The organism is Marivirga sericea (assembly GCF_900177665.1).
Taxonomy (GTDB): domain Bacteria; phylum Bacteroidota; class Bacteroidia; order Cytophagales; family Cyclobacteriaceae; genus Marivirga; species Marivirga sericea.
Genome location: NZ_FXAW01000001.1, coordinates 1,122,441 through 1,180,111 on the forward strand (window position 1 = coordinate 1,122,441; position 57,671 = coordinate 1,180,111).

The window sequence follows — 57,671 nt, forward strand, 5'->3', positions numbered from 1 at the left end:
AGCCGCTTTAGATGCTATGATTGCTTTTGGAAGACCAAAATTAGTTGAGCTTCTTACATTCATTGATCGAAAATACACAAGAGACTTACCGATTCAACCTGACTACGTAGGAAGAAGAGTGAATACTATTAAAACTCAAAGGGTTTTAGTTGAATGGACAGACCAAGGCGCTGAAAATGATAAAATCTGGTTAGTGACAAACGAAGAAAAATGACAAATTTAAGTGTAAAGCATTTATTGGGTATCAAAGACTTAACTGCAGATGATATTCAATTGATTTTTCAAACTGCCGACCATTTCAAAGAAGTTATAAATCGACCCATTAAGAAAGTCCCCTCCCTTCGAGATATCACCATTGCAAATATATTTTTTGAAAACTCTACTCGAACTAAACTATCCTTCGAACTAGCGGAAAAGCGACTATCTGCTGATGTAGTTAATTTTTCATCTTCAAATAGCTCCGTAAAGAAAGGCGAAACGCTATTAGATACTGTCAACAATATTCTATCAATGAAAGTAGATATGGTCGTAATGAGGCATTCAAGTGCCGGTGCTGCTCACTTTCTATCAAGACATATTGAAGCCAATATAGTTAATGCAGGTGACGGAACTCACGAACATCCTACGCAGGCATTACTGGATACTTATTCAATACGTGAGCAAATTCAAGATCTGAAAGGGAAGAAAGTTGCAATCATTGGAGACATATTACACTCAAGAGTCGCATTGTCAAACATTTACGCATTGAAAAAGCTAGGCGCTGAGGTATTAGTTTGTGGACCTGCAACCCTCCTGCCAAAATATATTTCTGAGTTGGGAGTTGCTGTTAGTTGGGACGTAAAGGAAGCTTTGGAGTGGTGTGATGTTGCCAACATTCTTCGAATTCAATTAGAAAGACAGCAACTCAAATATTTTCCATCATTAAGAGAATATTCACTCTACTATGGAGTAAATAAAAAATTACTAGATAGCATAGGAAAAGAAATAATCGTCATGCATCCGGGTCCGATCAATCGAGGAGTAGAAATTAGTAGTGACGTGGCTGATTCCAAACAGTCCATTATTTTGAATCAAGTGGAAAATGGTGTTGCTATTAGGATGGCTGTTCTTTACTTATTGGCACAAAAAAGGCAGAATTAAGATTCTGCCTGTAATATAAATTCTGTTAACTCTTGATTTGCGTTAGGACCAAATCCATCTGCGATTGTCCCCTTCTTGCCATCTGAAGTGCTAATCTGGTAAAGTATCGATAAATCATCAGGATTAGATTTGCCCTCAAACCTATATTCCTTCACTTCTTTGATATCTTTTATATCAAAAGAATCATCTTCGGTCTTCAATTTACCCTCTTCAAAGAAAAAATTTTCAGTATAACCTTCAATTTTCAATTCTTCTATCTTTTGAGCTACTGTTTTCATTGCGTCCATAAACTTACTTTTGATTTACTTTAAGTTACGGATTCGAACAAAGATTGTTAAGCAAGATTAATCTTCGATAGCTTCAAAATAATTTATTAGAGGAAATTGACCTGATGAATTCATAGTATCAATAGCATACCCTAATTCGCCATCATTGGTCATGAAAGTAATTACAGCAGAACCTTTGTCCTCATATAAATACTCGGCTTCTACAGAAACCTGCTCAGCAACATAATGCTTTTCGATCTGATGGTCTTCTTCTTCTTTTCTAAGTACAAGTTCTCCATTCTCAAACTGAAAATTGTTGTTGTATCCGTATTCAGATATCTCGTTAATTTTAAATTGAATTTGTGGGTTAAGGTTTTGCATAGCTTTAATTTTTAATTACAATACAAATAACGCCACAAGTATAGACACTGTTCTTCCTAAAAGATTATGAATATTACATACGTCACATTTCAATGCTGATTTTAAATAACTAACTTTGCAAAAAAAGAAAACTCAAAGAATAATGTACTACAACTCTATAATAGAGACCATTGGAAATACTCCTTTGGTGAAATTAAACAAGGTTAACAAAGGGATTCCAGGAACCATCTTGGTAAAAGTTGAATATTTCAATCCAGGAAACTCCATGAAAGACCGCATGGCAATTAAAATGATTGAAGATGCGGAAAAAGAAGGAACACTTAAGCCAGGAGGAACCATAGTTGAAGGAACTTCTGGCAATACAGGGATGGGTTTGGCATTAGCCGGTATTGCTAAAGGATACAAATGTGTCTTTACTCTTGCTGACAAACAGTCTAAAGAGAAAATGGATATTTTGCGTGCGGTAGGCGCAGAGGTAATCGTTTGCCCAACAAATGTGAGCCCAGATGATCCTCGCTCTTATTATTCAGTTGCAAAAAAGATACATGAAGAAACACCTAATTCCATCTATCCTAATCAATACGATAATATGTCTAACTCAAGGGCGCATTACGAAACGACAGGTCCAGAAATTTGGGAACAAACTGAGGGTAAAATAACCCACTGGGCAGCAGGAGTTGGAACAGGAGGATCAATGTGCGGAACATCTAGGTATTTGAAAGAACAAAATCATGAAATTGTAAGTGTAGGAATTGATTCCTACGGTTCTGTATTCAAAAAATACAAAGAGACAGGCAAATTTGATGAGAAAGAGATTTACCCTTATTTGACAGAAGGGATTGGAGAAGATATTTTACCAAAAAATGTTGATTTCGCCATGATCGATCATTTTGTGAAAGTTACGGACAAGGATGGTGCTATCATGACGCGAAGATTGGCTAGAGAAGAAGGCTTGTTCTGTGGATGGTCTTGTGGCTCAGCTGTGCATGGCGCACTAGAGTATGCCGAAGAACATCTAAAAGAAGATGATGTGATGGTGATCATTTTACCAGATCACGGTACTCGCTATTTAGGTAAAATTTATAATGATGATTGGATGCGCGATCATGGTTTTCTAGAGAATAACGATTATGCAACTGCGAAAAATATTGTAAAGAAAAGAGGTCATAATTACAAGTTGATCAGCATCGAAAGTGATCAAAAAATTGGTGAAGTAGTGAAACTGCTAGATGAATTATCCATTTCTCAATTGCCGGTTACTACTGCAGGAGAATTTGTGGGAAGTATTTCTGATACTCAACTACTAAATAAGCTAGTAGAGAACCCAGAATTAAAAGGGAAGCCAATTTCTGACATAATGGATGATCCATTCAAATTCATTGCATTGAATACAACTGTGGATACAATTTCATCTATGATGAATCACGGGGACAAAGCTCTAATGGTCTTAGATGATAATAATGAAGCACACATCATCACTAAACAAGATTTGCTTATGGCATTTGCTGATTAAGGATAACATTTTTTAAATAAAAAAAGGCTGTTAAATCTAATTTCACAGCCTTTTTTGTGCGCACGAGAAGATTCGAACTTCCACGGGCTTGCGCCCACCACCCCCTCAAGGTGGCGTGTCTACCAATTTCACCACGTGCGCATATCACCTGACAAATATACATCCTAAAACTAAAAAACCTATCCATTTTGCAACAGACAGGTTCTTTAAAGTGACTCGCTTGGGGTTCGAACCCAAGACCCTATCCTTAAAAGGGATATGCTCTACCAGCTGAGCTAGCGAGTCAAAATTTTTTAAGAAAAAAAATGCTCTAATTCAATCAATCAGAGCTTCTAAAACTAGATTTTTGCCAAACTGTTTTGGAAGAACGGCAAAATTCACAAGAATTAAAAAAATTAATTCCTGTGCAATGTGACTCGCTTGGGGTTCGAACCCAAGACCCTATCCTTAAAAGGGATATGCTCTACCAGCTGAGCTAGCGAGTCAATAAAAAAATATCTCTTAACTAAATCTCTTAATTAGTCAACTCAATAGTATTGAGTTCCGAGCGTTTTTATTGCTTTTAAGGTGTCGTTTTCCTTAATTGCGTTGCAAAGGTAAGTACTAATTAATAAAATGCAAATGCTAAAGTTCAAATTTCTGTTTTCATCCATTACTCTTCTTCTCTTGATCACAACAGTCGGACATACGCAGTCCCTTGAAAAGGAATTAGTTAAGGCTGATTCTTTGTATGAAAAAAAGCAGTATATAAGTGCAATAAAAATTTATGAAAAAATCTATAATGCAGGAAATACAAGCCCAGCTATGCTGTTAAAGCTAGCTAGGATTGAAGAAGGTATGGGGAATGATGGTAAATCTATTTATTATCTTGAAAATTATTATCAAATCACTAAAGACGAAAAAGTCATTGATTATTTAAAAAAGACTTCAGAGAATAAAAATACAGTAGGTTTTGATTATGGACTTACATATAAAGCTGATTTATTTTATAAAGATTGGAAAATCCATTTTCAATCATTTTTCTCAATAATCATCATCTTTGGATTAGGCATGATGATTAAAAATAGAGACTCGACTCATAAAAAGAGGAATTATTTTGTGCTCGCCTCTCTACCCCTCTTAGTGTTGGGTTTTCTTAACAACTATGAGGGAAAATCGGAAGCCATTATCACTGAGACTCCTAGTTATTTGTTAGAAGGCCCATCCTCAGGTGCTAATTTAGTAGATAAAGTAACTGTGCCAGCCAAAATTCAAGTGAATCAAGAAGTTGATGTTTGGAGCAAAATAACTTTTGAAAATAAAAAAGCTTATATCAAGACATCACAAATTAAAAAACTTTAAGCACTAGACTTCTATATTTTTCACAATTGATTTCTAGAATAAACATCAATGTAGGTGGTCCATGTTAAGAAACAAATTTTAAAAAAGTTTACTGAAACTTTATACTTTCCTAATTGATTTCCTCAATTTTCTACCCTCTTCTTTTAAAAGTGTCTATCTTAAAAATTCCCAACAATCTCCTCAGAAAAAATTGCACGTATGCGGGCGTCACTACAATTAGTAAATATTAATTGATCTAGGAAATCTACATAAATTATACTCCTTGAGAACTATTTATTCTGCAATCTGGCTTTTCGCTTCAAGAATAATAGGCTAATTTTGCGGGCTATGGGAAGAAAACCGCATCCAATTATAGAGGAGTTAGAGATTGAAAAAATTGCCTCTGAGGGCAAAGCCTTAGGCTACTATAAAGACAAGGTCGTTTTTGTTGCAGGAACTGCACCCGGTGATATCATTGATGTTAGAGTGCATAAGAAAAAGAAAAGCTTTCTAGAAGGAAGCGCAATTAAATTTCATAAGAAGTCAGACTTAAGAGTAGACCCATTCTGCAGTCACTATGGAGTTTGCGGGGGTTGCAAATGGCAACATTTGAGCTATGATGATCAATTAGGATTCAAAAGCCAGCAAGTAAAAGATTCCCTAGAGCGAATCGCTAAAGTTGAATTACCCGAAATCAACGCCATTCTGGGTTCTCAAAACACAACTTTCTATAGAAATAAAATGGAGTATACATTCTCCAACAATAGATGGCTAACAACTGAGGAAATAGCTTCTGGTGAAGAATTTGAAAATGATGCACTGGGTTTTCATATCCCTAAGAGATTTGATAAAATAGTTCAAATTGAAAAATGCTATTTACAAGCTGATCCTTCAAATGCTATTCGCAATTCCGTTGACCGATTTGCAAAAGATCATCATATCACATATTTCAATTTAATTAAGCAGGTTGGCTTTTTAAGAAACTTAATTATCAGAACCACTTCTACTGGTCAGACCATGGTTATCTTGCAAGTTGCTGAAGAAAATGAAAAATGGCTGAATATGATGCTTAATCATATTAAAGAAAGTTTTCCCGAAATCACTTCGCTACTGTATATTTTAAATCAAAAGGGCAATGAAACATTTCATGACTTGGATGTAGAAGTTTTTTACGGAAAAGATCACATTTTAGAAGAAATGGAAGGCTTGGAGTTTAAAATTGGTCCCAAATCCTTCTACCAAACCAATTCAGATCAAGCGTATGAATTGTACAAAGTAGCTAGAAGTTTTGCTGATTTAAGTGGAGAGGAAATTGTCTACGATCTGTACACTGGAACCGGGACCATAGCTAACTTCATAGCCAAGAGCGCAAAAAAAGTTATTGGTGTGGAATATGTACCTGAAGCCATTGAAGATGCGAAAGTAAATTCGCAGTTGAACCATATTACCAATACCGAATTTTTTGCAGGAGATATGAAAGATATCTTCAATGGCGAATTTTTAGCTCAGCATGGAAAAGCAGATGTGATTATAACTGATCCACCAAGAGCAGGAATGCATCCAGATGTTATTAATACGCTGTTGAATATTGGGGCGAAAAAGATAGTTTATGTGAGTTGTAATCCTGCCACTCAAGCACGAGATCTAGCGCTATTAGATGAAAAATATAAAGTAAGTGCGATACAGCCGGTAGATATGTTTCCGCAAACACATCATGTGGAGAATGTTGTATTACTGGAATTAAAATAATTAATCAGACTTAGGGCGGTAGATTTCAAATTCTACCCTCCTATTTAACCTTCTATCATCATCTGTTTCTTCATCTTGCACCACAGGCCTACTGTTTCCATAACCTTCTGCCACTACCCTATCTTCTTCTATAGGATGAAGAATAATGATATAATCTCTGATCGCATCTGCACGTTCTTGGGAAAGTGATTTATTTCGCAATTCATCACCTGAAGAATCCGTGTGCCCTGATATTTTCAATTTAAATTCTGGATAATCAAGTAAAAAATCAACCACCTTATCCAAATCACTATACATGTCAGGTCGTAACTTAGCAGAGTTCTTTTCAAATTCAATTGATTTAAATCTAATTTTACTAGATATTGGATCAATATTTCTATTCATAACAGTGTCACCTGACAGAAAAAACATCTCCTCAATTCTGAAAAGTTTATCAGATTGCACTACCATGACGTAGTTAGCGTTATTTATCAAATTGAATTCAAAACTTCCGTCTTCTCTTGTGAATTTTGGTGCTATCTCAATACCATTTTCTATATCTACAATAGAAACAATCCCCCTGAAAGGTTGACCTTGTACTGTATCGGTAACTATACCAGAAACCTTGGTGTCTGCTCCTGGCATAGCTTCCATCGGCAATGGAAATGAAAACAAGTCCAAATTACGGCTTCTCATGGAAGATGAGCCCGCGTAAAATAAGTCCTCTGACTCAGAATCTATCGTAAAGTAATACTCATCCCCTTCAGTATTGATTAAAGGTCCAATATTTTTAGGTTCATCCCAGAGAAAAGATTTCGCATTAGATTTGTAGATATCAAAGCCTCCAAAATTCAGTAAATGTCCGTTAGAACTGAAATATAAAATATTATAACGTGGATGTATAAAAGGGCTTACTTCATTACCTCTGGTATTCACAATTGGTCCCAAATTTTTCGCAGTTGTCCAATTATTGTCTTCGCCCCTTACTGAAAAATAGATGTCTGCTAATCCAAATCCTCCAATTCGGTCAGAAGCATAAAAAAGGGTGTCTCCTGTCACAGAAAGAGTTGGGTGGGAATCCCAAGCTTTGGAATTTAAGTTGGCTCCCAAATTAACAGCTTTCGTCCAGACGCTATCTTCATTAAGATGGGTTTCATATAAATCACAATTACCAAAACCATCTGGCGCACCACATCTAGCAAAAATAATTTGATCACCTTCAGCATTTAAAGTAGCAGACCCTTCATTGTATCGACTATTGATATCTCTCAACTGAATTGCATCTTGCCACATTCCATCTACCTGCTTAGCAATATACAAATCCTCATTCGAATTACTCGATAATAAACTACCACTTAAGCTTCTTTTGGAAGTAAAAATCATAGTCTTGTTATCTAAAGTTAAGGCTGGTGCATAGTCCTCCATATTAGAATTAATTTGCTTTCCCATACTCAAAAGAACACCTCGAGGGGGAACTAACGTATCAATAGATTTTCTAAAATCAACTAGTTCATAGTAGTAGTCAATGGGGACGTAATCATCTGTCTGCTCCAATTTCACAGAATCTAGAAAAATCTCCATTTGCCTTAAATCTATTTTGCTTTGATGATGTTTTAGGGCAAGTCTGTATAAACTCTTTGATTTTTCAAAATCACCGTACAGCTCTTCCATTTTAGCTAATTGCCAAATCAATCGTGTATCTTTATAGAAATTTTCCGTGGCAAACTGTTTCACATAGTTCTCTAATAAGTCTTTAAATCGCTCCCAATTTTTAGCTTGCTGCGCTTTGCTTATTTTATTGAGAGCATTTTCGTCTTCATAAAAATTAATTTGATTTACATTCGGGAAATAGAAAGGAAATAATTCGTCTACTTCCTTCTTAGAAAAATCTAATTGAGGATTATTTTGAGCATCTAGATCTAGAGAAAAACTCAGGCTCACTATAATTAAAAAGAACAAATTAAAAGGGTGCTTCAAGACAATTTGATAGTTTTACGGTAAATATGTCAGTATATTAAACTTTAATATCCGAAAAATGTCGGGTTTCCGTTTAATTTAATTCCAAAATTAGAAAATATTTTATTGGCATAACAATTGAATTAGGAAAGCTCTTGATTTAAACGAATAAAAAAGAGATTTCAAATGCCATAATGGCTGAAATAGTAAAAATATATATGGATTCAATATTTAAGCATCAACAGGTTTTTTCAGATATTAATGACGATGAAACAGGTGAGTTAATACAACTGATATCTACCGATGAGGAAAATAGTATGCGAGAGGAAGAATTACCTGATCAACTTCCGATCTTACCCATACGGAACACTGTACTTTTCCCAGGAGTAGTAATCCCTATTACAGTAGGGCGTCAAAAATCGATTAAACTTGTTAAAAAAGCATATAAGGGCGATAGAATAATTGGTGTTGTAGCGCAATCCAACAGTAAGGTTGAAGATCCCGGAAAAGATGATATTTACAGCGTAGGAACTGTTGCTCGTATTCTAAAAATGATTGTTTTACCAGATGGAAATACTACAATCATTATTCAGGGTAAGCAAAAGTTTCAAGTAAATGAAATTGTTCAAGAAGATCCTTTCCTGATTTCTACCTACAAAGAGTTGGATGACGAAGAGTTAGATCCAAAATTAAAATCGAATAAAGCTGTTATTCAATCCTTAAAAGATGCTGCCAGTAAAATTTTAAAATTAAATCCTGAGATTCCACAAGAGGCTCAGGTGGCTTTGGACAATATCGAAAACCCTAATTTCTTAACACATTTCCTTTCTTCTAATATTAATTCCGAAGTAGCAGATAAGCAAAAACTCTTAGAAAAAACGAATGCCAAAGAGCGTGCAACGCTATTATTGGAGTTCATGCTCAAGGATATCCAAATGCTGGAATTAAAGAATGAAATTCACAAAAAGGTTCATACTGATATCGATCAGCAGCAGAGAGATTACTTTTTAAGACAACAAATTAGAGTTTTGCAAGATGAATTAGGCCAAGACAGCCCAGATCAAGAATTAGATAACTTGAGACTAAAGGCTCAAGAGAAGAATTGGTCGGAGACTGTGCAAAAACATTTTAATAAAGAAATTGATAAGCTTTCTCGTATCAATCCACAAGCAGCAGAATATCCGGTTGCCATGAATTATGTGGAATTACTATTAGAATTACCTTGGGGTGAATTGACTAAGGATAATTTTGATTTGAAAAGAGCCAAGAAAATTTTAGACCGAGATCATTATGGGCTAGAAAAAGTAAAAGAACGAATTATAGAGTACCTAGCAGTATTAAAGCTAAAGCAGGATATGAAAGCCCCGATTCTATGTCTTTACGGACCTCCGGGAGTTGGTAAAACTTCATTGGGTAAGTCGATATCTGATGCACTAGGCAGAAAATATGTTCGGATGTCATTGGGTGGAGTTCATGATGAAGCGGAGATACGAGGACATAGAAAAACCTATGTAGGTGCTATGCCAGGGAAAATTGTGCAGAACATGAAAAAAGCGGGCAAATCAAACCCTGTTTATATTTTAGATGAAATAGATAAAGTCAATTCTGATTTCAGAGGGGATCCTTCTTCTGCTTTGCTTGAAGTTTTAGACCCAGAGCAAAATGAAACCTTCCAAGATAATTACTTAGAAGTTGAATATGACTTATCAAATGTACTTTTCATAGCAACCGCCAACTCATTAGACACCATTCATCCTGCCTTAAGAGACAGAATGGAAGTGATTGAAGTAACCGGCTATACACTAGAGGAGAAAGTAGAGATCGCCAGAAAGCATCTTATACCCAAACAGAAAAAAGAGCATGGTTTAAAAACTAAAGATGTAGCAATTAGTAAAAAAGCTGTTGCTAAAATAATTGAAGACTACACACGCGAGTCAGGTGTTAGAGGTCTAGAAAGAACTATTGGTAAAATTGTTCGAAATATTGCCAAATCCATTGCGATGGAAGAAGAGTTTAACAATAAGATTGAACCCGAAGATGTTGTAAGAATATTAGGCGCAGAAGTTTTTGAAAAGGAAGTCTATCAAGATAATGAGACCGCTGGTTTAGTAACGGGCTTAGCCTGGACTTCAGTTGGTGGAGAAATCTTATTTATTGAATCTAGTTTAAGTAGAGGAAAAGGAAAGCTGACCCTTTCTGGTCAGTTAGGAGATGTCATGAAAGAATCGGCAATGACTGCACTCTCCTACTTACGTTCTCATGCTGGTGAATTAGGCATCCATCACAAGATATTTGACCACTATGACCTGCATATCCACGTCCCAGCTGGTGCAGTGCCAAAAGATGGACCATCAGCAGGTATAGCCATGATCACTTCTTTGGCTTCGATTTTCACGCAAAGAAAAGTAAAATCGAAATTGGCCATGACAGGTGAAATCACTTTACGTGGTAAAGTATTACCAATTGGTGGATTGAAGGAAAAGATTCTTGCCGCAAGAAGAGCAGGTATAAAAGATGTAATCCTATGTCAAAGAAATAGAAAAGACATAGATGAAATCGATTCAAGGTATATTAAAGGCTTGAATATTCACTTCGTTGATCAAGTGAGTGAAGTCCTGGAAATCGCTTTACTAAAAGAAAAAATCAAGAATCCGATAGATTTTGTGATTCCTGAAGATGATAATAAGAAAACTGTCTCGGCCACGATTGTATGATATGGAAAAAGGTCATAGCAAACCTTATTCTACTTTGTTTGACAATTGCCACGGCATATGGTCAAATAGGAGGATTGCGTGCCTTTTCTTTTCTGGAAACTCCTAATCACGCAAGAATTGCAGGATTAGGAACAGTAAATGTGAGTTCAAATGCAGGAGATGTCAATATGACTTGGCAAAATCCCGCTTTGTTGAATTCCGATATGAATGGACAAATATCATTCAGTTTGAACCCATATTTTGCTGACATTTACAATAGTCAGATTACTTATGCCCATGATTTTGACAGACTAGGCATAGTGAGCTTTGGTCTAATCTACGCGCATTATGGACAATTTGAGGGGTTTGACAAAACAGGTGGTAAGACAGAAAATTTCAGTGCATCTGATTATGCATTTCAAGTTAGCCATTCAAGAGAAGATGGGGTGTTTCGTTATGGGGCTAGTTTGAAATTTGTAGCTAGCCAAGTCAGCGGTTTTAATCAATCAGCATTGCTAACTGATTTGGGAGGTGTATTTGTGCATCCAGAAGAGGAACTTAGCTTTGGCTTAGTCATCAAAAACTTAGGCTTTTACACCTCTAAATATGTAGTAGAAGATAGAAGTTTGCCTTTTGATGTACAATTAGGCGGAACATTTAAGCCTCAGTTTATGCCATTCCGTTTCTCCTTATCGGTAAATCGGCTGTATCAATATGATTTAAGTTATTTTGATCAGAGTTTAAACAGTGATGATGATAATGTGGTTTTTAATGATGTGCGTAACAATCCACCCTCGACTTTTGATAAAATATTTCAGCATATAACCATTGGAAGTGAAGTAATTTTGGGGAAAAATGTAAATCTAAGAGCCGGTTATAACCATTTAATCAGACAATCTCTGAAAGCTGAACAAGTAGGAGGAGCAGGTGGTTTTACCTTTGGAGTATATCTCGAAACCAAAAAATTTAATTTGGCTTATTCAAATGCCATTTACCAAGCGGGAGGTTTTGCTCATTTTATAACGCTAGGAACTAATTTGAAAGAATTTGTAAAGAAGAAAAAATCATGAACAATAACTTATTTTTGACACCGAAGGAAATCGTTGCAGAACTTGATAAATATATAATAGGACAGAATGATGCTAAACGCAATGTTGCTATTGCCTTGCGTAATCGATGGAGAAGGATGAATACCCCCATGGACATTCAGGGTGAAATAGTACCTAATAATATATTAATGATTGGAGCAACGGGTGTAGGTAAAACTGAAATTGCGAGACGATTGGCAAAAATAGCAGATGCACCATTTACGAAAGTGGAAGCTTCTAAATTTACAGAAGTGGGATATGTCGGACGAGATGTAGAAAGCATGGTGCGTGACTTGGTAGAGCAATCCGTGAACTTGGTGAAAGCTGCCAAAAAAGAAGAGGTAAAAGAAAAAGCCACGCAAGCGGTTGAAGATGTGATTTTAGATGCTTTGATCCCACCCATGAAATCAACAAATCAACGACCTATTAGCACCACAGCAGAAAATCAGGTGCCAGATAATGATTACGAATTAAATCAAAAAACTCGCGAACGTTTCAGACAAAAGCTCCGCAATGGCGAATTAGAAGATCGTAAAATTGACATCAATGTAAAAACTCCAGCCAACAATGGAATGGGTATGGTTGGTGGAGGTATGATGGATGAAGCCTCCATGATTAATCTTCAGGATATGCTCAGCAACATGATGCCGAAAAAAAATAAGAAGCGTAAAGTCACTATCGAAGAAGCTAGAAAGATCTTAATTGAAGAAGAGGTTTCTAAATTAATCGATATGGATGAAGTGAAAGAAGAAGCTATCAAAAAAGCTGAAAACACGGGCATGATTTTCATTGATGAGATTGATAAAATTGCAAAAGGTAGTGGAAATTCAAGCGGTGGAGATGTGAGCAGAGAGGGAGTTCAAAGAGACCTTTTACCAATTGTGGAAGGCAGTGCTGTGAATACTAAATATGGTTTGATCCATACTGACCACATCCTATTTGTGGCGGCTGGAGCTTTTCATGTGAGTAAGCCATCTGATTTAATCCCAGAGTTGCAAGGTCGTTTTCCAATTAGAGTGGAATTAGACAGTTTGACAAAAGACGATTTCTTGAGGATACTAAAAGAGCCGAAGAATGCTTTAACTAAACAATACATTGCATTACTAAAAGCAGAAGAAGTTGAGTTGCTTTTTGATGATGACGCATTAGAAGATTTAGCTGAAATTGCTTTTCAGGTGAATTCGGAAGTGGAAAATATTGGTGCAAGAAGATTGCAAACCGTCATGAGCAGATTATTGAATGAGTTATTATTCGATATCCCTGATAAAATAGGTGCCAACGCCAAAGTAGTGATTACTAAGCAAATGGTAGGAGAAAAATTAGATGGATTAGTGAAGGATAAGGACTTGAGTCAGTATATACTGTAATCTCCTTTTCGTTTGTAATTGAAGCCCGAAATTCTGATTTGAATTTCGGGCTTTTTTATGCCAAAAAAACTAAACTTAAATTCTTTTCAATCGATTAATCAAATATCAATATTACCTAAACTATGAAAAAATCATTATTCATCATCACTGGAGCTAGCAAAGGAATAGGCAAAGGATTAGCAGAAAAAGCACTGAAAAGAGGTGCTGAAGTACGGGGAATAAATCGAACTCATTCTATTCAGCATGAGAATTATAAAGCTTTGACTTATGATTTATCAGATATTCCTAAGCTCACAAAATCATTACCAGAACTATTTTCAGATGCACAAAAATTTGAAGAAGTGGTTTTAATTAATAATGCAGGAACATTGGGTGAGATCGGGCATTTGGGAGCTATTGAAAATGATAGCATCCCGCATTTATTTGATTTGAACGTAAGTGCTCCTCTCCTACTGATGAATCAGTTCATGAAAGATTTTAAGGATTTTTCTGGTGAAAAAATCATCATTAATATAAGTTCAGGTGCAGGGAAAAATGCCGTTGATGGCTGGTCTGGCTACTGCGCATCAAAAGCAGCCTTAGATATGGCTACAAAAGTTGCAGCGAAAGAAGTTGATATGGATCAAACAGGTTTTGTCATTAAAGCCATTGCTCCTGGCGTGGTAGACACCGAAATGCAAACTCAAATTCGCAGTACAGATGAAAAATCATTCAGCGGGGTGGATAAATTTAAGAATTTAAAAGCTGACAATCAATTGAGCAGTGAAGCTGAGGTTGCAGAAAAATACTTCCATTTCATCGATAACCTTGAGCAGTACCCTGATGTGATTTTGGATGTTAGGGATGTTTGAAAAAAGAGGTAGTTCAATTCATTTTTCTGCCCCATTTAGAAAAAACACTTACTTTTTTTGAAAAATCATGAAATTGTGAAAAATCGACCACGATCAAGTTATCCGATATCTCAAGTTGAGGTTGAACGGATTTTGTTTTCTGTGAAGCTATTTCCACCCGTAACTACTAGTTTTCATCAAAAAACCCCTGCTATTTCAGTCAAAAAGCTTATCTTAAGCTTTTAGAACTTATATGAACCGAAAACAAAAAAAACTATACCGCTCTATCGGCTTTGCTATCCTTATTTTATTTTTAGGTTTTATAGTTAATGATCAATTAAGAAAACTGGGGAATAGAATTTCGGGAGAATATCTGCAAGAATTGATAAGCACAGAAAGCAAAGGCTTATATCAATTAAATTTTGATGATATCGATCTAAATATTCTAAGACAGTCCCTTAATCTGAAAAATATCAGCTTGTCTGCAACACCTGCGAATAGGGAAGATAGCATCAATGCAAAGAATCTTTATGAAGCGAGGGTGGGTGAAGTCAATATCTCGCTTGAATCGGTTTTAAGGATCTATACTCAGAAAGAATTAGTAGTAGATGGTATAGAGGTAATTGATCCATTGCTATTTATGACTAAAATAAATCCAGAAAAAAAACCGCTTAAGTTTGGCCGGGAAACAGGGGAACTTTATGACGTAATTTCTGAATATTTGGATCTACTACAAATCAACTACTTAAAGGTACGAAGTGGAACCGTAGAGCATTCCCCGAGTAACTTCAGATTAAAGGCGATTGATTTTTCGGTCGAAAATTTTCAAGTATCACAAGAAAGAAATCGAAAAAAAATTTTTTATTCTGAAGCGATAAATCTTGGTGTAAATCAGCAATCTATTTTACTACCTGACAGTATTCATGAGCTGAGTTTTGAAGGTTTTGAACTGTCTACTAAAGACTCTATTCTTAATTTCAATAACTTTAAAATTAACCCCAGGAAAGACATCGACCCCGGGGTAGTTTTTCAGCAAGAAAAGCAAAATGTTTACGATATTGATATTCCGACTTTAGAATTGAAAGGAATTAACTATCTAAAAGCCTATGAAGATAACTTTCTAGTCGTAAAGGAAGTCAATATTCCTAAGCCACAAATAAAAATTCAATCTGTATTAAAATCAAAAAAACAAAATACAGAACAGGCTGAAAACAGTATTGGAGCATCTCTTTTAGCCTTATTTGATTTAATTGAGGTAGATAAACTGAAAATTAAAGAAGGAGGATTAAACCTTACCTTAAAAGGTGATAATCAGCAAAGATTTTTGTCAGACAACATCAGCATAGACTTGTTCAATATTCAACTAGATTCAACCCAAAGAGATATTCAAAATATTATCCACTACTTTGAGCATGCAACAGTAGAAATCAACGATTACGATTATTTATTACCTGATAATCTACACAACATCAAATTTAAAAAACTTAATTTTAATACTATTGATTCCACATTATTGGTTCAAAACCTTGAAATCAAGCCTTCTAGAAGTCTTGAGGATAGCACCATGACCCAATTTAACCTTTCCCTTCCCGTGATGAGAATAGATGGGATTGCACACCGCGATATATATGATAACGAGCGCGTAAACCTAAAAAGCTTAGCCCTCAGAAATTCAGTAATTACCATTACACCACCCTATTTAAAAAACAGTGAAAATCAAAAAGCGATGATCACTCCAGAGAGGTTATCAGATATTTTAGTGAAGTATCTTTCTGAGGTAAAACTTAAGAAATTTTCGGTACTAAATACAGATTTAAATGTAGGCAATACACTGAAGGGCAAATCGCTCAATATAGAATCGCACCTCCTCAAGCTTGATTCTGGACTTCATTCTTGGCATATGATAGCAGACAGTACTTTAATCAATGGTCAGGAATTAGTTTTCAAAATGAATTCAGGAGATTTCAGTGTCAGCAGTTTCCAATCTCAAAACAATCTTCACTCCTTAGATTTAACTGATGTGAATTTTACTTATAAAGAACAAAGAGACCGCCTAACAGTAGAATATTTAAACGTTAAAGGAGTACAATTAGACAGTATTCTTAATAGAAAAAAAATCAATATTGACAGCCTCACACTTTTTAAACCAAAGCTCAATTTAAGCTACAAAGAATTCAGTCAACCTTCAAAAGAGAAAAGGGAATGGACATTCTCTGAAAAGCCTATTAACATTTTATTAAAAGAGGGAGACTTAAGTTATCAAATAGATGAATTCAGAAATCTAAGCATAGCAGATTTTGACGTAGAATTAAACTACGATAATCAAGTTAAGTTTTTTCAAGTTACTGCAAATAAATTAAGCCTAACTGATGATAAGTTAAAACATCAAATTAGATTAGCACGATTGAGTTTACCCAAAAATCAATCAAACCTATCGCTAAAGGATTTGCATATCAATCCTTACCATCAAAATGATAGTTTTTCTATCTCAATTAAAGTACCTGAAATCAGTTTTACAAATTTTAATCAAAATGAACTCCTCCAAAATCAGCGTTTTGAAGCTGATAGCATGTTAACTCGTATCACTCAATTAAACTATAGAGGTTCCAACAATCTTAAAAAGTATTTCAAATCTTCAAATGAAAAGAATAATAAATTAAACCTTGCCATAAAAAACAGCAAAATCAATTTACTGGGTTCAAGTATTTTATTAATAGATAATTCAAAAGAGGTGAGTCAGCTCCTCACTTCGGATGCACAACTGACAGTGCGTAATTTGACTTTTCCGAAAAATGAGAATTCAAATTTCGGATTTGCTGATGATTTTACAATCAAAAACAAAACCATGGCATTTTATTCCCCATCAAAAGACACTATTTCACTGAAGAATTTGACCTTGAACAGTTTTAGGAAAACAGGCGAAATTGAAGAGTTTCTTTTTACAGGAGCTAAAAACAATACTTCCTTGGCATTTGGAGATATTAAGTTGATGAATTTGAATTTCGATGACTACATTAATCGTCAAAGAATCAATGTTCATGAGATTAGTAGTGCAAAGACCTCTATTAACCTTCAAATTAATGGAGAAAACAGCAGTATATCGAGAGGAATTCCTATGCCATTTAAATCAATCAAAATACAACAACTTCACTCAGAAAATATAAACATTGAGTTATATCACCAAGAAAAAAAGCGTAGCTATTTTATTCGAAAAGCTGATCTATCTGTCAACAGATTAGCTTTGGATTCCATATTAAATCCAAAAAAAATACATCATCAGTTAAATTCAGTAGTTTTCACAGGAAAAAATTACAGAGAAAATTTCGGAAAGAATTACACCGTCACTGCTGAAGACTATACCTTCCGTTACCCTGAGGCAGCTTTTAGCGCTAATGCAATCAAATTACGATCCCAATACGATCGTTTTGAGTACAGCAAACATATTAATTATCAGAATGATTGGTTTAAACTAGATGTATCGACTTTAAAAGCCAAAAATCTCAATATTGACAGTCTATTAAACAGTCAAAAATTCATTCTCAACAAATTGGAAGTGCAAGATGGAGACTTCACTGTATTTAGAGATTTAAATGTACCACATAATGATAATAGAATAGTTCCGATGCCTCAGAAATTGCTTTCTGAATTAGAGTTTGCCTTTCAAGTAGATACAGTTTTTGTAAATTCAGATATCCACATTCACATTATCCCTAAAGAAACTTCGGGTATAGGAACTATGACCCTCAATATCGATGAAGGTCATATTTTCAATTTAAGGACACATCATTTTAAAAATGAAAACCCTCTAGTGCTTCAAGCCAAAGGACAACTGAATGAAAAAGCCGACTTCTCCACCAAAGTGGAATTTCCTATACCATCGGAAAAAAGTGAGTTCCGCTTTATGGGAACTGTAGGAGCACTGGATTTGAGAGCCCTAAACGAAATGCTAATCCCCCTAGGTGCAATTGAAATACGCTCAGGAGCTAATGAGGAAGTAAACATAAATTTTCAAGGTAATGAAGATTATGCAGAAGGCTTAATGGAATTTAGATATAATAATCTTAAAATTAATCTATTGGACAGGGAAACCTACCAATCAAAAGGCTTTGGGAATAATCTAAAAACCATTTTTGCTAATAGCTTTGTGGTCAGTTCAAAAAATCCAAGATGGTTCAGCCTTCAAGAGGGAAATATTTTCTTTGAACGAATAAAAAGTCGCTCTATTTTCAACCTCTGGGCTAAGGCACTTTTAAGTGGTGCAGTAAGCAGCATTGGTATCAATAAAAGTAAAGAAGAAGCGAAAGCCTATTATAAAGAAAACAAAGAAGAGGTGATGGAGAATGAAAACTAAAGTTTCCTTTTCAGACCTTAATTTGCTTATTCGTGCTAATGGAAAGAAAAATTGTCTGAGATAGAAATCATGAAGAATAGCGACTTCAGCAAAACTACTTTTCTTCAATTTTGATGGTAGACCGCCCTCTTTGTTTATATCCTACAAGTCAAAATTTTAAGATTAGTATTTTTTTAATAATTTTAAATTCAATAATTTTTAAGATAGTAAAAATAAAAAAGGCAGTAGATTTAATATCAATTGCCTAAAAATATCAACCAATGAAACTAACACAAGAGCAATCCTCTATCATTCAATCGGATGGTAACATTAAAATAAATGCGGTGGCTGGCTCTGGAAAAACTACCACACTGATTTCTTATGCCGAAAGCAGACCTAAGAATAGTCGAATCCTCTATCTAGCTTTTAACAAATCAGTAAAACTAGAAGCAACCAAAAAATTTAAATCCATCAATCTTCGCAATGTAGATGTGCAAACGGCCCACTCCCTGGCGTTTAAACATGTCGTTATTGGGAATGATCTAGAAATCAATAGCAATGGCTACAAAAATCACGAGCTAGCAGATATTCTAGGAATTAAAGGCAGTGGCGAGCCACTTGCCGAAATGATTATAGCTAACCACATAAGCAAATTCACATCCTATTTCTGCAATAGCAGCGTCTCCAAAGTCGAAGAGTTAAATTATGAAGATACCATAGCAGATAAAAAAGCTTTAGGGTTTGTTGAAACAAATTATTCCTACATAAAAAAGAAAACCCGTGAATTTCTAGCTAAAATGAATAGTGGAGAAATTGCCATCACACATGACTTCTATCTCAAAACATTTCAATTACAAAACCCCTTATTAGACTACGATTATATTCTGTTTGATGAAGGGCAAGATGCCTCTCCTGCAATGCTAGATGTTTTCCTTAAGCAAAAAGCTACCAAGGTAATTGTAGGAGACACGCATCAACAGATTTACTCCTGGAGATATGCTGCCAATTCACTTGAAATGGTCGACTTCAAACCCTTTGAACTATCGAGCAGCTTTAGATTTAATGACAAAATTGCAGAATTGGCTCAAGCTGTGGTCGAAAGAAAAAATTACGTCCAGCCAGATCTTAAATTTCAATTAAAAGGCCTCGGAACTCCTTCGAAGGGGGAGCAAAAAGCGGTTTTGGCTAGAACTAATCTTGGTTTATTATCTAAGGCCATCGATTACATCTCAGAAAGGAAAAACTTAGAGGGTATATACTTCGAAGGTAATATTAATTCTTACACTTACGCAGATGACGGAACTTCTCTCTATGATGTGCTAAATTTATACAATGGCAAAAAGAAATTCATTAAGGATCCTTTGATCAAAAAAATGAAGGAATTGGAGGATTTGGAGGAGTATATTGACAAAACGGAAGACATGCAATTGGGCATGATGGTAGAGTTGGTTAGAGAATACGGTAATGAAATACCGAAATTTATCAAGCAATTGAAGGAAAAGCATGTGGAAAATCAAGATCGTGACAAAGCCAACATCATTTTCTCCACTGTTCATCGATGCAAGGGTATGGAGTATGACTCAGTTCAACTCGTAAATGATTTTTTAACAGAGGAAAAATTAAAAAAAATAAGCCAGCAAAAAAAGATTCCTAACTTAATCAAACAAAAGCTCAAAGAGGAAATTAATTTATTGTACGTAGCTATTACCCGAACCAAAAATAAGCTCTATATAGACGAAGAACTAATTCCTGAAAATTGGGAAGAGAACAGACAAATCATCCTCTTGAAACGAAAAGAAGAAGAATATGGTGCTGCTATCAAGGATTTAAACCTTCACAACTTTGAAAAAAGAACTTTCAACAATGCTGACATCAAAAAGAAACAAAATTCAGCTTACTCCCCATGGAATGATGAACTGGATCGAGAGCTCCAATTTATGTTTGAGGAAGGATTAAGTACAATGGATTTAGCAAATCATTTCGGCAGAACTAAAGGTGCTATAAGAGCCAGAATTCAAAAATTAAATTCATTTGATGAACAGTAAATTATATTTTCAATTAAAATATTACAGTTGAAGGGATATATTTTATCGATGAATAGCTATTTTTCTTCTTTTTAGTAATCTTTATGACAAAATATCAGAGATGAGAAAGCTATTAATACTCCTTTTGCTTATTCCTTTTTTAGCATTTAGCCAAAATGAGCAAGTTTTATATCAATTGGTAGAACTCAATAATGAAGTAAATTCAAGATACCATGAAAGTGCTCCTTTGGTTACCCCAGATAATAAGAGACTCTACTTTACGATTTCGAACCATCCTGAAAATAATGAAGGAAGAGATAATTCACAAGATATATGGTACTCTGATAAACAAGCAGACGGGACTTGGGGCAAGGCTATTCATATGGAATCTCCATTTAACAAAAGAAAATTTAATCAAGTTTTAACAATTCTTGATGATGGGAATTCTCTATTCATTAGAGGTGGTGATCGTAAAAAAGAGAAAGGCTTTTCAATTGTTACAAAAGAGAAAAACGGTTGGAGCAAACCAGACGAGTTACCGGTCGAAGACTATGATAAAATGAGTAAAGGTAGGTTTTCTGGCGCAGTAATCAGCGAGGACCGAGAAGCCATTATCATTTACATGAACGAAAGAGAAGGCAAAGCTTACAGTGATCTTTATCTTAGTAAAAGAAAAAGTGACGGCAGCTATTCCAAGCCAAGAATAATAGAATCCTTAAGTACTTATAAAGATGAATTTGGGCCCTATTTAGCTGAAGACGATCAGGTAATGTATTTTGCTAGTAACCGAGAAGGGACTACGGGAGGCGTGGATGTTTGGAAAGTTAAGCGATTAGATGGTAGCTGGTTAAATTGGAGTGAGCCAGAAAATATAGGCGCACCAATTAATACTGATGGATTTGACTCCTATTTCTCAGTTGACAAGTCTGGACAAAATGCGTTCACAACTCGTACGTATGTCAGTGCGGACGGGAGCAATATGAACATCTACGGCCTTGTACCAAAAGCTAAAATTATAGTTAAAGGCAAAGTTCTAGATGAGGAAAGCATGGAACCATTAGCATTATACCTAACCGCAAAACCGAAAGCGGACAAAACTATTAATATAAATGTCAAATCTGATGGCTTCTATACTTTTACCACTTATAAAAACAAACCCTTCGACCTTTTAGCTGCGAAAATCGGTTATGAGCAACTGAACGAATTGCTAGACTTATCAGAAATAAAACAGGACACCATTATTCATAAAAATTTACTCTTAAGTCCAATTAAGTCCAAGGTTAACTTATATGGCTTAATTACAGATAGCAAGACTTTAAACCCGGTAAATGCCAAAGTATATGTAAAAAAGGATATTTTTCTTGATTCAGCCAGAACAGCATTTGAAGATGGCGGATATAGCATGGTCTTAGAGGGTGCAGGAGTTTATCAAATAAAGATCGTTTCAACAGATTATGAGAATATAGAAGAAGAATTTACGGTTAGTGTCCCTGCAGGTGAATACGAATATGAGGTAAGAAGAGATTACGAAATGAATAAGGAGATTAAACCATATATAGTGTCCGGAATTGTATTAGATGAAAAAACTAAAGAACCTTTAGAGGCTGATTTAAATTTTGAAATACAAGACACTACTATCGCAAGCCTGAAGAGCAAGACGGATGGTACTTTTAATTTAATAATAAAAAAAACTGGTGAACTAATTATTAGGGGCAAAAAAATCAACTATTTAAATCTTGAAGAAAAAATGATCATAACTGATAACCAAGACTTTAGAGAATATAGCACAACTTTGGAAATGTCTCCAATTGAAGTCGGAAAAACGGTTATCATTGACAATATCTATTTCAATTTTGATAAAACCACTCTTAAAGAGGCTTCATTTCCGGAATTGGATAGGCTAACTGATCTTATGAATCAAAATCCAGGCATAAAGATTGAGATTATTGGCCATACAGACAGTAAAGGGAGCGATGATTATAATCTGACCTTAAGCGAAGGAAGAGCACAAGCAGTTATGGAATATCTGTTAGAAAAAGGAATAGCAAAAGGCAGAATGACCTCCAAAGGATTAGGAGAAACCTCTCCTATTAGCAGCAATAATACAGACGAAGGACGTGCTGAAAACAGAAGAGTTGAATTTACAATTGTGGCTAAATAACTACTTAAAACTTCCAAATACCTTTGAAATCATCTGATAAAAATTCCCTTGGTGAAATTTATATTCTTTTTCAGTATCTACCCTATGGATGAGCACCATATTATTTCCAGGATACACTCCCAACATGTGAACTCCCGTGCCAGTATGGTAAAAAGATTTACTAGTCCTGTTTTCGTTTGGATACAATACATACCAAAGCATTCCATAAGCAATTTCATACTTAGGATTAGTTATGCTATGGGGTTTAGTACTGATCTCAATCCAACTCTCAGGTATAATCTGTTTACCATTCCAATTCCCCTTCTGCAAATACAACTGACCATACCTTGCCATATCTCTTGAAGATAACCGAAAGTGATAAGCGGGAAATTTCGATTTTGATGCCTCCTTCTGGTAAAAACCATCCGTTTCTGGAATTTCCACTTCTGGATCTTCACCATCAATTTCAATAAATTTCGCTCGATAATCTTGCATACCAATTGGCTTAGCAATCTTCTCGTCAAAAAGCTCATAAATTGTTTTATTTGTTGCACCTTCTAAGATGTTTCCCAACACATTAAAGTCCCAATTATTGTAATAAAAGTGTTCTCCTGGAGCATATTGACCTCTTTCTGGCTTATTTCTTAGCATTCCTTCAGAAACTGCACCCGATGCATGGTAAACACCAGAACGAGATTTTAAAAGATCTGCAATAGTTGCTTGCTTTTCCTTCTTAGTTAAGCCTTCAATATCATCGATTTCTAAATCCTCGAGTGTCGCTGAAGTGTCTATTATTCCTTCTTCTACTGCAATTCCGTACAAACTATTGATCAAAGACTTCCTTATAGAATGCACAGTATGCTTTTTCGTAACGTCACCAAATTGATGCGCAATTTTTCCATCTACCAGTATCATTAAAGAAGATGAACCAGCAGATTTCAAAAATCTATCTAAACTATCTAGTTTTGTAGGATCTAAACCACTCTTTTCAGTTGAGATAGAGGATAAGTCTTCATTACTCTTTGAACATGAAAGAATCAAAAATAATGGGATCAATAAAAGTATGTTTTTCAAGAAATTTTAATTTGTTCTAATGGTTAGATGCAGGTAAATACAATTGGTTGCATTCAATTACTATTTTTTTCAGCGGCAGGTTAAGTAGCAACCCGATAAAAAGGATTTGCAATTCATGTTATACAGCTACAATAGAAGCATCATAGCTGTATATCTACATGAATTTATTTCAAGCTGTACTTTTTCATCATCTGTGAAATTCTCTCAGACAATCCATCCGTAGCAGGCAATAAGGGCATTCTAACAAAGTTTTTGCAAATACCCTGCTGCCGCAATGCTTCTTTTGCGCCAATTGGGTTACTTTCCTCATACATCAGCGGATTGATTGACAATAATTTGAACAAGCTTTCATTTGACTTTGCGAAATCGCCATTTAATGCATTGCTTACCATGCCAGCAAATACCTCTGGGAAAGGATTCGCTAAGACAGAAATTACCCCTACAGCTCCTAAGGTTATCATGGAATTAGTCAAAAGATCCTCTCCTGAAATCAAAAGAAATTCATCGGGTTTTTTGGCCATGATTTCCATGCATTGACCTAAGTCACCTGAAGCTTCTTTAATTCCAATTATGTTCTCATGCTTAGCCAGTCTTAGGGTAGTCTCAGCGCTCATGTTAGATGCTGTTCTGCCTGGAACATTATACAAGATTACTGGAATTGGTGATGCGTCAGCAATTTTTATAAAGTGCTGATAAATGCCTTCCTGCGAAGGTTTATTATAATGAGGTGATGCAGACAGGATAGCATCTACTCCAGATAAATCCATTTGGTCTATTAAATCAATAACACCAGAAGTATTATTGCCCCCCGCTCCAAATACTATAGGTAGGTTCTTTGGATTATGAGTTTTTACAAATGCTAAAATCTCTTGTTTTTCTTTTAAAGTGGTAGTAGCAGATTCGCCGGTCGTTCCTTGCACTACAAAATAATCAGCTCCTTTGGCAGTATGGATTAAAAGTTTTTCTAATGCTTCTCTATCTACTGTTAAGTCTTCTTTAAAAGGGGTAACTAATGCGGGCCCCACCCCTGTAAATTTTTTAGTTGTTTCCTGAAATTTTTCTGACATAATGAATAATCTCTTCTGTTAAAATTTTGGTATCTCCACTTTTATTTGGCTTGATCATCAATTCAAAAAATGAGGCTTGATTTTCTTCCGCTTGATAAGCACCGATGCGCGTATCCGATTTTGAATGTACTAACAAATACTGCATGTATAAGTTGGGCGAATCATCCAAGCAAAATAAATACTCTAATTTTTGATTTAAAAAGCTTTGAAAATAAGGATTGTCGATACTTCCGAAAAACCCAATGTCTTTGTCTTCAAAAAAATCAAAATAGAACTCAAAGTTTTGTGTATTCTTCGCTTTGTAGGCTAAAGCGGTCACCTCTATCCCATCTTCCTTCAGCGTTTTGATGAAATTTTTAACTGCTTCATGCTTTTTCAAATCATCAAAAGAAAAAATTACACCTACTTTTCTTAACTTATTGTAGGTATAAGCCTGATGTAAAAACTCATTTTTCTTTTGTCCTCTTCTTACTTTATATGATAAAATTTTATCTTTAATCACTGCTTTAGTTTTCTTTTATCAAGCTACGAAATTCAACTTCATTGATGATCTTCACTCCCATTTTTTCGGCTTTTTGCCGCTTGGAAGGGCCCATATTTTCACCAGCCACTAATATATCTACTTTTCCTGAAATAGCCGAAACTACTTTACCTCCATACTGCTTTATCACTTCCTTGATTTCATCTCGTCCATAGTGTTCAAACACCCCCGATACTACCAAAGACATACCTTGCAAGTTATTGCCCTTTTGTTCAATACTAGTTTCCTTAATTTCAAATTGAAGTCCTGCCGATTTCAAACGCTCTATTACTGCAATATTATCTTCATCTTGAAAATATCCCACCACACTTTGCGCAATTCGTTCGCCAATTTCAGGAACTTCTATCAATTCTTCAAAAGAACTTTTTGCCAAATTATCGATATTTTTAAAATGGACTCCCAATTTCTCAGCAACGGTTTTTCCTACAAAGCGAATACCAAGACCAAAAAGTATATTCTCAAATGGGATTTGCTTTGATTCCTCTATTCCGTTTAACAGATTTTGAGTACTTAAATCTTTGAAACCTTCTAATTCAAATACGTCCTCATAGGTCAAATCATACAAATCGGCAATATTCCTAACCAATCCTTTTTCATAAAGCATATGTATGGTGCGCTCACCCATTGAGTCAATATCGGCTGCTTTTCGCTGAATATAATGCTCTATTGAACCTTTAATTTGCGGTGGGCAACCTTTTTTATTTGGACAATAATGCACGGCTTCACCTTCTGCTCTTGCTAATTCAGTTCCACATTCCGGGCAATTTTTAATATACTCAACTTCGGAGCTGCCTAAATCTCTTTTGGTCAAATCTACTGCAGTGATTTTCGGTATAATTTCACCTCCTTTTTCAACATGTACGGTATCCCCAACTCTCAAGTCTAAACGAGCAATTTCATTGGCATTGTGCAATGATGCACGTTTAACAGTGGTTCCAGCTAAAGATACAGGTTCTAAATTGGCCACAGGAGTAACCGCCCCTGTCCTCCCCACCTGATAGGTAATCTCTTTTAAAACAGTAGTCGAACTCTCTGCTTTGTATTTGTAGGCAATCGCCCACCGTGGACTTTTAGCTGTAAAGCCTAACTGTTCTTGTTGGTCCAAACTATTGACCTTAATTACAATTCCATCAGTGTCGACAGGCAAGTTGTGTCTTTTTACTTCCCATTGATTGATAAACTCAAATACCTCATTGATATTTTTACACTTTCGATAAGTTTGGGATACATTGAAACCGAATTTTTCTAACTGCTTAATTCCTTCTTCATGAGAATCTATGGGTAAATCTTCTCCTGCATATGAGTATAAGTAACAATCCAATTTTCTTTTTGCAACAAGTCCAGAATCTTGCATTTTGATTGTACCGGAGGCTGCGTTCCTAGGATTTGCCAATAAAGCCTCGCCATTTTCTTCACGTTCCCTATTGATTTCATTAAAAGCCTCTCTTGGTAAAAAGACTTCCCCCCTGGCCTCAAAATATTCAGGATATTTATCTCCTCGTACCCTTAGTGGTATTGTTCTGATAGTTTTAGCATTATTGGTGATATCATCTCCTTTACTCCCATCGCCTCGTGTTACCCCCCTAATTAGTTTACCATTTTCATAATGCAGACTAATAGCGACACCATCAAATTTAAGTTCACAAAAATACTCATACTCTTCCTCTCCTATGCCTTTTTGAACCCTTCCATCAAAATCATCTAATTCCTCTTTGGAATAAGTATTACCCAAAGATAACATGGGGATTTTATGCTCAACAGTCTCAAAATTTTTGGTGATATCTCCTCCTATTCGCTGAGAAGGAGAATCATCCGTTTTCAAATCAGGGAATTGTTCCTCCAAGCCTATAAGCTCCTTCAGCATCATATCAAACTCATAATCCGAAATCTCTGATATACTATCCTGATAATATTTGTAATTATAATAATGAAGCTTCTCGCTTAATTCCTGAATTTTTTGTTCGGCTGTATTTTTATCCATTTTTAATGCTAGGGCTTAAATCACAAATCTAATGATTTGCCTATTTGTTTGGCTAAAAAGTGTTGGAAATTTGATGGTTGGGAGAAAGTTTACCAAAGAAAATTTGCTCTCTGCATCATTCCCATAAAACTAAGAATCTAATCAATTCAGAGCGAAATAGCTTATCAATGGCAATTGATATTTAAATCTGTTAATCAAATCCATAAATCCCTGTCTCGGCAGGAATAATGAAGAGAATGACGGAAAAGTGAATTGTAAAAATTATACCTTTCTAATTCTAAATTTTGACAAGAAATGAATCGTTTTTCAACTTGTCAGCTTCATAACTTGAAAACTCGCCAACCTCATCTACCACTCAACCCCCGTTCTCCCCTTTGAATCCATTTCAACCTTTTCAATTACCAAAAGCTTTCTATTTTTGGACTTGAATCAAATATATAAGGATGAAAAACTTACTATTTATACTTTGTTTAATGAGCACAAGCCTTGTTTTTGCTCAAAAAGAAATTACTGTTGCTGATATCTACGAGAAAGGTACTTTCCGTCAAGAATCTGTTTATAATGTAAATTGGATGAATGATGGTAAATTTTATTCTGCTTTGGATGATAATAAGGTGCAAAAAATTGATGTAGAAAATGGTAAAGTTCAGGAGACTATAGTTGATGGAGATCTATTGGCAACTCAACTTGAAATTAAAAACTACTCCTTCAGTAAGGATGAGCAAAAACTTTTGCTAGCCACAGATGTAAACTATATTTATAGACGTTCATTTAGTGCAAAGTACTATGTTTATAATCTGAAAAATAAAAGCTTAACAGCTTTATCAGAAAATCCACAGATGTTTGCTACCTTCTCTCCTGACGCAAAGAAAGTTGCCTATGTATTCGAAAACAACATCTATATTTTCGATTTGCAGTCCAAAAACACTACCCAAGTGACATCAGATGGAAAAATCAATGAGATAATTAATGGTGGCTCTGATTGGGTTTATGAAGAAGAGTTTTACGTGACCAAAACATTTTATTGGTCTCCTGACAGCAAAAATTTGGCGTATTACACCATGGATGAAACCCATGTGAAGGAATATACATTGCAAAAATGGAATGACGGAGCTTTATACCCGGAAAATTACGTTTATAAATATCCAAAAGCTGGGGAAGCTAATTCGCATGTATGGATTTCAGTGTATGATTTAGCATCAGCAGAAAGTGTGAAAATGGATGTAGGCGAAGAAAAAGACCAGTACATCCCAAGAGTTCAATGGACGAAAGACTCTAACCTCTTAAGCATAACCCGTATGAACAGAAGGCAAAATACATTAGAGATATTGCATGCCAACGCAACTACGGGAGGAAGCAAAGTAGTTTTAAAAGAAGAGTCTGACAGTTATGTGGCATTGAATTATTGTGATGATTTGACCTACACCAATGATGGGAAATATTTCATTCAATCAAGCGAGCAAGATGGTTACAAGCATCTTTACCTTTATACATTAAATGGGGAATTGGTTAGACAAATTACAACAGGAAATTGGGAGGTAGTCAGTATAGTAGGGATTGACCAAAAAGACAATAGGATTTATTATGTCAGCACAGAAAACTCTCCTTTGGATCGTAGTTTCTATTCCATAGGATTAAACGGCAAAAACAAGAAGTTGATGGGTGAAGAATCAGGAATGACACGTGTCAATATGAGTAATGACTTTAAATATTATCTGAAATATTATAGCAATCCTAACACTCCTAATCAAGTAAGTTTGCACCAAACTAAGGGCAATCAAAAACTCACTACGCTGAAAGATAATGCTAGCTATAAATCCATCACAGAAGAATTCGGATTTGTGGAAAAGGAATACTTCCAATTCAAAACTTCAGAAGAGGTTAGCTTGAACGGCTACTTCTTAAAACCGGCGGATTTTGATAAATCGAAGAAATATCCTGTCATTGTTTATCAATATAGTGGTCCTGGCAGTCAGCAAGTTCAAAACAGTTGGGGTGGCGGTCATTTTAATTGGCACCAAATGATGACTCAAAAAGGCTACGTTGTTGCAGTGGTTGATCCACGAGGCACTGGCGGAAGAGGAGAAGCTTTCAAAAAAATGACGTATCGTCAACTAGGCAAATACGAAACTTTAGATATGATCGAAACTGGTGAATATTTAGGTAGCTTGGACTACGTAGACAAAGAAAGAATAGGAATCTGGGGTTGGTCTTACGGAGGTTATATGGCTGGAAATGCCATTTTAGACGGGGCTGAAGTTTTCAATGCCGCTGTATCGGTTGCTATGGTTTCAAACTGGCGCTATTATGACACCATTTATACAGAGCGTTACATGGACTTACCACAAAACAATGCTGATGGTTATGATGATAATTCTCCACTAAGCAAAATTGATAAGTTAGAAGACCCATATTTGATTATCCACGGAACGGGAGATGATAATGTGCATGTTCAGCATACCATAGTTTATCAAGACGCGCTTCTGGAAGCAGGAAAACAATTTGATTTATTCTACTACCCTGACCGAACTCACGGTATAGGAGAAGATGGTGCTAGACCACATCTATTTAGAATGATGACCCAATGGTGGTTAGAAAATTTATAGTGAAAAAGGCCCGTAGAGAGTCTATCTTATTTTTACTCTAATAAGTGGAGTGTAAAAAAATGAGTTGCTCATCCCCCAAATTAAAGGCTTCTCAGAATTGAGAAGCCTTTAATTACTAACTCCAGAATTATTAATTATTAACTATCGCTCGCGAAGATGTCTTCTAATTATTTTACCAACATTCGATTTAGGCAATTCCTTTTCAAAAGAAACAGCTTTCGGACATTTATATTTGGTTAAATTTTCTTTACAATAATCTAATATTTCCTGCTCTGTAAGGCTTTCATCTTTTTTGACAACAAAAGCTTTCACCACTTCTGTAGATTTTTCGTCTGGAATACCAATTACAGCAACTTCTAAAACTTTATCCATACCAGCAATCACATCTTCAATTTCGTTAGGATAAACATTAAAACCTGATACATTGATCATATCTTTTTTTCGATCCACGATCTTAAAAAAGCCATCTTCATCTTGTACTCCTATGTCACCAGTCCTAAACCATTCCTTATTAAAGAAAGTCTCTTCGTTTAATTCTGGCTTATTCCAATATCCACTCATCACTTGTGGGCCTTTTCCGCAAATTTCGCCAGGCTCACCCAAATTCACTTCTTTTCCCTCTTCATCCAATATTTTCATATCTGTACTTGGAGTAGGCATTCCAATCGTCCCAATTCGTTCAGTACCATCTAAAGGATTAACACTCAAAACCGGAGAAGTTTCACTTAAACCATAGCCCTCAACAAGCGGACCTCCAGTTAATTCTTTCCATTTTTCGGCCACCGCTCTTTGCACTGCCATACCGCCTCCAATAGAACCTTTCAAATGTGAAAAATCTACTTCTTTAATATTAGGTTGATTTAATAATCCATTAAACAAAGTATTAACCCCAGTCATCAAGGTAAAAGGGTGTTTTTTCAACTCCTTAATAAATGCTGGCATATCTCTTGGATTGGTAATCAAAATACTTTTTGCCCCAATACTAAACATTAGGATACCATTTACTGCTAGGGCAAAAATATGATATAATGGCAGAGCTGTAATCATTTGTTCTTGCACTCCGTCAGCAAATAGTGGCTTGAACCATTCCTTAGTTTGCATTGTATGAGCTACCAAATTTCTATGCGATAACTGAGCCCCTTTACTTACACCTGTTGTTCCGCCCGTATATTGTAAAAATGCTAAATCTGACGGATCAATCTCTGGCTTTTTGAAAGAAGTACTTTTACCTTTCTTCAAGGCATCTTTAAATTTAACAGCAGTAGGTAAATTAAAGCTAGGCACCATTTTTTTGATATTTTTTACAACAAAATTCACAATACCTCCTTTTAAACCTCCCAGCATATCACCCAGCTGAGTCACCACTACGGTTTTAATTTCCGTTTCCTCCAAAATCTTTTCAAGGTTACTCGCAAAATTGGCTACAATCACAATAGCTTTTGCTCCAGAATCCTTAAACTGATGAGCCATCTCTCTGGCAGTGTACAAGGGGTTAGTTCCTACAACGATAACTCCAGCTTTCAGAGCTCCGATCATAGCAATAGGATACTGCAAACAGTTCGGCATTTGAATGGCCATCCTGTCCCCTTTTTTCAGACCAGCCTCATTTTGCAGATAAGCAGCAAAATTGTTCGATAACTCATCCACTTCTGAATAAGTCAATACCTTACCCATGTTTTCATAGGCTTCATTGCTCCCATACTTCTGAAAGACTTCTTCAAACAAGGCAGGAAGGTTTTTATATTGATCGGGGTTAATCTCTCTCGGTACTCCTTTCGGATAATTATTGTACCATGGAAAATCGCTCATAGTCGTATATTTTATTTCAATTATTTCGTTTCGGGTTGGAAATTACTAAAAAATATTATTCTTCCATAGAGCAAATTCAAACAACATTCATACACTTGAATGTAATTAAACGAGATAAGCTGTAAATCAACTGATTAAGGGCTTATGTTTTTACACGGTTAATTTTTAAAAAATGATTATTTAATGAAATAAAGTAGGTCAACTTCTACCACTTTCTACCGTTGAGGGTGCTAAAGGTAAAAGTGTTGCTATGCGCAATTACTATAGATTTAATCAATAAATAGATTGTTAAAAAAGATAGGATTTTGATAACATAAGCAGACAAAATATGTTAACTTTGTATCTTAATTGAAATTAGTCTAAATAATTCATATATGAGTAAAGACGATCAAATACTGGAAGAATTCGCCTCAAAGGAATATGAGCATGGTTGGACAGTAGATTTTGAAGCAGACTCAGCTCCTCCGGGGCTAAACGAAGATATAGTACGTTTTATTTCTGCCAAGAAAGAAGAGCCGGAATGGCTGTTGGAATGGAGGCTGAATGCATATCGTAATTGGAGAAAAATGGCAGAGCCGAAATGGGCTAATGTGCATTATCCGAAACCAGAATTTGAAGATATTATATATTATTCTGCACCTAAGCCAAAAGACAAGCCTAAGAGCTTAGATGAAGTAGATCCGGAAATGAGAAAAACCTTTGAAAGATTAGGTATTTCTTTAACAGAACAAAAAAGATTAACAGGAGTAGCTGTTGATGCAGTAATGGATTCTGTTTCAGTAGGAACTACATTCAAAAAACAGCTAGGCGAGTTAGGAATAATATTCTGTTCTTTCAGCGAGGCTGTTAAAGAACATCCTGAACTGGTTAAAAAATATATTGGTTCAGTGGTTCCTTCAAATGACAACTTCTATGCAGCTTTGAATTCAGCTGTATTTTCTGATGGTTCATTTTGTTATATTCCAAAAGGAGTCAGATGCCCGGTTGAGCTTTCAACATATTTTAGAATTAATGCTGCTAATACAGGTCAGTTCGAGAGAACACTGATCGTAGCAGAGGATGATTCTTACGTAAGTTACCTGGAAGGTTGTACTGCACCAATGCGTGATGAAAACCAATTGCACGCAGCAGTTGTAGAGATTTATGCAGCTAAAAATGCTGAAGTAAAATACTCTACTGTCCAAAACTGGTATCCTGGTGATAAAAACGGTAAAGGCGGTATTTACAACTTTGTAACCAAAAGAGGAATTTGTGCTGGTGATTATGCTAAAATAGCCTGGACACAGGTAGAAACTGGTTCTGCAGTCACTTGGAAGTACCCTAGCTGTATCTTGAAAGGAGATTATTCGCAAGGGGAGTTTTACTCCGTTGCAGTTACTAACAATATGCAACAAGCCGATACAGGTACCAAGATGATTCATATTGGTAAGAACACCAAAAGTAGAATTGTCTCTAAAGGTGTATCTGGTGGAAAGAGTCAGAACTCCTACAGAGGATTGGTCGAAATCCACAAAAGAGCAGAAAACTCTAGAAATTTCTCACAATGTGACTCTCTATTAATGGGTGACAAATGTGGGGCGCATACTTTTCCATATATAGAAATTAAGAACAGCTCTGCTCAGGTAGAACACGAGGCTACCACCTCTAAAATTGGTGAAGATCAAATATTCTACTGTCAGCAAAGAGGGATAGATGAAGAAAGCGCTGTCGCTCTAATCGTTAATGGTTATTGCAAAGAGGTGCTAAATAATCTACCGATGGAATTCGCTGTTGAGGCGCAGAAACTATTAGCCCTAACGCTAGAAGGCTCTGTGGGATAGTACATATAGAATAGCACTTTGAATTCAAAGTACATTGAACAGAAGTATAATTTTTTGAAATAAGCATATATCATAATGTTATCAATTAAAGATTTACATGCCTCAATTGAAGGCAAAGAAATATTAAAAGGCATTAACTTAGAGGTGAAGCCAGGCGAAGTACATGCCATCATGGGGCCTAATGGTTCTGGAAAAAGTACCCTAGCTTCAGTATTAGCCGGAAGAGAAGATTACACAGTAGATTCTGGTGAAATTACTTTCAACGGAAAAGATTTACTTGAATTGGAAGCTGATGAAAGAGCTAAGGAAGGGGTTTTCCTTGCTTTTCAATACCCTATTGAAATACCAGGAGTAACGACTACTAACTTCATGAAGACCGCTCTGAACAAAATCCGTGAATACAAAGGGTTGGAACCGCTGGATGCTGTTTCTTTTCTAGGTCAGATGAAGGAAAAAATGAAATTGGTAGAAATTGACCAGTCGTTATTGAGCAGATCACTGAATGAAGGTTTTTCTGGTGGTGAAAAGAAAAGAAACGAAATATTCCAAATGGCAATGTTAGAGCCCACTCTCGCTGTCTTAGATGAAACAGATTCAGGTTTAGATATTGACGCCTTACGTATTGTAGCAAATGGCGTTAACAAATTGAAAAATGACGATAATGCAACCATTGTTGTGACGCACTATCAAAGGCTGTTGGATTATATAGTACCTGATTTCGTACATGTTTTATTCGATGGTAAAATTGTTAAAACAGGAGGAAAAGAGCTAGCGCATCAATTAGAAGAGAAAGGCTACGATTGGATCAAGGAAGAAGCAGGCGTTGCATAATTTTAATCAGCAATACATATGAGTAAATTGATTAAAGAAGATATCGATAAATTTTTTATAGCGCAATTTGAGTCTTTTGAAAACTCCTTAAATGGAGAGAGTAAAAAACCATTGCACTCAAAACGGAAAACCGCAATTGATAATTTCAAAGAAGTGGGATTTCCTCATGCAAAACATGAAGAATATAAATACAGTAATGTAGCCAAAATCTTTAGTAAACTTTTTGATGTAGAAAACTTATCTGACGATAGCTTTTCTTTAAGTTTAGACGAAGCTGCCAAGTACTTTATTCCAGAATTAAATGCGATTCGCTTAGTATTTATTAATGGTGTGTTAGATAGTAAATTGTCAGACCTTGATACATTGCCAAAGGGAGTACATATCCAAGCTATCAAAACTGCAGCAGATGATTATGCTGATGATTTTGAAAAGCATTTTAATACCCATAAAATCGAAGGGGCAGATAACTTTTCTGAACTGAATACAGCCTTTACAAATGGTGGCGTTTTTGTTAAAATTGATGCCAATGCAGTGGTGGAGACTCCAATTGCGTGCTATTATTTTAATGATGCGAAAAATGCAGATGTTATCAGCCAGCCAAGAAATTTGGTCATCGCTGAAAAGAATAGTCAGGCTTCATTGATTGAGTCATATGTTACTTTAGGCGAAAATACCAGTTTTACTAACGCAGTTACAGAAATTGTAATTGAGGACGATTGTATTTTTAATTATTACAAATATCAGAATGAATCTGATCAGGCAATTCAGGTTGGAGCTACCATGGTTCATCAATTAGGTAAGTCTGTTTTCAACGGAGTTACATTAAGTTTGAATGGCGCCATGCTCCGTAACAACTTAAATATTGCAATTCACAAAGAACACTCTGAAACAAATATGTATGGATTGTACTTATTAGATGGGAAAACCCATGTTGATAATCATACTGTAGTTGATCATAAAGTGGCAAACTGTGAAAGTAACGAAATGTATAAGGGGATTTTGGATGGTCAATCACGAGGTGTTTTCAATGGAAAAATCTTCGTAAGACAAGATGCACAGAAAACTAATGCATTTCAGTCAAATAGAAATGTAGTGCTTTCTGATGATGCTGAGGTAGACACAAAACCGCAATTAGAGATTTGGGCAGATGATGTTCAATGTTCTCATGGTGCCACAGTTGGTCAGCTGGATTTAGACCAGTTATTTTACTTGAGGGCTAGAGGAATTGATAAACAAACAGCAAAATCAATGCTATTAAATGCGTTTGCTTCTGATGTTCTAAGCAACATTAAAATTGAGGCTTTCAGAACACTAATTGAAAATAAAATTAACGAACGATTATAAATCTGTACATATGAGTATAGCAGTAGCACCAAATTTGGATATTCAAAAAATAAGAAAAGATTTTCCCATCCTTGAGCAAAAGGTGAATGGAAAACCTTTGATTTATTTTGATAATGCTGCCACTACTCAAAAGCCACATTCTGTAATCAATGCCATTTCCGAGTATTATAGTGGCTATAATGCCAATATTCATAGAGGATTGCATTCATTAGCTGAAAAAGCTACTACTGCCTTTGAAGACACAAGAAAGGTTTTTCAAAAATTCATCAAAGCTGCAGAGGTAGAAGAAGTAATTTTTACCAAAGGGACCACTGATGGTATTAATTTAATTGCTAATGCTTACGGAAGAAAATTTCTTCAAGAAGGCGATGAAATTTTGATCACAGCCATGGAGCACCATTCTAATATTGTGCCTTGGCAAATGATAGCTGAAGAAAAAGGGGCTATATTAAAAATAGTTCCTGTAAATACTAAAGGTGAAATTTCACTTGATGATGTAGAAGAATTAATCAACGATAAGACTAAAATTGTATCAGTAGTATATGCTTCCAATTCATTAGGAACGGTCAATCCAGTAAAAGAAATTGCGAAATTAGCACATGCTAAAAATGCTATAATGGTTGTGGATGGAGCTCAAGCTTCTTCTCATTGCGTTGTAGATGTACAAGATTTAGATTGTGATTTTTATGCCACTTCAGGTCATAAAATGTACGGGCCAACAGGATGTGGTATTTTGTACGGCAAGAGAGCTATTTTGGAAAAAATGACTCCTTACCAAGGAGGTGGTGAGATGATCAACAATGTGAGTTTTGAAAAAACCACCTATAACGATATCCCTTATAAGTTTGAAGCAGGTACGCCTAATATTGCCGATGTCGTTGCATTAAGGCATGCAGCGGAATACATTGAAAATATTGGAAAGGCAAACATTATGGCCCATGAGCAAGCGTTAACGCAGCATGCACATGAGCGACTTTCGGAAGTTCCGGGAATAAATTTCTACGGAACAGCAGATAATAAAGTGAGTGTTCTGTCCTTCACCATAGATAATGTGCATCCTTATGATGCAGGTATGATGTTGGATGCTAAAGGTATAGCTGTAAGGACTGGACACCATTGCACTCAACCTTTAATGGATCACTACGGAATAGAAGGAACAATTAGGGCTTCATTCTCTGTTTACAATACAATAGAAGAAATTGATTTTTTTGCAGACTCATTGAAAGATATTGTCGCAAAATTTAGCTAAAATTTAGTCAATGGCTGATAATTCAATCAACACAAAACAAGACGAGATTATAGAAAAATTTTCCATGTTGGATGGTGACATGGAAATGATGATAGGCTATCTGATGGAGCTTGGTGAAAAGCTTCCCGAGATGCCTGAAGGTTTAAAAACTGAAGATAATATTGTAAAAGGTTGCCAATCCAAGGTATGGTTAACTGCCGATGAAAATGACGGGGAATTACATTTTCAAGCAGATAGCAATACCGCAATAACAAAAGGACTTGTAAGTCTTTTAGTTTCTATATTGAACAATGGTAAAATAGATGACGTTTTGAATGCTGATTTATACTTTGTTCATAAAATTGGAATGAATCGTTTTATAGGTACGCAAAGATCTAATGGGTTTCTATCAATGATAAAACAAATCAAAATGTTTGCATTAGCGTATAAAACTAAATTAGAAAACGAAGCTTAAATTGATGCACTATGGCAGAAGAGACAAAATTTGAAAAGAAAACAGAAGTACCCAATTTAAGAGATAAAGTTCTTGAGGCTATTAAGTCTGTCTATGATCCGGAAATTCCAGTGGACATATACGAGCTAGGGTTAATATATGAAGTAAATGTGTATCCAGTAAATAACGTCTATATTCTGATGACGCTAACCTCTCCTTCATGCCCTGCCGCGGAAGAAATTCCAAGTGAAGTGGAAATGAAGGTAAGAGCGATTGAAGGAGTGAGCGATGTGAAAGTGGAACTAACTTTTGATCCACCTTACTCACAGGAAATGATGAGTGAAGCCGCTAAGCTGGAATTGGGCTTTATGTAGCCCCCTAACCCCCAAAAGGGGAATTGGAATTAAGACTTTTAAAATGAGTGATTTTAAAGAAAGAAGCTAGAGTCTTGAAGAAGAATAAAAGAATAATAAATAGTTGTTGAAATAAATGATTAAAAATGCCTAGACATTATCAGTCTTACATCTTTAATCTAAAATCTAAAATCTAAATATATGTATCCTGAAGAATTAGTAGCACCAATGCGTGCAGATTTAACAGAAGTTGGTTTTGAAGAACTCAAAACAGCTGATCAGGTGGCTGAGCACCTAAAAGACCATAAGGGAACGTCTTTAATGGTAATAAATTCAGTTTGCGGATGTGCTGCGGGTGCAGCAAGGCCAGGTGTTAAGTGGGCAGTGCAACAAAGCACAAAAAAACCCAATAATTTGACTACTGTTTTTGCTGGTGTTGATCAGGAGGCAGTAGCTAAGGCTAGAGAGCTAACGGCACCTTATCCACCATCATCTCCTTCTATTGCTTTGTTTAAAGATGGCGAGTTGGTTCACTTCGTGGAAAGACACCACATTGAAGGTAGAACTGCTGAAATGATCGGGAATCATTTGGTGCAGGTTTTTGAAGAATATTGTTAATATGATAGTAGAGTCTAAAACCTAGATTCAAGACAAACAGAAAAAAGGTTGCTGAAAAATTAGCAACCCTTTTTTTGTGTCTAATTATATTTTACTGATAATCAGCCGGAATCTTTCTCGCCTTAGAAGCTTTCTCGAAAGCATACGCCAATAGTAATACTTTCTGTTCAGAATACGGTTCTGCAATAAAAGTCAACCCCTTGGGCTGACCGCTCGCCTCATATCCCATTGGAACGGTTAAAGCAGGGTGATGAGCTACTGCTGCATAGCCTGCACTCCAGTTATTAATAGATATAACAGCATCCAAATCATTCTCCTGCATCATCGTTTCGAAATATCGCCTTCCTTCACTCATCAAACGGGTTTTCAAACTATCGAATGCTACTACTGAAGTAGAGTCATTTACAACCCCTTCAAATCTGGCTTGTCCGTAAGGAATTCTTACTGAAGAATCTTTTAAATTATATTGAATTACGTCCTGAACAGAGTGTAAATCAATACTTGAGCCAGCATAATTCTCAAAATAATGAGGTAAATCAGCTTTCATATCGAGGTTTAGTAATGTCAAAAAACCAGATAGATTCACTTCTGGTGCTTCCACCTCAACTAATACAGCACCTTGCTCCTCAAGTTTCTTAATATTCAATTTATATAAAGAGTCCGCCAAAAAACCTTTCATTATGCCTAATCTCATCCCAGATAAATCATTTTCTTCTAAAGATTTCCAGTACTCCTTATCGGAAGAGTTTCCAAGAGTGATTTCATCTCTTGGATCTTCGCCTGTCAAAGCTGAAAGCATAATGGCGTTATCTATAACATTTCTAGTCATTGGGCCAGGTGTATCCAAAGTGCTGGAAATAGGTACTATTCCTCCCCTACTCAACAATCCCACCGTTGGCTTCAACCCTACTATTGAATTAGAACTAGATGGCGATAAAATAGAACCTGATGTTTCAGTTCCTATTGCACCTGCTGCATAGTTAGCAGCAATAGCAGAACCACTACCCGAGCTTGATCCACCGGTATCAAACATTCCTCTACCATATGGATTTAAGGTTTGTCCACCTATAGCATTATAACCATTGGGACAGCCATCGCATAAGAAATTAGCCCATTCACTTAAACTAGATTTTCCCAGAATGATGGCTCCACTATTTTCTAATTGGCTCACAATAAATGCATCCTCCGTTTGATTATTCTGTAAAGCCACGGCACCAGCTGTTGTAGGAATACCTTTAAAATTTATATTATCCTTCAATAGAATCGGCATTCCATAAATAGGATGATGATCCTCAGAACTATTCTGATCCCTTTCGATGGCTTCTTGCACCGCATCAGGATTAATAGAAATAATATTATTTAAGGTACTCAAACTATCATTTTCGAAAAGTACTATTCGATACAAATACCATTGAGTCAACTCTTTATAGCTAAGTTTCCCTTCAGATATCGCAGTTTGCATACTTAACATATCCTGTTCTAATATCAAGGGCGTTAACAGCTGATATTCCTTATCTCCAAAATCACTAATTTGCGGTTCTATTTGCTTCCATAAATCATTTCTGTCGCTCACTTTTGACTGAATCAATTTATATCGCATCTGTTGAGATTCATGATCAGCATTTTCGGCAAGCAAGGATGTCTCATCATAAGGAACCCAAGTATCAATTTTGGTCTCTGGCTTATTCTCGCATGCCCAAAAACCCAATATTAGCAAGTAAAATATTCTTTTCATTATATAAGAGTTAGGTAGTTTAATAAATCAGTTCCCAATATAAACATTATTAAACCCTTTTATTTAAGGCTATTTTAATTTTACAGGATTGGTTGTTTTTCCTTATAATCAATAAAACTCCGGACTATTAAAGAATATCCCCCAGTAAACCTTCGCCTGTCGTAATTTTTGATCCTCTTCATAAAGAAATGCATCACCATTTTGATCTATCATAGGAACATGACGGCTCTTCGCGGTATTCCATTTTTTAGGCCAAATGGGTAAGTCATGCATAAATTTATTTTGAATAACGTTTCTGATCATTTCATGGTCATAACCAGCTGATAATGCTAATTGGTTTCCAAATGGAAGTTGACGAGCATAGTCAATCGCAAGAATTCCGTGAGAATACTTTCCGTAAGGAGTATCACTTAAGTCAAAGTAGCCATATCGTGAAAAACTTGAAGAATTGATTCTTTTGGTATTAGGATGGTCTTTATTACCTGTCCAAAAAATAAATGAAGTTGCAATGCTTTGTACAGAATCTTGATAACCAATTCTGATGGCAGCAGTCCTAAACTTATCTACTGACTTTGCTGCAAGTAGATCATTTTCATGCAATATAAAAAAATGTCCGAAGTTCAGACCTAGCTCTCCTGTTGGTTGTTTTGTATTCCACTTGTTAAAATAATATCGATAGAAGTAATGAAATTCATAAAAATGATCATTACTAAAAGGTGAATCAATATACGGCCGATAAATTGTGGAATACTGCTGAAAAGCTGAAGCCCATTTCACCCCTACTATTTGTTGAAAAGACTTTTCATAAAACCCAAGATCCTGGAAAGTATACAGTAAATCATAACGAATCGTCAAATTGGCATAAGATTTACCAATACTACTGGAAAAATAAGACCCTAACCGGTTTTGATGAGAGCCTATTTGTAAACTTATTCCAGCTCGCACATAGAAACTAAGATTTCCGTTTTTGATAGACTTTTCCTGTGCATATGAATTAGGAGGAAAGAGGCTAATTACTGAGAACAGCAAAATCACAATTAAAGCGAGCCATCCCTTAGGTTTCATTGCTTCTATCACGAAATAGCTTATTATAATACATTACAATTCATTTTTGATTTGCGGACGACAAAAGTAACTAGATAATATCATTAATCTACTCAGGATCACATGCCGGTTTAAAACTTGTAATTAACCCCAGCAGTAAAATTATAAATTGTCTGCGTGATGGGAACTATCGGTTCATCTTCATAAGAAAGCGTGAAGCTATTATTTATACCTAATTTCTCTGTAATTTTAGAATTTATATTGAGTTCAATGCTGTATCGGTTTCGCCATAGTTCTTCCTCAGGATCATAAGTAGTTTGATAATAATTAATAGTGTTAATATCAATGTAATCATTTACATCCCACCGAAATCCAATATAATTAGTTGATTTTATAAAACTTACCTTCATTTGCTTCTCAGTACCCGGTATCAACCAAGCCTCATATTCCCACATGATTCCAGGACTAAAGAAAAAACTAAAATTCTTTCTTTTAATAAAATCATTTCGAATACCAAGACCACCAATCCAGCGAGGGAATAAGCCTCTAAAATTGTCGTACTGAAATTGTACAAAAGCCTCAGGGTGCATTCTACGATTTTCAAAGATACTGAATCTAAGATGTTGAAATCCTGTATTCAAAAAAGCATCTTCATTTATTTCAAGATAAGAAAAATCGTTAATTAATGATAGTCTAGCATTCTTAGGAAAAATAGCAATGCTAGATTTGAAACTGGCTCCTAAAAACTCAACTGGTTCATTAGCTGCGGCACTTCTATTATACATTGAAAAACTGGCTGTCATATTACCCTTTATTAAACTGCTGTCTTTCTCAATCTTGGAACTTTGAAGGTTCAATATCTGACTAATTCCTGCATGTGAGAGGCAGATAAAAACTGCTACTAAAAAAAACTTCATTAAAACTCTTTTACCTATTAACAAAGGACAAATATTATTATAAAATAAGCAGCTACAAAGCATTCTAGAAGGAGATATTATTACGAACAGTCTAAAAAACATGAATCCTTACTACTTCTGCAATAAACTATTAAATCTTTGTGCTTAAGCAATTGGTATTTATCATTTGTATTGCTTTGCCTAGAAAAAATATCTCTTGATAAGAAATATTATATTGAAATTAAATCGCTTCCACATTGTCCTACAAAATAATATTTGGGTATTTTTTACACAATAGCGATTTATCAAAAAATAATTCTTACCTTTGTGCAACAATTACAATCCTAGGCTACTCGAAAGGTTCGAAAATGGCTTGGGTTAAGCCAGGGAATAATCGAGAGTCGCTTTAATGCAATAGGCTGCTTAGCAGTCATGTCACAACATATCCCTGATATTGTATTAAATTTTAAAAGAACACATGTTAACATTTGAAGAATTAGGCCTTAAGCCTGACATCCTAAAAGCAATTTTAGAAATTGGTTTTGTGGAACCTACTGCTATTCAGCAAAAAACTATTCCACATTTATTAAATACTAAGCAAGACCTTATAGCCTTAGCTCAAACGGGTTCTGGTAAAACAGCTGCCTTTGGGTTACCTGTTATCAACCAGATAGATAGTGAATCTAAAAAAACACAATCATTAGTATTGTGCCCTACAAGAGAATTAGCCATTCAAATTGCGAATGACTTTAACTCTTACACTAAATATTCTAAAAAATTAGATGTAGTTCCAGTATACGGTGGTGCTAGTATAGAAACGCAAATCAAATCGTTAAATAAAGGTGCTCAGATTGTGGTGGGTACACCGGGTCGTGTAGTGGATTTGATTAAAAGAAAAAAGTTAAAATTAGAAGACATTGAATGGGTAGTGCTTGATGAAGCAGATGAAATGTTGAATATGGGTTTTAAGGATGATTTGGATTTCATCTTATCACATACACCTGATCAAAGACAAACCTTATTGTTCTCTGCGACTATGTCGAAGGAAGTATTAAGGATTTCTAACAACTATATGAACAATCCTGAGGAAATATCTTCAGGAAAAAGAAATCAGGGTGCTGATAAAGTAGAGCATTTCTATTTCGTAGTGAATGGCAGAGACAAATACTTAGCCTTGAAGAGAATTGCGGATATCAATCCTGATATTTATGCTATCATCTTCTGTAGAACTAAGAGAGAAACACAAGAAATCTCTGACCAATTGATGGCAGATGGCTACAATGCTGATTGTTTGCATGGTGATTTATCACAAGCGCAAAGAGATGCGGTAATGGGTCGTTATAGAAAAAAGAATTTACAAATGTTGGTAGCTACAGATGTGGCAGCCAGAGGGTTGGATGTAAATGAAATCACGCACGTAATCAATTACAATATTCCTGACGATTTAGAAACCTATACCCACCGAAGTGGTCGTACTGGTCGTGCTGGAAAAGCGGGTATCTCAATGGCGATTATAGGCCCAAGAGACCTTAATAAAATCAAGCAATTAGAGCGTATTTTAGGCAAAACATTCACTAAAGCTGAAGTTCCTGCAGGAGATGCCGTAATTGAAAAGCAATTGATGTCCTTCATCGAAAAAGTGAAGTCTACAGAAGTTGAAGAAAAACAAATTGAGCCTTTTATCAACAATATTGCTGCTGAGTTTGAAGATTTAAGCCGAGAAGACCTCATCAAGAAATTCGTTTCTTTGGAATTCAATAAATTTTTGGATTACTACAAAAACTCTGCTGACCTAAATCAAAATGCCAAAGCAGGAAGAGATAGAGATTCGGACAGAGGAGGCGATAGAAGCGATCGAAGAAGAAAAGGTGGTGATTTTACTAAGTTATTCTTGAACATAGGCGAAAAGGATAATTTGAATGCAGGTACGTTGTTAGGCTGGATAAATGGCTTGCAAAGTGTTCCAAATGGAATTGAATTTGGTAAAATTGATGTTCAGAGAAGCTTTACTTTCATGGAAGTAGAAAGCCAACATGAGCAGACAGTTTTAGGTGCATTGAACGTGAGTGAATTTGATGGGCGTAAAGTCGTAGCCGAACCTAAAACGGGCGGAGGGCCAAGAACATCAAATAGATCTGATAAATCTGACAGACCAGACAAGAAAAGAGGAAGTGGATTCAAAAAACGCCCTGCTTCAGGTGGAGATAGAAAATCTGGCGGAAGAGCTAGAGTGAAAGCCGGATCCGGTGGTGGAAGAAGAAGATAATTTTCAAGTTAGGAGTTAGAAAACTTGAAGCTAGAAGTATGATTTAGCTTAAGATTCCTAAACATTAAAAATAAATGGAAAGCCTTTTTGCAGTAATGTAGAAAGGCTTTTTTGGTTTAAACCATCACATAGGTTTTACACTCAAACACATTTCTAGTCAATAACATCATCTGATATTAAACTTAGCATTCTAAAAATAAATAGGGCTAAGTGTAAAAATTACACTATCCTTTTCTCCAAATTAACTCCTGTCTATCAATAAGTTAACATACATTTAAATTTATAGACTTAACCTTTCACCAAAAATTCTTATGTTTTATTCAATAGATTTCCTAATTTCATTCCACTTAAACTATTACAAAAATTAATTACTATGGACGACTCAAATAAAGACAATCATTTAAACAGGCGTAAATTCTTGCGCAATATGGGGTTGGCAGCAGCCGGTATCACTATTGTACCAAGTAATGTAATTGCTGGCTTAGGGCATACAGCACCCAGTGATAAGCTAAATATCGCAGGAATTGGAGTAGGTGGCATGGGCCGTACTAATTTGCGACACATGAAGTCGCAAAATATTGTGGCTTTAGCTGATGTGGATTGGAAATATGCGGACAAAACTTTCAAGGACTATCCAAAAGCAAAAAAGTATAAGGATTACCGTAAGATGTTGGAAGAAATGGATAAAGATATTGATGCTGTTATGATCAGTACACCAGACCATACGCATTACGTATCTGCTAAAGATTCTATGAATGCTGGTAAGCACATATATCTTCAGAAACCATTAACACATTCCGTTTATGAATCTAGAAAACTTCGGGAGCTTGCAGACAAAACTGGAGTAGCCACTCAAATGGGTAACCAAGGAAATTCCTCCGATGATATGCGAAAAGTATGCGAATGGATTTGGAATGGTGAAATTGGTGAAGTAACTAAAGTTGATGCTTGGACCGATCGACCTATCTGGCCACAAGGTTTAGAAAGACCTAAAGAAGAAATGAACGTTCCTAGCACCCTAGATTGGGATTTGTTTTTAGGACCTGCAGCGGAAAGACCCTACCATGAAGCCTATACGCCTTGGAACTGGAGAGCTTGGTGGGATTTTGGCACTGGAGCATTAGGAGATATGGCCTGTCATATCATGGATCCTGTTTATAAAGCATTAGAGTTAGGCTATCCCTATGCTTTTCAGGCTTCATCAACTCAGGTAAATACTGAAAGTGCTCCTGTAGCAGAAAAAGTAACTTACTATTTTGGTGAAAGACCTAAAAAAGGCAAAATCAATATGCCAGCTGTAGAATTCACATGGTATGATGGAGGATTAAAACCCGATAGGCCAGAAGGTTTAAAAGAAGGAATGTATCCTGGAGACCAAATGGGTTGGGGTGGCGCCATATTTTATGGAACAAAAGGTACTCTAATATGCGGTACCTATGCTATGGAACCATTTATAATTGGTAGAGAAGATAATCCGCCACCTGTAACAAACGAATTAAGAAGAATTCCGAATGCTATGGAAGGTGGCCATGAAATGGACTTTGTACGTGCAGCCAAAGAAGATAAAAAATCAAGAGTAGAATGTAGTTCTAACTTCGCTTATGCAGGCCCATTAAATGAGGTCGTAGTATCAGGTAATTTAGCAGTTAGATTACAAGATTTAAGGAGAAAGCTAGACTGGGATGCTGAGAACATGAAAATCACCAATATTGGAGACGATGAGGAAATTAGGGTAGTCAGTACAGATAGTTTCACAGTTGTTGATGGAAATCCTAGATTCGATACAAAATATCAAACTATAAATGCCAAAAAAGCAGCTGAAGATTATATAAAACGTCCTTATAGAAAAGGCTGGAATTATTAATTGCTCAGCTATTTATATTTAAATCCAGTTGGCTCAAAAGAAGAATCAACTGGAATTATTTCTAAACAAGAATAAGTATATTTTTTGAAAATTTTAATAAAGAGAACAATGAAAAAATCATTATTTATCGGTTTCATCGCGTTGACAGCTATATATGCATGCGATAGCGGAAAAAAAGGAAGCACTGAAGAAAGTGCAGATTCTACCGCAACTGAAGAAGTTATAGAGGAAGTTACTGCAGTAGCTACAGGCCCCAATACGTTAACTTCAAAAGAAAAAGAAGATGGTTGGAAGTTATTATTCGATGGAAAAACAACTGATGGCTGGCGCGGATATAAAAAGGAGACTTTTCCTGTGGCTTGGAATATTGATAATAACGCACTTCATATTCAAGGTTCCGGTCGTGGTGAAGCTGGTGCACAAGACGGAGGCGACATTGTGTACGATCAGGAATTTGCTGACTTTCACTTGAAAGTAGAATGGATGGTCGATAGCGCAGCAAATTCTGGTATTCTTTATCGTGGTAAAGAAGAGTATGATTACATCTGGAAGACTGCTCCTGAAATGCAAGTACTGGACAATAAACATCATCCTGATGCAAAATTAGGAAAAAACGGAAACAGAAAAGCTGGATCTTTATATGACCTTATTGCAGCAAATCCACAAAACTTTAAAGGTCACGGCACTTGGAATCAAGCAGAAGTTATTGCTAAAGGAAATGACATCGTTCATATTCAAAATGGAGATACTGTCGTACAATATACCATCGGTTCTGAGAGAATGGCGAATCTAGTTGCCAATAGCAAGTGGGCTGATATAGGCAATGAAAACTGGGGGGCGATTGCAGCTAAAGGTTTCTTTGCTCTCCAAGATCATGGAGATGATGTATGGTTTAGAAATATCAAAATTAAGGAATTGAAATAAGTTTGAAGTCAGAAGTTGGAAGTACTTCGAACTTCCAACTTCTGACTTCCCACTTCTAACTCTTTTTGATTCCTTTCAAATACTTATAACTCTTTGTGATTTCATCAAAAGGATTTCCACTTTTGGTTTGATCTTGCTCTACAAAGAATTGCTTTAGACCGGCTGTAGATGCATGATTAAATATATTTTGCCAATCAATTACGCCCTCTCCTACTGCTGAGAAAAATTGCTCTTCTCCAGCTTCCATATCCTTTACGTGCCATAATGGAAATCTACCTTCATTACTTTTAAAATACCCAACAGGATCTACCCCAGCTCTGGCAGTCCAATATAAGTCTAATTCAAACTTCACTAGATTTACATCACATTGAGACAATAACAGATCATATGGAATTTTACCATCTAATCTTTCAAATTCGAAGTCATGATTATGATAAGCCATTTGTATTCCGTACTCTTTCGCTGTTTCACCACATGAATTCAATAAGTCAGAAAGTTCTTTATAATCATCTATACTTTCACGCTCTGAATCAAACAGATATGCACAAGCAATATGACTTTGACCTAATTCCGCAGCATCGGCAACTGTTCTCTCCCAATCGTTAGTCATGGTACCAATGTTATCTGGCATAGACCAACCAGTTAAAACGTGACTACTTTTTGCTTTCAAGTCTAATTCATCTAAAATAGCTTTGACCTCTTTAATACTTTTACCAAAGTACTTTCCATCTGAATAGTTGAAAAACTCTAGATTTTTATAACCAATATTAGCCGCTTTCTCAATCGTACCTCTAAAATCTTTCTCTAAAGCTTCCCTCAAAGTGTATAATTGTAAACCTGCTTCCTTTGCGACACCTTGCACTCGAGGTACACAAGATGAAACAATAGAAGGTGATATAAATGCTAAAGCCGAAGTCATTCCAGCTTGCTGTAAAAATTTACGTCTGTTCATAGTATAATAGTTTGATAATGGAATTTAGCAAATATTGTACATACATGGAAATATGCGAGCTAAAACAATTATGATTTTTTCTCCTTCAGCAGGTCCCTAATTTCTGCCAAAAGCTCAATATTTCTTGGAGTTGCCACAGTTCCATCTTGTTCATTTTCAGATTTCTTTCTTAATTTATTGAACATCCGTACGACTAAATAAATACAGAATGCTATAATCAAAAAGTCAATTGTAGTCTGAATGAGATTTCCATAATTAATGGTAATGGCGGCACCAACAATTTCTCCTTTATCATCCAATTCAGCTTCCTGATACACATAAACCAGATCTTGAAAATTCATTTTACCTATGAAAATGCTTAAAATAGGCATAATAAAATCCGCCACAACAGAATTGACCACTTTGGTGAAAGCTGAACCAATAATAATACCTACAGCCATATCGAATACATTTCCCTTTATGGCAAATTCCTTGAATTCCTTGAAAAAAGTCATGTTGAATAATTATAAATTAAGTAAATACAGAATATAAAAAAAGACAAAACAAAAAAAGCCACAAGATCTATACCTTGTAGCTTTTAAATATTAATAGAACGTATCCAGATCGAATAAGCAGCATCCAAATCCATTACATACTGTAGTTGTTTTTTAAATAAAACTAAGTAAGGTTTAGACTATTCTTTACAGTTTAGATCATTTCAAATAAACCGTAAAATATATCAATTCAGAAATATGCAGGTCAAAACACCAGCCAACTGTACTGCAGGAGATAGAACTCTAGAATTACTAAAATTCAATCGGAATGCTCACCATTGTATTAGCCCAAAGCATTTGAAGACTTACGTCACCATTTGCTTGATCAAAGCGAATAGTAAATGGTTCAAATAGATCATCTGACTTGTTTACAGGCACTTCAAATCTCACAAAATCATTTTCTTCATCATACTTATATGCACCCCACTGTCCAACATCTTTATTAAGTATAATAGTCCAACTCTTTGCGCCTGGAATAGTGAATACTGAATAGGTTCCAGCTGGAACTGTCTCCCCTGCCATCTTAATTGCATCTGTAACAGTTATTTCTGTTGCTTCATTAGCACCTGTTCTCCAAATTTTACCCAAAGGGGCAAGTTCAGCAACTTCGGTAAATGCCTCTCGCCCTCTTAAATGCGGTCTACCGTAAGTAACTTTGACATAAGTATCTTCAAAACTGTAAGTCACCATTCCTAAAGGACTTGGTTTCTGTTTTAATGCTTCTTGAGCCTGTACATCAACACCTAACAATAAAATTAGGGCAAAGCAGATCAATATCGGTTTGATTATATTTTTCATAATTTCCTGTTTTTATTTTAAAAGCAATTTACAATTTTATTAATGATAGCGCCATAAACCATTATATTTGTTTTATGAAAAAACCACAATTTGATGATATTTTCATGGAACTGGCTGTTAATCTTGCTAAACGCTCACACTGCATAAAAAGACATGTAGGTGCGGTCTTAACAAAAGAAACCAGAATCATTTCTATTGGTTACAATGGCCCTCCTGCAGGCACTCACAATTGTGATGAAGAATTCCCAGGAAAAGGTTGCGGATTGGATTCAAAAGGTAGTTGCATGTTAGCCATTCATGCAGAGCAAAATGCTATAATGTATGCAGTAAAGAATAATGCCTCCGTTGAGAATTCAACACTCTATGTTACACTTTCACCTTGTCTTTCTTGTGCAAGAATCATTTTCAGTATGGGTATTAAAAAAGTAATCTACTTAAATTCTTATGCACACTACAAAGGACTCGAAAGAGATGAAGGCATAGACTTTTTAGAAAAATTTGATGTAGAAGTAGAACACTATGAGGGTAATTTGCAAAATGTTACACATATGATTTGAAAATCTTCAATATCAATTAATTTCTTACTCACCTTAAGGAAAGGTACTATTACAACTAAATTTTTCTTTACTTTTGTTCTAAACTTAATTATAAAAGAATGAAAAATTTTAAATTATTATTAGTATTAATTGTCGGAATGTTAGCTTTCCAAGCATGTAACAATGATGACGAAGAAAACCTAGCAAATAAAGCCGATTTAGTAGGTCTTTGGACTTCCACTGAAGTAGAAACAACCTTTTTAGTTGATGGCGAACCTTATACTGACCAGGACTTAGGACCACAATTTGAAGGCGATGGGCAAACGGTTGTATTTAGAGAGGATAATACATTTACATCAAACGAAGGAACAATCGATGAAGACGCAGGAACCTATTCTTTAAATTCAGATGGTAGTGTTATTACTTTTAACAGCAATACCGGTGAAACCTACGATTTTGAAATTCTATCTGCCTCTGCTGATCTGTTAAAAATTAAACTTGAAGAAGACATTACTGCCTTAGCAGCATTATTCGGAGTCGAGATTGAAGAAGATTTTATTATTTCAAGTGAAGTAACTTTTGTAAAATAAAGGTTTACAATTACCCTATATAAAATTCACTTCAGGACTTAATTCAACGCCAAATTTAGATTGAATTGAGTCCTGAATTTTTTTTGCCAAATTCAATACTTCTTTCCCTTCCCCCTCTCCATAATTTACTAATACCAAAGCCTGCTTTTGATGCACCCCAACACCATTTTCTTGATACCCTTTCCATCCTGCTTTTTCAATTAACCAAGCTGCTGCTAATTTCACTTGTCCATTCCCCAGATCATATGAAGGGATTTCTGGAAATTCATTTTGTAGCTTTTTAAATTGTGCTGCATCAATAATTGGATTCTTGAAGAAACTACCAGAGTTTCCGATCTCTGCAGGATCCGGAAGCTTTGATTGCCTTATTTTGATAATTGCATCACTCACATCTTGAATAGAAGGGTTTTCAATATTCTTTTCAGCCATCACATCTTCAATGACACCATAATCAAGTTTTAATTGATGAAATTTAGGTTTATCAAGTTGAAAGCTTACAGTTGCAATTAGATACTGGCCTTTCAATTTATGCTTAAAAACACTTTCTCGATAAGCAAACTGACAATGTTCTGCAAAGAATACCTCTAATTTCCCTGTATTTAAATTGATAGCTTCAAGGGAATGAAAACTATCTTTAATTTCCACACCATAAGCCCCAATATTTTGCATCGGTGCAGCACCGACTGTCCCAGGGATTAAAGATAGATTTTCTAATCCTCCCCACTTTTGCTTAAGGGTGTGTAGTACAAACTGATGCCAACTTTCACCTCCTCCACATTTAACCGTGACGATCTTATCGGTTTCTTCTACTACTTCAATTCCCTCAATCCTATTTACTACTACTAGACCATGAAAATCATTTGTAAGTAATACATTGCTACCTCCTCCAAGTATCAAATGCCTATTATTCTTCCATTCAGAAGTACTCATTAGTTCCTGAAATTCCGATACAGATTTGATTTCAATGAATAAATCTGCTTTGACATCAAAGCCGAATGTATTGTAAGCCTTTAAATCCTTAGAATTCATGAATTTCAACATACAGTAATAAAAGTTAAAATAAGTTTATGATACAATAAAAAGTGTGAATCAATTGGCTATTAAAAAACTATTTAATTAGTTTAGTGAAACCGCTCTTAAAATTACTATGAAAAAATTATTCATCATAAACTTATGCTTTTTCATTTTAATAGCTTGTACTAATCATAAGGAAAAAGGAAGCCAACTCTTCGAATCCGGAGATTATAATCATGCACTTGGTCACTTTGAAGAAGTTCTTAAACTTGATCCTAGAAATGAAATGATGTTATATAATGCAGCTCGTTGTTATGAGGAATTAGGGCAATACAGTGAGGCAATTAATCTCTATGATCGGAGTATTGACAATCAAAAAGATTTAACAATAGCTTATCTGGGTAGAGGAAGATCGTATTTCAAAGCTGGTGATTACAAAAGTTCAGTAGTAGACTTTACTAATGCTCTTTACTATGATGAGACAAATGAAGATGCTCTTTATTATGGTGCACTTAGTTTTATGAAAGATTCATTATATGGAAAGGCTAGAAAAGTATTTACCACATTACTAGAATTAAATCCAGATCATTACAAGGCTAGATTCAATAGAGGAGTTCTATATGCTATACAAGCCAATACACTCTTTGCCTTATCAGATTTCAATAATTTAATAAGGAACAAAAAGCTACTTCCAAACGCTCATTTTAATAGGGGCATCGTTTACCAATACATGAACAATTACGATGGTGCTATTTACGATTTCACAAAAGCGATCAACTTAGGCTATTATAATGAAGAGGTATTGACAAAGCGAGCAAATTGCTATCTAGCAACAAGCCAAAAGCAAAATGCTTGTAAAGATTTTGAAAAACTCAGCAAGTTTAGCCACCAGAAGGCCAAAGAATTGATGATAAAGTACTGCGATCAATACAGTTTATAGTGCTAATCCTCTAAATCATTAAAAGCTTCTTCCACTTTTGTTTCGGCCCCCTTAAGCTTAGATTTACAATTCTTTAATAGTTCCATTGACTCATTAACAAGTTCTGTAAGTTGATCAATAGGGACTTCTTCATGCTCTACCCTATTCAAAATTTCTTCTAATTTGTGCAGGGATTCTTCGTAGCCTAGTTGTTTCTTTTTTGCCATCTAAAATTAAATTTTTATATCCCATTCATCATTTAGCATGCTGATGGTATGATGAGCAGTCAAATCAAATTGGCAAGGAACTATTGATACATAATTGTTTGCGATTGCCCATTCATCGTTATCTTCACCCTTGTCAAAATTGACAAAATTACCTGCCATCCAAAAGTATCTTCTGCCATTTGGATCAAATCTTTGATCAAACTCTTCCTCCCATTTAGCTCTCGCTTGTCGACAAATTTTTACTCCTTTGATCTGTTCATTCCTTTTAGGCGGGAAATTTACATTCAAAGTGGTATGCTTAGGTAGGCCTTTATCAAGCACTTGCTTCGCAATAGCTTTTACATAATCCAAAGCATGTACAAATTCCGCATCTTGTGCATAATCACATAAAGAAAAACCAATAGAAGGATATCCTTCTATAGCGCCTTCAATAGCAGCTGACATAGTACCAGAATACAGAACACTAATGGACGTATTACTCCCATGATTAATTCCACTTACTATTAAATCTGGAGTTCTGTCTTTAAGCACGTGATGTTTTGCTAGCTTAACACAATCAGCAGGCGTTCCTGACGATTCGTATGCTGTAACATCCTCTCCAAAAATATCTGTTTTATCTAATCTAAGTGTATTTCCAATGGTAATGGCATGCCCCATTCCAGACTGCGGACTGTTTGGTGCCACTACAACTACCTCACCCAATTCCTTCATACACTCTACTAAATGACGGATTCCCTTACTTGTTACACCATCATCATTACTTACTAAAATCAAAGGTCTTTGCATATCTACATTTATGGACTAGCGAGATGAAACTAAACCATTATAATAATTCATAATGATTACCAAATCGCCTTGTTTGTCTACTTTTAATTTTTTTTCTTTCATGTATTCAACCATTTCATTCTCAAACCTACCGAAGAATGGATAAAGGTCTTTTCTCTTCTCAGAAAACATGTGAATTTTTCCGTCATCAGTAAGTAGAAAATAATCATAGGTTAAAATCTCTCTACTCCCAAATCCTCGCGTTCGATACATAGGATTTCCAAATCTATTATTATTTTCTACAATCACGTATTCGCGAGCCATTAAGGTGATTTTACCTTCTTCTAATATTTCAAAAAAAATAGGCGCTTTCACGCTTCCCTTGAGATTGTATGGAATTGAATACACAGAACGGACTCTTTTGAAAAATTGGCAATGAAAGCTAAAAAATAGAATATTTTGGGAAGTAAAAGTTTTTACTCTATCATCCGCTGTCATTTGCACTAAATTGGATTCAAAATCGTACTGAATATTTCCCCTAAGAGTATCTTCCGAATCCAATACAATATAACCAGGATGCCACAATTCTTGGGGTAACTTCTGCGCAAAACCCAAAAAACTATAAACAAAAAGCGATATCGTAAGGATAAAGATTTTTTTCACATTAGCTATCTTTAAGTATACTGTGGCCCATCTTATCTCGCTTAGTTCTAAGGTAGTTTTCATTATGCTTATTTGGTGGAATCTCTAAAGCTACATTCTCTACAATTTCCAAGCCATAACCTAACAACCCAGCTCTTTTTGTAGGATTGTTAGAAACTAATTTTATTTTTCTTACACCCAGCTTTCTCAAAATCTGAGCTCCTACCCCATAATCACGCTGATCCATTTTAAACCCAAGCGCAACATTTGCTTCTACTGTATCCATACCTTGCTCTTGCAACTTATAGGCTTTCAGCTTATTCATCAGACCTATTCCTCTTCCTTCTTGATTCATGTAAACAATAACTCCTTTGCCTTCTTTTTCAATCATCTCCATGGCTTGATGCAGCTGAGGGCCGCAGTCACAGCGACAAGAACCAAAAATATCTCCGGTCAGGCATGAAGAATGAACACGCACTAAAACAGGTTCATCCTCTTTCCATTCTCCTTTTATTAAAGCCAAATGATTATCTTTAGTAGTCGTTTGTTCAAAAGCTACCAATTTAAAATCACCATAATCTGTAGGCATATCTACATCGACTTTCTCTTCTACTAATGACTCATTGTTTAATCTGTACTCGATCAAATCCTTTATTGCCACTAGTTTAAGATTAAATCTATCTGCTACTATTCTCAAGTCTGGCAACCTGGCCATAGTACCATCTTCATTCATGATCTCTACTAGTACACCACCTGGCTTCAAACCAGCTAACTTGGAGAAATCAACTGCAGCTTCAGTGTGTCCAGTTCTTCTTAATACTCCACCTTGCCTAGCTTTTAAAGGGAAAATATGACCGGGCTTACCCAAAACTTCTGGTTTAGTGTTAGGATTAACGAGAGCTTGAATAGTTTTTGACCGATCACTAGCCGATATTCCTGTCGTAGTTCCTTCTCCAATAAGATCAACAGAAACCGTAAAAGGTGTTTCAAATTGAGCAGTATTTTTACCTACCATTAACTCCAAACCTAATTCGTTACATCGGTCTTCAGGAATTGAGGCACAAATCAACCCTCTTCCGTGCTTGGACATGAAATTAATAATCTCAGGAGTCACTTTTTCTGCAGCGCAAATGAAATCACCTTCATTCTCTCTGTCTTCATCATCTACAACAATGATGATTTCTCCATTTCTAACAGCTTCAATTGCTGATTCTATAGTATCTAATTGGATTCTTTCTGACGACATAAATCTTTGAAAAATAATAAATCACAAAGGTAGCCATTATTTCAGGATTACCCCATAAAAATTAAAACGAATGCGTGCAAGAAGTGTTTGAATATTGCATTATTTCACTACTACCATTCCTAGCAAATTCCCAATTTCCATCTTTGCTTGATTAAGCTGCATCAGATATTGAAGAATTAACTGTTCATCTTCTTGAGAATCAATATCTTTTAGTTCCTCTGTATTCTTCTCCATCAAATGTAGTATAGACCGATGTTTAAGCCTTAAAACATGAATGTAAATAGAGTCATTTAAAATGTGTCGTTCGTGCGGAGTATAAATCTCGAATTTCTTCTCCCAGTTTTCACTTAATTCATAACGATCAGTGTAGAGAGAAAATATCACTTTCCGCACCTCTTCTGAACCGTTTTTTATAAAAAAAGCTTCATTTAAGATTGTTCCATCTTCAAGATGGGAAACAAAATTATTCAGAATTTCAGCATAAACAGGATGTATAAATTCGGTATCCTTTAATTCTTGTAACAGGTAATCAATTACCAGTTTATCATCGGCTAAAGGTAATTCCGCATAGGTAAGCAATAATCTTATGCTTTCCCTCTCTTGCAGAGCCACTACATCAAATGGAGTATACTGCTTTTGGACTTGCTCTGGAGCTTTATTATAGCTTTCACTTAAATAATTCGCTTGGCGTTTTGTAATATCTCCTTTACTCTGTTTTTCTCGAAGAATAATTTTATTCTGCTCAGCAATCAAGAGCTCCTCATCTATTTCAAGTATGTCGCTACATTCCTTTATGTAGATTGCCCTTTTTACCGGATCGGGAATTCTGGATATAGAGCGAACTATATCTTGAATGGTTTCTGCCTTTTTGATCGGATCCTTCTTGGTCTCCTCCAAAAGCAGATCAGATTTAAAACGAATGAAATCCTTTGAATTATCTGCTAAAAATCTTTTAAATTCCTCATCTCCCATCTTTCGGGAATAGCTATCAGGATCTTCCCCATCAGGGAAAATAACCACTTTAACATTTAACCCCCCTTCTAATATCAAGTCAATTCCGCGCATTGCGGCTTTTAAACCGGCTGCATCACCATCGAATAATACCGTTACATTCTGTGCGTATCTCCCGATCAGCTTTATTTGCTGGGTAGTTAAAGAAGTTCCTGAAGAGGCCACTACATTTTCTACCCCGGATTGATGCAAGGAAATAACATCTGTGTAGCCTTCAACCAGATAACAGTTCTCCTCATCTCGAATGCTTTTTTTAGCTTGAGCAATTCCATACAGAACTTCACTTTTATGATAAACATCTGTTTCAGGCGAATTAATGTATTTTGGTTGTTTTTTATCATTTACCAAGATTCTCGCTCCAAAAGCGATTGGCTTTCCAGAGATAGAATGAATCGGGAAAATTACTCTATTACGGAATCTGTCATAGGTTTTATCTTCTTTTTTGATGATTAAACCAGCTTTCTCCAACAAATCTTCGGAATGCCCAGCTTTTGTTGCTGCTTTTATCAATCCATCCCATTCATCAAGAGAAAAGCCTAAATCAAACTTATCAATAGTAGCGTTTGAGAAAGCTCGTTCTTTAAAATAGCTTAATCCAATTGATTTTCCTTGAGGGTTGTTATGTAGAAGATCTTTAAAATATTCTGCGGCAAAATTCAAGACTATATAGAAACTTTCTCTTTCATTATAGGCTTCTTGCTGCTCAGGGGAGGATTCTGTTTCTTCAATTTCAATTCCGTATTTATCAGCTAATTGCCGGATAGCTTCCGGAAAATTAAGTCCCTCCAAATCCATGATAAATTGTATAGAATCACCAGCCTTTCCACATCCAAAGCATTTATAAATTCCTTTATTTGGAGCAACGGAAAAAGAAGGAGTTTTCTCATCGTGAAAAGGGCAACAAGCCCACATGTTTTGCCCTTTCTTTTTGAGCGGTACATAATCACCTACCACTTCTTCTATTTCAGCTCGATCTTGAACTTCCTGTATCGTTTTTGGAGTTAATCCCACTTATTTATCAAAAATTTTACTTTTATTTAAACTAATTCCAACTAATTTCCCGTATGAATTGTTAGCTAAATTGATAAAGATTAACTTGCAGCAATTCTAATAGCAAAACTACGATTTTTTAATTATAATAGATATATATGGCTGTTACTAAAGATAGCATAATTAAAGCATTAAGTACTGTAGATGATCCAGATTT

47 protein-coding genes and 3 tRNA genes (2 of these 50 cut by a window edge) are annotated in these 57,671 nt (G+C 35.6%); 27 read left to right on the forward strand and 23 right to left on the reverse strand.

Features of this window, described 5'->3' with window-relative positions; translation table 11 throughout:
- Positions 1-214, forward strand: partial view of a bifunctional pyr operon transcriptional regulator/uracil phosphoribosyltransferase PyrR gene (gene pyrR / locus B9Y84_RS04675; RefSeq protein ID WP_085515913.1) — the 3' end only. Its footprint begins 335 nt before the window's first position; only the last 214 of its 549 coding nucleotides appear in the window; its start codon lies off the left edge, out of view; the stop codon is at positions 212-214.
- Entirely contained in the window at positions 211-1,140 is a 930-nt protein-coding gene (locus B9Y84_RS04680; protein ID WP_085515914.1) for an aspartate carbamoyltransferase catalytic subunit, read from the forward strand. The genes pyrR and B9Y84_RS04680 overlap by 4 nt, the downstream gene beginning before the upstream one ends.
- On the opposite strand, the gene B9Y84_RS04685 is transcribed toward B9Y84_RS04680, so the two are convergent.
- Positions 1,137-1,427, reverse strand: coding sequence for a hypothetical protein (locus B9Y84_RS04685; RefSeq protein WP_085515915.1), 291 nt, complete (start codon positions 1,425-1,427; stop codon positions 1,137-1,139). The genes B9Y84_RS04680 and B9Y84_RS04685 overlap by 4 nt on opposite strands.
- A gap of 57 nt (positions 1,428-1,484) precedes the next feature.
- Positions 1,485-1,787, reverse strand: coding sequence for a hypothetical protein (locus B9Y84_RS04690; RefSeq protein ID WP_085515916.1), 303 nt, complete (start codon positions 1,785-1,787; stop codon positions 1,485-1,487).
- 142 nt (positions 1,788-1,929) lie between these two features.
- On the opposite strand from B9Y84_RS04690, the gene B9Y84_RS04695 reads away from it, so the two are divergent.
- A complete protein-coding gene (locus tag B9Y84_RS04695; protein ID WP_085515917.1) occupies positions 1,930-3,300 on the forward strand; it encodes a cystathionine beta-synthase in 1,371 nt (456 codons plus the stop codon).
- 57 nt (positions 3,301-3,357) lie between these two features.
- Here B9Y84_RS04695 and B9Y84_RS04700 read toward each other — a convergent pair.
- The 3 genes from B9Y84_RS04700 to B9Y84_RS04710 form a co-directional block, all read right to left on the reverse strand.
- A tRNA-Leu gene (locus B9Y84_RS04700) sits at positions 3,358-3,441 on the reverse strand.
- 71 nt (positions 3,442-3,512) lie between these two features.
- Positions 3,513-3,585, reverse strand: a tRNA-Lys gene (locus tag B9Y84_RS04705).
- Between the two features lie 127 nt (positions 3,586-3,712).
- Positions 3,713-3,785 (reverse strand) — tRNA-Lys (locus B9Y84_RS04710).
- A gap of 241 nt (positions 3,786-4,026) precedes the next feature.
- Here B9Y84_RS04710 and B9Y84_RS04715 point away from each other — a divergent pair.
- On the forward strand, positions 4,027-4,641 hold the full coding sequence (locus tag B9Y84_RS04715) for an SH3 domain-containing protein (protein ID WP_139827938.1): 615 nt from the start codon (positions 4,027-4,029) through the stop codon (positions 4,639-4,641).
- A 327-nt stretch (positions 4,642-4,968) separates the two neighbouring features.
- Complete coding sequence (rlmD, locus tag B9Y84_RS04720; RefSeq protein ID WP_085515919.1) at positions 4,969-6,369, forward strand: 23S rRNA (uracil(1939)-C(5))-methyltransferase RlmD; 1,401 nt, start codon at positions 4,969-4,971, stop codon at positions 6,367-6,369.
- On the opposite strand, the gene B9Y84_RS04725 is transcribed toward rlmD, so the two are convergent.
- Positions 6,370-8,325, reverse strand: a complete 1,956-nt coding sequence (locus B9Y84_RS04725; RefSeq protein ID WP_245830818.1) for an OmpA family protein — start codon at positions 8,323-8,325, stop codon at positions 6,370-6,372.
- A 197-nt stretch (positions 8,326-8,522) separates the two neighbouring features.
- On the opposite strand from B9Y84_RS04725, the gene lon reads away from it, so the two are divergent.
- The 7 genes from lon to B9Y84_RS04760 all read left to right on the forward strand — a co-directional run bounded on the left by lon (position 8,523) and on the right by B9Y84_RS04760 (position 22,797).
- Entirely contained in the window at positions 8,523-11,018 is a 2,496-nt protein-coding gene (gene lon, locus B9Y84_RS04730; RefSeq protein WP_085516043.1) for an endopeptidase La, read from the forward strand.
- On the forward strand, positions 11,015-12,067 hold the full coding sequence (gene porQ / locus B9Y84_RS04735) for a type IX secretion system protein PorQ (RefSeq protein ID WP_085515921.1): 1,053 nt from the start codon (positions 11,015-11,017) through the stop codon (positions 12,065-12,067). Before lon ends, porQ begins: the two co-directional genes overlap by 4 nt.
- A complete protein-coding gene (gene hslU / locus B9Y84_RS04740) occupies positions 12,064-13,452 on the forward strand; it encodes an ATP-dependent protease ATPase subunit HslU (protein ID WP_176223716.1) in 1,389 nt (462 codons plus the stop codon). The genes porQ and hslU overlap by 4 nt, the downstream gene beginning before the upstream one ends.
- Before the next feature lie 122 nt (positions 13,453-13,574).
- Entirely contained in the window at positions 13,575-14,303 is a 729-nt protein-coding gene (locus tag B9Y84_RS04745; protein ID WP_085515923.1) for an SDR family NAD(P)-dependent oxidoreductase, read from the forward strand.
- Between the two features lie 232 nt (positions 14,304-14,535).
- Positions 14,536-18,633, forward strand: a complete 4,098-nt coding sequence (locus B9Y84_RS04750; RefSeq protein ID WP_085515924.1) for a hypothetical protein — start codon at positions 14,536-14,538, stop codon at positions 18,631-18,633.
- A gap of 260 nt (positions 18,634-18,893) precedes the next feature.
- Positions 18,894-20,657, forward strand: coding sequence for a 3'-5' exonuclease (locus B9Y84_RS04755; protein WP_085515925.1), 1,764 nt, complete (start codon positions 18,894-18,896; stop codon positions 20,655-20,657).
- A gap of 100 nt (positions 20,658-20,757) precedes the next feature.
- Positions 20,758-22,797 (forward strand): OmpA family protein, encoded by a 2,040-nt coding sequence (locus B9Y84_RS04760; protein WP_085515926.1) that lies wholly within the window; start codon positions 20,758-20,760, stop codon positions 22,795-22,797.
- On the opposite strand, the gene B9Y84_RS04765 is transcribed toward B9Y84_RS04760, so the two are convergent.
- The 4 genes from B9Y84_RS04765 to ligA form a co-directional block, all read right to left on the reverse strand.
- Positions 22,798-23,850, reverse strand: a complete 1,053-nt coding sequence (locus B9Y84_RS04765; protein ID WP_085515927.1) for a serine hydrolase domain-containing protein — start codon at positions 23,848-23,850, stop codon at positions 22,798-22,800.
- Between the two features lie 164 nt (positions 23,851-24,014).
- Positions 24,015-24,917, reverse strand: a complete 903-nt coding sequence (gene dapA / locus B9Y84_RS04770; RefSeq protein ID WP_085515928.1) for a 4-hydroxy-tetrahydrodipicolinate synthase — start codon at positions 24,915-24,917, stop codon at positions 24,015-24,017.
- Positions 24,889-25,419, reverse strand: a complete 531-nt coding sequence (locus tag B9Y84_RS04775; protein WP_085515929.1) for a DUF6913 domain-containing protein — start codon at positions 25,417-25,419, stop codon at positions 24,889-24,891. The genes dapA and B9Y84_RS04775 overlap by 29 nt, the downstream gene beginning before the upstream one ends.
- Positions 25,420-25,423: 4 nt before the next feature.
- Positions 25,424-27,439 carry an NAD-dependent DNA ligase LigA gene (gene ligA, locus B9Y84_RS04780; RefSeq protein ID WP_085515930.1) on the reverse strand — a complete coding sequence of 672 codons (2,016 nt, stop codon included), beginning with the start codon at positions 27,437-27,439 and terminating at the stop codon, positions 25,424-25,426.
- 443 nt (positions 27,440-27,882) lie between these two features.
- Here ligA and B9Y84_RS04785 point away from each other — a divergent pair, with 443 nt between their 5' ends.
- Positions 27,883-30,045, forward strand: a complete 2,163-nt coding sequence (locus tag B9Y84_RS04785; protein WP_085515931.1) for a S9 family peptidase — start codon at positions 27,883-27,885, stop codon at positions 30,043-30,045.
- Positions 30,046-30,186: 141 nt separating this feature from the next.
- Here the strand turns inward: B9Y84_RS04785 and B9Y84_RS04790 are convergent, their stop codons facing one another.
- A complete protein-coding gene (locus B9Y84_RS04790) occupies positions 30,187-31,854 on the reverse strand; it encodes an AMP-binding protein (RefSeq protein ID WP_085515932.1) in 1,668 nt (555 codons plus the stop codon).
- A 374-nt stretch (positions 31,855-32,228) separates the two neighbouring features.
- Between B9Y84_RS04790 and sufB the strand changes: the two genes are divergently transcribed.
- From sufB to B9Y84_RS04825, 7 genes are all read left to right on the forward strand, one after another.
- The gene (gene sufB, locus B9Y84_RS04795; protein WP_085515933.1) at positions 32,229-33,674 is read left to right on the forward strand and encodes a Fe-S cluster assembly protein SufB; all 1,446 of its coding nucleotides are present in this window, start codon (positions 32,229-32,231) and stop codon (positions 33,672-33,674) included.
- A 75-nt stretch (positions 33,675-33,749) separates the two neighbouring features.
- Entirely contained in the window at positions 33,750-34,505 is a 756-nt protein-coding gene (sufC, locus tag B9Y84_RS04800) for a Fe-S cluster assembly ATPase SufC (RefSeq protein ID WP_085515934.1), read from the forward strand.
- Positions 34,506-34,523: 18 nt separating this feature from the next.
- On the forward strand, positions 34,524-35,849 hold the full coding sequence (gene sufD, locus B9Y84_RS04805) for a Fe-S cluster assembly protein SufD (protein WP_085515935.1): 1,326 nt from the start codon (positions 34,524-34,526) through the stop codon (positions 35,847-35,849).
- A 10-nt stretch (positions 35,850-35,859) separates the two neighbouring features.
- Positions 35,860-37,098 (forward strand): aminotransferase class V-fold PLP-dependent enzyme, encoded by a 1,239-nt coding sequence (locus B9Y84_RS04810; protein ID WP_085516044.1) that lies wholly within the window; start codon positions 35,860-35,862, stop codon positions 37,096-37,098.
- 10 nt (positions 37,099-37,108) lie between these two features.
- Positions 37,109-37,552, forward strand: coding sequence for a SufE family protein (locus B9Y84_RS04815; protein WP_085515936.1), 444 nt, complete (start codon positions 37,109-37,111; stop codon positions 37,550-37,552).
- An 11-nt stretch (positions 37,553-37,563) separates the two neighbouring features.
- Complete coding sequence (locus B9Y84_RS04820; RefSeq protein WP_085515937.1) at positions 37,564-37,905, forward strand: SUF system Fe-S cluster assembly protein; 342 nt, start codon at positions 37,564-37,566, stop codon at positions 37,903-37,905.
- Between the two features lie 180 nt (positions 37,906-38,085).
- A complete protein-coding gene (locus B9Y84_RS04825; protein WP_085515938.1) occupies positions 38,086-38,502 on the forward strand; it encodes a BrxA/BrxB family bacilliredoxin in 417 nt (138 codons plus the stop codon).
- A gap of 91 nt (positions 38,503-38,593) precedes the next feature.
- Here B9Y84_RS04825 and B9Y84_RS04830 read toward each other — a convergent pair whose 3' ends face one another.
- The 3 genes from B9Y84_RS04830 to B9Y84_RS04840 form a co-directional block, all read right to left on the reverse strand.
- A complete protein-coding gene (locus B9Y84_RS04830; RefSeq protein WP_085515939.1) occupies positions 38,594-40,237 on the reverse strand; it encodes an amidase family protein in 1,644 nt (547 codons plus the stop codon).
- Positions 40,238-40,345: 108 nt separating this feature from the next.
- Positions 40,346-41,314 (reverse strand): polymorphic toxin type 23 domain-containing protein, encoded by a 969-nt coding sequence (locus tag B9Y84_RS04835; RefSeq protein ID WP_139827939.1) that lies wholly within the window; start codon positions 41,312-41,314, stop codon positions 40,346-40,348.
- A 98-nt stretch (positions 41,315-41,412) separates the two neighbouring features.
- Positions 41,413-42,198 (reverse strand): DUF481 domain-containing protein, encoded by a 786-nt coding sequence (locus B9Y84_RS04840; RefSeq protein ID WP_176223717.1) that lies wholly within the window; start codon positions 42,196-42,198, stop codon positions 41,413-41,415.
- 457 nt (positions 42,199-42,655) lie between these two features.
- Between B9Y84_RS04840 and B9Y84_RS04845 the strand changes: the two genes are divergently transcribed.
- The 3 genes from B9Y84_RS04845 (at position 42,656) to B9Y84_RS04855 (ending at position 47,231) form a co-directional block, all read left to right on the forward strand.
- Positions 42,656-44,443, forward strand: a complete 1,788-nt coding sequence (locus B9Y84_RS04845; protein WP_085515942.1) for a DEAD/DEAH box helicase — start codon at positions 42,656-42,658, stop codon at positions 44,441-44,443.
- A 373-nt stretch (positions 44,444-44,816) separates the two neighbouring features.
- A complete protein-coding gene (locus tag B9Y84_RS04850) occupies positions 44,817-46,307 on the forward strand; it encodes a Gfo/Idh/MocA family protein (RefSeq protein WP_085515943.1) in 1,491 nt (496 codons plus the stop codon).
- Positions 46,308-46,415: 108 nt separating this feature from the next.
- Positions 46,416-47,231, forward strand: a complete 816-nt coding sequence (locus B9Y84_RS04855) for a 3-keto-disaccharide hydrolase (protein ID WP_085515944.1) — start codon at positions 46,416-46,418, stop codon at positions 47,229-47,231.
- A 55-nt stretch (positions 47,232-47,286) separates the two neighbouring features.
- Here B9Y84_RS04855 and B9Y84_RS04860 read toward each other — a convergent pair whose 3' ends face one another.
- From B9Y84_RS04860 to B9Y84_RS04870, 3 genes are all read right to left on the reverse strand, one after another.
- Entirely contained in the window at positions 47,287-48,183 is an 897-nt protein-coding gene (locus B9Y84_RS04860) for a sugar phosphate isomerase/epimerase family protein (protein ID WP_085515945.1), read from the reverse strand.
- 68 nt (positions 48,184-48,251) lie between these two features.
- Positions 48,252-48,677: a large-conductance mechanosensitive channel protein MscL gene (gene mscL / locus B9Y84_RS04865; RefSeq protein ID WP_085515946.1), complete on the reverse strand. Its 426-nt coding sequence runs from the start codon at positions 48,675-48,677 to the stop codon at positions 48,252-48,254.
- Positions 48,678-48,968: 291 nt separating this feature from the next.
- Positions 48,969-49,514 (reverse strand): DUF2911 domain-containing protein, encoded by a 546-nt coding sequence (locus B9Y84_RS04870; protein WP_085515947.1) that lies wholly within the window; start codon positions 49,512-49,514, stop codon positions 48,969-48,971.
- Between the two features lie 74 nt (positions 49,515-49,588).
- On the opposite strand from B9Y84_RS04870, the gene B9Y84_RS04875 reads away from it, so the two are divergent.
- Positions 49,589-50,071, forward strand: a complete 483-nt coding sequence (locus tag B9Y84_RS04875) for a deoxycytidylate deaminase (protein ID WP_085515948.1) — start codon at positions 49,589-49,591, stop codon at positions 50,069-50,071.
- Between the two features lie 98 nt (positions 50,072-50,169).
- Positions 50,170-50,640: a lipocalin family protein gene (locus B9Y84_RS04880; protein ID WP_085515949.1), complete on the forward strand. Its 471-nt coding sequence runs from the start codon at positions 50,170-50,172 to the stop codon at positions 50,638-50,640.
- Between the two features lie 15 nt (positions 50,641-50,655).
- Here B9Y84_RS04880 and murB read toward each other — a convergent pair whose 3' ends face one another.
- Positions 50,656-51,669 carry a UDP-N-acetylmuramate dehydrogenase gene (gene murB, locus B9Y84_RS04885; protein WP_245830819.1) on the reverse strand — a complete coding sequence of 338 codons (1,014 nt, stop codon included), beginning with the start codon at positions 51,667-51,669 and terminating at the stop codon, positions 50,656-50,658.
- Positions 51,670-51,787: 118 nt separating this feature from the next.
- Between murB and B9Y84_RS04890 the strand changes: the two genes are divergently transcribed.
- Entirely contained in the window at positions 51,788-52,594 is an 807-nt protein-coding gene (locus B9Y84_RS04890; protein WP_085515951.1) for a tetratricopeptide repeat protein, read from the forward strand.
- Between the two features lie 2 nt (positions 52,595-52,596).
- Here B9Y84_RS04890 and xseB read toward each other — a convergent pair whose 3' ends face one another.
- The 5 genes from xseB to dnaG all read right to left on the reverse strand — a co-directional run bounded on the left by xseB (position 52,597) and on the right by dnaG (position 57,475).
- Complete coding sequence (gene xseB, locus B9Y84_RS04895) at positions 52,597-52,800, reverse strand: exodeoxyribonuclease VII small subunit (protein WP_085515952.1); 204 nt, start codon at positions 52,798-52,800, stop codon at positions 52,597-52,599.
- Between the two features lie 6 nt (positions 52,801-52,806).
- Entirely contained in the window at positions 52,807-53,586 is a 780-nt protein-coding gene (gene surE, locus B9Y84_RS04900; protein WP_085515953.1) for a 5'/3'-nucleotidase SurE, read from the reverse strand.
- A 15-nt stretch (positions 53,587-53,601) separates the two neighbouring features.
- Positions 53,602-54,291 carry a hypothetical protein gene (locus B9Y84_RS04905; protein WP_085515954.1) on the reverse strand — a complete coding sequence of 230 codons (690 nt, stop codon included), beginning with the start codon at positions 54,289-54,291 and terminating at the stop codon, positions 53,602-53,604.
- Complete coding sequence (locus B9Y84_RS04910) at positions 54,230-55,453, reverse strand: bifunctional 3,4-dihydroxy-2-butanone-4-phosphate synthase/GTP cyclohydrolase II (RefSeq protein ID WP_085515955.1); 1,224 nt, start codon at positions 55,451-55,453, stop codon at positions 54,230-54,232. Before B9Y84_RS04910 ends, B9Y84_RS04905 begins: the two co-directional genes overlap by 62 nt.
- Positions 55,454-55,552: 99 nt before the next feature.
- Positions 55,553-57,475, reverse strand: a complete 1,923-nt coding sequence (dnaG, locus tag B9Y84_RS04915) for a DNA primase (protein WP_085515956.1) — start codon at positions 57,473-57,475, stop codon at positions 55,553-55,555.
- Positions 57,476-57,612: 137 nt separating this feature from the next.
- Here dnaG and B9Y84_RS04920 point away from each other — a divergent pair, with 137 nt between their 5' ends.
- Positions 57,613-57,671, forward strand: the 5' end (the start) of a protein-coding gene (locus B9Y84_RS04920; RefSeq protein WP_085515957.1) for an Mrp/NBP35 family ATP-binding protein. The gene runs 1,036 nt beyond the window's last position; the window shows 59 of its 1,095 coding nt (coding positions 1-59); the start codon lies at positions 57,613-57,615; its stop codon lies beyond the right edge, outside the window.

Bases quoted from the DNA above. Each gene is read 5' to 3' on its own strand.
- B9Y84_RS04860 (WP_085515945.1), bottom strand. From the start codon at position 48,183: ATGAACAGACGTAAATTTTTACAGCAAGCTGGAATGACTTCGGCTTTA.
- B9Y84_RS04695 (WP_085515917.1), top strand. From the start codon at position 1,930: ATGTACTACAACTCTATAATAGAGACCATTGGAAATACTCCTTTGGTG.
- dapA (WP_085515928.1), bottom strand. From the start codon at position 24,917: ATGTCAGAAAAATTTCAGGAAACAACTAAAAAATTTACAGGGGTGGGG.
- B9Y84_RS04840 (WP_176223717.1), bottom strand. From the start codon at position 42,198: ATGAAGTTTTTTTTAGTAGCAGTTTTTATCTGCCTCTCACATGCAGGA.
- B9Y84_RS04870 (WP_085515947.1), bottom strand. From the start codon at position 49,514: ATGAAAAATATAATCAAACCGATATTGATCTGCTTTGCCCTAATTTTA.
- B9Y84_RS04905 (WP_085515954.1), bottom strand. From the start codon at position 54,291: ATGAAAACTACCTTAGAACTAAGCGAGATAAGATGGGCCACAGTATAC.
- B9Y84_RS04785 (WP_085515931.1), top strand. From the start codon at position 27,883: ATGAAAAACTTACTATTTATACTTTGTTTAATGAGCACAAGCCTTGTT.
- rlmD (WP_085515919.1), top strand. From the start codon at position 4,969: ATGGGAAGAAAACCGCATCCAATTATAGAGGAGTTAGAGATTGAAAAA.
- B9Y84_RS04815 (WP_085515936.1), top strand. From the start codon at position 37,109: ATGGCTGATAATTCAATCAACACAAAACAAGACGAGATTATAGAAAAA.
- B9Y84_RS04855 (WP_085515944.1), top strand. From the start codon at position 46,416: ATGAAAAAATCATTATTTATCGGTTTCATCGCGTTGACAGCTATATAT.
- B9Y84_RS04910 (WP_085515955.1), bottom strand. From the start codon at position 55,453: ATGTCGTCAGAAAGAATCCAATTAGATACTATAGAATCAGCAATTGAA.
- B9Y84_RS04760 (WP_085515926.1), top strand. From the start codon at position 20,758: ATGAGAAAGCTATTAATACTCCTTTTGCTTATTCCTTTTTTAGCATTT.
- B9Y84_RS04745 (WP_085515923.1), top strand. From the start codon at position 13,575: ATGAAAAAATCATTATTCATCATCACTGGAGCTAGCAAAGGAATAGGC.
- B9Y84_RS04690 (WP_085515916.1), bottom strand. From the start codon at position 1,787: ATGCAAAACCTTAACCCACAAATTCAATTTAAAATTAACGAGATATCT.
- B9Y84_RS04680 (WP_085515914.1), top strand. From the start codon at position 211: ATGACAAATTTAAGTGTAAAGCATTTATTGGGTATCAAAGACTTAACT.
- B9Y84_RS04845 (WP_085515942.1), top strand. From the start codon at position 42,656: ATGTTAACATTTGAAGAATTAGGCCTTAAGCCTGACATCCTAAAAGCA.
- B9Y84_RS04820 (WP_085515937.1), top strand. From the start codon at position 37,564: ATGGCAGAAGAGACAAAATTTGAAAAGAAAACAGAAGTACCCAATTTA.
- murB (WP_245830819.1), bottom strand. From the start codon at position 51,669: ATGAATTCTAAGGATTTAAAGGCTTACAATACATTCGGCTTTGATGTC.
- B9Y84_RS04790 (WP_085515932.1), bottom strand. From the start codon at position 31,854: ATGAGCGATTTTCCATGGTACAATAATTATCCGAAAGGAGTACCGAGA.
- sufB (WP_085515933.1), top strand. From the start codon at position 32,229: ATGAGTAAAGACGATCAAATACTGGAAGAATTCGCCTCAAAGGAATAT.
- xseB (WP_085515952.1), bottom strand. From the start codon at position 52,800: ATGGCAAAAAAGAAACAACTAGGCTACGAAGAATCCCTGCACAAATTA.
- sufD (WP_085515935.1), top strand. From the start codon at position 34,524: ATGAGTAAATTGATTAAAGAAGATATCGATAAATTTTTTATAGCGCAA.
- B9Y84_RS04755 (WP_085515925.1), top strand. From the start codon at position 18,894: ATGAAACTAACACAAGAGCAATCCTCTATCATTCAATCGGATGGTAAC.
- sufC (WP_085515934.1), top strand. From the start codon at position 33,750: ATGTTATCAATTAAAGATTTACATGCCTCAATTGAAGGCAAAGAAATA.
- B9Y84_RS04875 (WP_085515948.1), top strand. From the start codon at position 49,589: ATGAAAAAACCACAATTTGATGATATTTTCATGGAACTGGCTGTTAAT.
- mscL (WP_085515946.1), bottom strand. From the start codon at position 48,677: ATGACTTTTTTCAAGGAATTCAAGGAATTTGCCATAAAGGGAAATGTA.
- porQ (WP_085515921.1), top strand. From the start codon at position 11,015: ATGATATGGAAAAAGGTCATAGCAAACCTTATTCTACTTTGTTTGACA.
- B9Y84_RS04880 (WP_085515949.1), top strand. From the start codon at position 50,170: ATGAAAAATTTTAAATTATTATTAGTATTAATTGTCGGAATGTTAGCT.
- B9Y84_RS04890 (WP_085515951.1), top strand. From the start codon at position 51,788: ATGAAAAAATTATTCATCATAAACTTATGCTTTTTCATTTTAATAGCT.
- lon (WP_085516043.1), top strand. From the start codon at position 8,523: ATGGATTCAATATTTAAGCATCAACAGGTTTTTTCAGATATTAATGAC.
- B9Y84_RS04750 (WP_085515924.1), top strand. From the start codon at position 14,536: ATGAACCGAAAACAAAAAAAACTATACCGCTCTATCGGCTTTGCTATC.
- hslU (WP_176223716.1), top strand. From the start codon at position 12,064: ATGAACAATAACTTATTTTTGACACCGAAGGAAATCGTTGCAGAACTT.
- B9Y84_RS04850 (WP_085515943.1), top strand. From the start codon at position 44,817: ATGGACGACTCAAATAAAGACAATCATTTAAACAGGCGTAAATTCTTG.
- surE (WP_085515953.1), bottom strand. From the start codon at position 53,586: ATGCAAAGACCTTTGATTTTAGTAAGTAATGATGATGGTGTAACAAGT.
- B9Y84_RS04825 (WP_085515938.1), top strand. From the start codon at position 38,086: ATGTATCCTGAAGAATTAGTAGCACCAATGCGTGCAGATTTAACAGAA.
- B9Y84_RS04830 (WP_085515939.1), bottom strand. From the start codon at position 40,237: ATGAAAAGAATATTTTACTTGCTAATATTGGGTTTTTGGGCATGCGAG.
- B9Y84_RS04685 (WP_085515915.1), bottom strand. From the start codon at position 1,427: ATGGACGCAATGAAAACAGTAGCTCAAAAGATAGAAGAATTGAAAATT.
- ligA (WP_085515930.1), bottom strand. From the start codon at position 27,439: ATGGATAAAAATACAGCCGAACAAAAAATTCAGGAATTAAGCGAGAAG.
- B9Y84_RS04810 (WP_085516044.1), top strand. From the start codon at position 35,860: ATGAGTATAGCAGTAGCACCAAATTTGGATATTCAAAAAATAAGAAAA.